General features: G+C 41.3%; 49 protein-coding genes and 2 pseudogenes. 7 read left to right on the top strand and 44 right to left on the bottom strand.

Annotation, left to right across the window (positions count from 1 at the left end; translation table 11 throughout):
- A partial coding sequence (locus SCSH_RS03610; RefSeq protein ID WP_152972502.1) for an MFS transporter occupies window positions 1-885 on the top strand: 885 nt, incomplete at its 5' end.
- Between the two features lie 60 nt (window positions 886-945).
- On the opposite strand, the gene ftsY is transcribed toward SCSH_RS03610, so the two are convergent.
- The 12 genes from ftsY to ccpA all read right to left on the bottom strand — a co-directional run bounded on the left by ftsY (window position 946) and on the right by ccpA (window position 15552).
- Window positions 946-2445 (bottom strand): signal recognition particle-docking protein FtsY, encoded by a 1500-nt coding sequence (ftsY, locus tag SCSH_RS03605; protein ID WP_057490529.1) that lies wholly within the window; start codon window positions 2443-2445, stop codon window positions 946-948.
- A gap of 1 nt (window position 2446) precedes the next feature.
- Entirely contained in the window at window positions 2447-3265 is an 819-nt protein-coding gene (locus SCSH_RS03600) for a Cof-type HAD-IIB family hydrolase (RefSeq protein ID WP_057490528.1), read from the bottom strand.
- Complete coding sequence (locus SCSH_RS03595; RefSeq protein ID WP_057490527.1) at window positions 3252-4067, bottom strand: Cof-type HAD-IIB family hydrolase; 816 nt, start codon at window positions 4065-4067, stop codon at window positions 3252-3254. The genes SCSH_RS03600 and SCSH_RS03595 overlap by 14 nt, the downstream gene beginning before the upstream one ends.
- Before the next feature lie 86 nt (window positions 4068-4153).
- Window positions 4154-5212 carry a DUF3114 domain-containing protein gene (locus tag SCSH_RS03590; protein ID WP_057490526.1) on the bottom strand — a complete coding sequence of 353 codons (1059 nt, stop codon included), beginning with the start codon at window positions 5210-5212 and terminating at the stop codon, window positions 4154-4156.
- Between the two features lie 381 nt (window positions 5213-5593).
- Window positions 5594-6343 carry an ABC transporter permease gene (locus tag SCSH_RS03585; RefSeq protein ID WP_057490525.1) on the bottom strand — a complete coding sequence of 250 codons (750 nt, stop codon included), beginning with the start codon at window positions 6341-6343 and terminating at the stop codon, window positions 5594-5596.
- Window positions 6340-7065 carry an ABC transporter ATP-binding protein gene (locus SCSH_RS03580; RefSeq protein WP_057490524.1) on the bottom strand — a complete coding sequence of 242 codons (726 nt, stop codon included), beginning with the start codon at window positions 7063-7065 and terminating at the stop codon, window positions 6340-6342. Before SCSH_RS03580 ends, SCSH_RS03585 begins: the two co-directional genes overlap by 4 nt.
- Window positions 7066-7213: 148 nt before the next feature.
- Entirely contained in the window at window positions 7214-7651 is a 438-nt protein-coding gene (locus SCSH_RS03575) for a helix-turn-helix domain-containing protein (RefSeq protein WP_057490523.1), read from the bottom strand.
- Window positions 7652-7788: 137 nt separating this feature from the next.
- Window positions 7789-9744: a threonine--tRNA ligase gene (gene thrS, locus SCSH_RS03570; protein WP_057490522.1), complete on the bottom strand. Its 1956-nt coding sequence runs from the start codon at window positions 9742-9744 to the stop codon at window positions 7789-7791.
- 540 nt (window positions 9745-10284) lie between these two features.
- Complete coding sequence (locus tag SCSH_RS03565; RefSeq protein ID WP_057490521.1) at window positions 10285-11619, bottom strand: glycosyltransferase family 4 protein; 1335 nt, start codon at window positions 11617-11619, stop codon at window positions 10285-10287.
- A gap of 1 nt (window position 11620) precedes the next feature.
- A complete protein-coding gene (locus tag SCSH_RS03560) occupies window positions 11621-12619 on the bottom strand; it encodes an LTA glycolipid anchor biosynthesis glycosyltransferase, IagA/BgsA family (protein ID WP_057490520.1) in 999 nt (332 codons plus the stop codon).
- A 264-nt stretch (window positions 12620-12883) separates the two neighbouring features.
- Window positions 12884-14347: an alpha-amylase gene (locus SCSH_RS03555; RefSeq protein ID WP_057490519.1), complete on the bottom strand. Its 1464-nt coding sequence runs from the start codon at window positions 14345-14347 to the stop codon at window positions 12884-12886.
- A 203-nt stretch (window positions 14348-14550) separates the two neighbouring features.
- The gene (ccpA, locus tag SCSH_RS03550; protein ID WP_057490518.1) at window positions 14551-15552 is read right to left on the bottom strand and encodes a catabolite control protein A; all 1002 of its coding nucleotides are present in this window, start codon (window positions 15550-15552) and stop codon (window positions 14551-14553) included.
- Window positions 15553-15716: 164 nt separating this feature from the next.
- On the opposite strand from ccpA, the gene SCSH_RS03545 reads away from it, so the two are divergent.
- Window positions 15717-16796 carry a M24 family metallopeptidase gene (locus SCSH_RS03545; RefSeq protein ID WP_057490517.1) on the top strand — a complete coding sequence of 360 codons (1080 nt, stop codon included), beginning with the start codon at window positions 15717-15719 and terminating at the stop codon, window positions 16794-16796.
- A 41-nt stretch (window positions 16797-16837) separates the two neighbouring features.
- Here SCSH_RS03545 and SCSH_RS10870 read toward each other — a convergent pair.
- A pseudogene (locus SCSH_RS10870) lies at window positions 16838-17060 on the bottom strand (transposase); the annotation flags it as partial.
- A gap of 653 nt (window positions 17061-17713) precedes the next feature.
- On the opposite strand from SCSH_RS10870, the gene SCSH_RS03540 reads away from it, so the two are divergent.
- The 3 genes and pseudogenes from SCSH_RS03540 to SCSH_RS11440 all read left to right on the top strand — a co-directional run.
- The gene (locus SCSH_RS03540) at window positions 17714-17947 is read left to right on the top strand and encodes a hypothetical protein (RefSeq protein WP_057490516.1); all 234 of its coding nucleotides are present in this window, start codon (window positions 17714-17716) and stop codon (window positions 17945-17947) included.
- Between the two features lie 152 nt (window positions 17948-18099).
- On the top strand, window positions 18100-18279 hold the full coding sequence (locus SCSH_RS03535) for a hypothetical protein (RefSeq protein WP_057490515.1): 180 nt from the start codon (window positions 18100-18102) through the stop codon (window positions 18277-18279).
- A 161-nt stretch (window positions 18280-18440) separates the two neighbouring features.
- Window positions 18441-18647: pseudogene (locus tag SCSH_RS11440) on the top strand (hypothetical protein); the annotation flags it as partial.
- Between the two features lie 77 nt (window positions 18648-18724).
- Here SCSH_RS11440 and SCSH_RS03530 read toward each other — a convergent pair.
- The 9 genes from SCSH_RS03530 to SCSH_RS03490 form a co-directional block, all read right to left on the bottom strand.
- The gene (locus tag SCSH_RS03530) at window positions 18725-19324 is read right to left on the bottom strand and encodes a CDP-archaeol synthase (protein WP_057490514.1); all 600 of its coding nucleotides are present in this window, start codon (window positions 19322-19324) and stop codon (window positions 18725-18727) included.
- 172 nt (window positions 19325-19496) lie between these two features.
- Complete coding sequence (locus SCSH_RS03525) at window positions 19497-20267, bottom strand: carbonic anhydrase (RefSeq protein WP_057490513.1); 771 nt, start codon at window positions 20265-20267, stop codon at window positions 19497-19499.
- A gap of 275 nt (window positions 20268-20542) precedes the next feature.
- Complete coding sequence (gene celB, locus SCSH_RS03520) at window positions 20543-21904, bottom strand: PTS cellobiose transporter subunit IIC (RefSeq protein WP_057490512.1); 1362 nt, start codon at window positions 21902-21904, stop codon at window positions 20543-20545.
- A 15-nt stretch (window positions 21905-21919) separates the two neighbouring features.
- Entirely contained in the window at window positions 21920-22438 is a 519-nt protein-coding gene (locus tag SCSH_RS03515) for a hypothetical protein (protein WP_057490511.1), read from the bottom strand.
- 12 nt (window positions 22439-22450) lie between these two features.
- Complete coding sequence (locus SCSH_RS03510) at window positions 22451-22765, bottom strand: PTS cellobiose transporter subunit IIA (protein WP_057490510.1); 315 nt, start codon at window positions 22763-22765, stop codon at window positions 22451-22453.
- 16 nt (window positions 22766-22781) lie between these two features.
- A complete protein-coding gene (locus SCSH_RS03505; protein WP_057490509.1) occupies window positions 22782-24746 on the bottom strand; it encodes a BglG family transcription antiterminator in 1965 nt (654 codons plus the stop codon).
- Between the two features lie 50 nt (window positions 24747-24796).
- Window positions 24797-25114 carry a PTS cellobiose transporter subunit IIB gene (locus SCSH_RS03500; RefSeq protein WP_057490508.1) on the bottom strand — a complete coding sequence of 106 codons (318 nt, stop codon included), beginning with the start codon at window positions 25112-25114 and terminating at the stop codon, window positions 24797-24799.
- A gap of 357 nt (window positions 25115-25471) precedes the next feature.
- A complete protein-coding gene (locus SCSH_RS03495) occupies window positions 25472-25807 on the bottom strand; it encodes a hypothetical protein (protein ID WP_082581940.1) in 336 nt (111 codons plus the stop codon).
- A gap of 84 nt (window positions 25808-25891) precedes the next feature.
- Window positions 25892-27325: a 6-phospho-beta-glucosidase gene (locus SCSH_RS03490; protein WP_057490507.1), complete on the bottom strand. Its 1434-nt coding sequence runs from the start codon at window positions 27323-27325 to the stop codon at window positions 25892-25894.
- A gap of 331 nt (window positions 27326-27656) precedes the next feature.
- Here SCSH_RS03490 and SCSH_RS03485 point away from each other — a divergent pair, with 331 nt between their 5' ends.
- A complete protein-coding gene (locus SCSH_RS03485) occupies window positions 27657-28322 on the top strand; it encodes an NAD(P)H-dependent oxidoreductase (protein WP_057490506.1) in 666 nt (221 codons plus the stop codon).
- A 59-nt stretch (window positions 28323-28381) separates the two neighbouring features.
- Complete coding sequence (gene gloA, locus SCSH_RS03480; RefSeq protein WP_057490505.1) at window positions 28382-28771, top strand: lactoylglutathione lyase; 390 nt, start codon at window positions 28382-28384, stop codon at window positions 28769-28771.
- A 91-nt stretch (window positions 28772-28862) separates the two neighbouring features.
- Here the strand turns inward: gloA and smpB are convergent, their stop codons facing one another.
- From smpB to SCSH_RS03370, 22 genes are all read right to left on the bottom strand, one after another.
- Window positions 28863-29333: an SsrA-binding protein SmpB gene (smpB, locus tag SCSH_RS03475; RefSeq protein WP_057490504.1), complete on the bottom strand. Its 471-nt coding sequence runs from the start codon at window positions 29331-29333 to the stop codon at window positions 28863-28865.
- The gene (gene rnr, locus SCSH_RS03470; protein ID WP_057490503.1) at window positions 29296-31638 is read right to left on the bottom strand and encodes a ribonuclease R; all 2343 of its coding nucleotides are present in this window, start codon (window positions 31636-31638) and stop codon (window positions 29296-29298) included. The genes smpB and rnr overlap by 38 nt, the downstream gene beginning before the upstream one ends.
- A 54-nt stretch (window positions 31639-31692) precedes the next feature.
- Entirely contained in the window at window positions 31693-31929 is a 237-nt protein-coding gene (gene secG / locus SCSH_RS03465; RefSeq protein ID WP_057490502.1) for a preprotein translocase subunit SecG, read from the bottom strand.
- Window positions 31930-31979: 50 nt separating this feature from the next.
- Window positions 31980-32126: a 50S ribosomal protein L33 gene (gene rpmG / locus SCSH_RS03460; RefSeq protein ID WP_003087331.1), complete on the bottom strand. Its 147-nt coding sequence runs from the start codon at window positions 32124-32126 to the stop codon at window positions 31980-31982.
- Window positions 32126-33298 (bottom strand): multidrug efflux MFS transporter, encoded by a 1173-nt coding sequence (locus SCSH_RS03455; protein WP_057490501.1) that lies wholly within the window; start codon window positions 33296-33298, stop codon window positions 32126-32128. The genes rpmG and SCSH_RS03455 overlap by 1 nt, the downstream gene beginning before the upstream one ends.
- 157 nt (window positions 33299-33455) lie before the next feature.
- Window positions 33456-34289, bottom strand: coding sequence for a class I SAM-dependent methyltransferase (locus SCSH_RS03450; protein WP_057490500.1), 834 nt, complete (start codon window positions 34287-34289; stop codon window positions 33456-33458).
- A 16-nt stretch (window positions 34290-34305) separates the two neighbouring features.
- The gene (gene coaE / locus SCSH_RS03445; protein ID WP_057490499.1) at window positions 34306-34902 is read right to left on the bottom strand and encodes a dephospho-CoA kinase; all 597 of its coding nucleotides are present in this window, start codon (window positions 34900-34902) and stop codon (window positions 34306-34308) included.
- Window positions 34899-35720, bottom strand: a complete 822-nt coding sequence (gene mutM / locus SCSH_RS03440) for a DNA-formamidopyrimidine glycosylase (protein ID WP_057490531.1) — start codon at window positions 35718-35720, stop codon at window positions 34899-34901. Before mutM ends, coaE begins: the two co-directional genes overlap by 4 nt.
- A 167-nt stretch (window positions 35721-35887) precedes the next feature.
- Window positions 35888-36412, bottom strand: a complete 525-nt coding sequence (locus SCSH_RS03435; RefSeq protein ID WP_057490498.1) for a DinB family protein — start codon at window positions 36410-36412, stop codon at window positions 35888-35890.
- A 49-nt stretch (window positions 36413-36461) separates the two neighbouring features.
- A complete protein-coding gene (locus SCSH_RS03430) occupies window positions 36462-36938 on the bottom strand; it encodes an NUDIX hydrolase (RefSeq protein ID WP_027976507.1) in 477 nt (158 codons plus the stop codon).
- A gap of 104 nt (window positions 36939-37042) precedes the next feature.
- On the bottom strand, window positions 37043-37429 hold the full coding sequence (locus tag SCSH_RS03425) for a bleomycin resistance protein (protein ID WP_027976508.1): 387 nt from the start codon (window positions 37427-37429) through the stop codon (window positions 37043-37045).
- A 15-nt stretch (window positions 37430-37444) separates the two neighbouring features.
- A complete protein-coding gene (locus SCSH_RS03420) occupies window positions 37445-38233 on the bottom strand; it encodes an alpha/beta fold hydrolase (protein WP_057490497.1) in 789 nt (262 codons plus the stop codon).
- A 385-nt stretch (window positions 38234-38618) separates the two neighbouring features.
- Window positions 38619-39515 (bottom strand): GTPase Era, encoded by an 897-nt coding sequence (era, locus tag SCSH_RS03415; protein WP_057490496.1) that lies wholly within the window; start codon window positions 39513-39515, stop codon window positions 38619-38621.
- Between the two features lie 230 nt (window positions 39516-39745).
- Window positions 39746-40153 carry a diacylglycerol kinase gene (gene dagK, locus SCSH_RS03410; protein ID WP_027976511.1) on the bottom strand — a complete coding sequence of 136 codons (408 nt, stop codon included), beginning with the start codon at window positions 40151-40153 and terminating at the stop codon, window positions 39746-39748.
- Complete coding sequence (gene ybeY / locus SCSH_RS03405; RefSeq protein WP_057490495.1) at window positions 40137-40631, bottom strand: rRNA maturation RNase YbeY; 495 nt, start codon at window positions 40629-40631, stop codon at window positions 40137-40139. Before ybeY ends, dagK begins: the two co-directional genes overlap by 17 nt.
- Before the next feature lie 370 nt (window positions 40632-41001).
- Entirely contained in the window at window positions 41002-41703 is a 702-nt protein-coding gene (locus tag SCSH_RS03400; RefSeq protein WP_057490494.1) for an HAD family hydrolase, read from the bottom strand.
- Between the two features lie 56 nt (window positions 41704-41759).
- Window positions 41760-42257 (bottom strand): GNAT family N-acetyltransferase, encoded by a 498-nt coding sequence (locus SCSH_RS03395; RefSeq protein ID WP_057490493.1) that lies wholly within the window; start codon window positions 42255-42257, stop codon window positions 41760-41762.
- A 74-nt stretch (window positions 42258-42331) separates the two neighbouring features.
- Entirely contained in the window at window positions 42332-43396 is a 1065-nt protein-coding gene (locus SCSH_RS03390; RefSeq protein ID WP_057490530.1) for a PhoH family protein, read from the bottom strand.
- A 154-nt stretch (window positions 43397-43550) separates the two neighbouring features.
- Window positions 43551-43766 carry a YozE family protein gene (locus SCSH_RS03385; RefSeq protein WP_057490492.1) on the bottom strand — a complete coding sequence of 72 codons (216 nt, stop codon included), beginning with the start codon at window positions 43764-43766 and terminating at the stop codon, window positions 43551-43553.
- Window positions 43763-44272 (bottom strand): peptide-methionine (S)-S-oxide reductase MsrA, encoded by a 510-nt coding sequence (gene msrA / locus SCSH_RS03380; protein WP_057490491.1) that lies wholly within the window; start codon window positions 44270-44272, stop codon window positions 43763-43765. Before msrA ends, SCSH_RS03385 begins: the two co-directional genes overlap by 4 nt.
- Window positions 44273-44495: 223 nt before the next feature.
- Window positions 44496-45323: a PepSY domain-containing protein gene (locus tag SCSH_RS03375; RefSeq protein WP_057490490.1), complete on the bottom strand. Its 828-nt coding sequence runs from the start codon at window positions 45321-45323 to the stop codon at window positions 44496-44498.
- Window positions 45324-45898: 575 nt separating this feature from the next.
- Window positions 45899-46432, bottom strand: coding sequence for a PepSY domain-containing protein (locus SCSH_RS03370; protein ID WP_057490489.1), 534 nt, complete (start codon window positions 46430-46432; stop codon window positions 45899-45901).
- Window positions 46433-46931 lie beyond the last annotated feature (499 nt).

Genomic DNA, 46931 nt, shown 5'->3' with positions numbered 1-46931 from the left:
TTTATGATTGCCCATTTCTCTTGGCAGTGGATTTTCCTCTTAACACTTCCGGTTCCTGTTATCGCTTTTTTGATTAGTTATTTTGTTCTGGAAAATTCGGTTAAAGACGAAAAACGCCCCTTTGATCTTATTAGCTTTCTCTTGCTGGCAGTTACACTAAGTTTCTTTTTGATTCTGATTTCCGGCTTGGAATCTGGTTCTGTCAATTGGCTTGCTCTGCTGATTTTCATACTGGCCTGTGTTTTGTTTGTTGTAAGAACTCTAAAATCAGAAACACCTTTTCTGGACATTCGCATTTTGAAGCAGCTTCCTGTCATTTTAGGACTGATTCCTTTTTTTATTTATCAATTTTCAAATTTGGCTTCCAACTTTCTTATTCCCAATTTTTTAGTCCAGGTCGAGCATGTTTCGACCACCGCTGCTGGATTCGTGCTGCTGCCGGGAACTCTTCTGGGTGGACTGTTGGCACCGTTTTTTGGAAAACTTTATGACATTAAGGGACCTAAACTGTCTCTTTATGCAGGCAATATTCTCTTTGCTGTTAGTCTGTTCATCTTTGCCTCATGGGCTGACTCACTGACCGTCATGTTGATGTCACTGGTCTATATCATGTTTACATTCGGCCGTAACATGTCTTTCAACAATACGATGGCAGTCGCCATTTCACAGCTGCCGAGAAACAAAACGGCTGATGCTACTGCTATTTTTCAAATGATGCAGCAGTTTGCAGGAGCTCTGGGAACGGCTCTGTCTTCTGTGGTTTTGCAGCTAGCACCAAACATGACGGCTGGTGTTAAAACTATTTTCTGGGCTCTCTTTATCCTAGTCCTGTTCATCTTTATCTGCTTCAAAATACTTTTTGCTTCTTTGAAGAAGAATGAATAAATCGAAAAACTCTCTGACATTTGCTGCTTTCAAGCAAATGTCAGAGAGTTTTTTTGTATTTTACAGTAAACCTTCCAAAAGTCCCTTCATGAAGTCTTCCGAATTAAATTCACCAATATCATCAATTTTTTCACCAAAACCGATAAATTTCACAGGAATATCAAGTTCCTGACGAATGGCCAGAACAACACCGCCCTTAGCTGTTCCATCAATTTTTGTCAGAACTAAACCTGTTAGAGGTGTTATTTTGGAGAATTCCTTGGCCTGTACAAGAGCGTTCTGGCCTGTCGAGGCATCGAGAGCCAGAAGCGTTTCATGAGGTGCGTCTGGTATGACACGCTTGACAATACGGCCGATTTTTTCCAGCTCTGCCATCAGATTGTCCTTATTTTGCAGACGGCCAGCCGTATCAATCATGAGGATGTCAACACCTTCTGCCAGAGCCTTTTCAACCCCATCATAGACAACACTGGCCGGATCTGCCTTCTCAGGCCCTGTAATGACTGGAACGTCCACACGGCGGCCCCATTCGACCAGCTGAGCGACAGCTCCGGCCCGGAAGGTATCAGCTGCAACCAACATGACTTTCTTCCCTTGATTTTTGTACTTATAAGCTAATTTCCCGATAGATGTTGTTTTGCCAACACCGTTGACACCGACAAACAGCATGACTGTGACACCATTTTGCAGATTGATTTTTTCATTGAACTGGCCGTCTTTTTCATAAATATCAACCAGTTTTTCAATGATGACACGGCGAAGCGCCTCCGGTTTTTTAGCCTTTTCTAATTTGGCTTCGTAGCGCAAATCCTCAGCCAGAGTCGATGCAACTTGAACACCGACATCTGACAGAATCAGCATTTCTTCCAGTTCTTCAAAGAATTCCTCGTCAACACTGCGAAAATTAGCCAAAAAGGCATTCAGACGGGCGCCAAAACCAGTGCGGGTTTTCTTTAAACTGCGGTTATATTTTTCTTCCTCAGATTCTTTCTGACTGCTCTTGTCCGCTTGAGAGAGACTGGTCTCTGTTTCCTGCTCTGAAACGTCTGCCTCGGCTTGAATCTCTTCTGTCTTTGTTTCTGGCTGAACGGCTGAACCTTGATTGATTTGCTGAGCTAGTGCGGCCTTGCGGGCATAGTAATCTGCCATAAAGTCTGCTGAACTGCTTTTCGGTTCAGCTGTTGCTACCTCTGACTCAGGCTGACCAGCCGTGACTTCTTCATCAGCAGCTGTTTCTTTGACAATTTCAGGAGAATCTTCTGATGTCTCTGTGAGCTGATCTGCTGGTTCAATAGAATCTAAAGCTGCTGACTCCTGAACCTCATTGATCTCTGAAGCAGTTCCAGAAGCAGAAGCAGACACTGATTGATCAGTCTCAGGTAAATCTTCAGCTGCAGCAGGTGCTTGTTCTGCATCCGAAAGATTTTCTGCCGCAGCTGACAAGTCTGCCTGTGCTGGCTTTTCATCAGCTTCTGTTTGCTCTGCCGCCTGAGAAATGTCTGTCGTTTCTAAGTTATTTTCTTCTTTTTTCTTTCCAAATAAGCGGTCAAATAATCCCATTTCAATCCTCGCTCAAAATATATTGTTCAATAGCCTCAGCAACGCCGGATTCGTCATTGGTTCGCTCGGTAACAGCATCAGCCGTTTGCTTAGCAACAGCAACACCATTTGCCATTGCTACGCCAAAGCCTGCCCACTCCAGCATGCTCAGGTCATTTTCTTCATCTCCCATAGCCATCACTTCACTTTGGTCAATCCCTAGATGCTTAATCAACAAATTCAGTCCAACTGCTTTGTGAACACCTTTAGGCATAATTTCTAAGATAATGTCCCGCGATTTAAAGACCTCGAATTCTTCATACATATACTGGGGAATTTTTTTAATCTGCTGATCCAAAAAATCCGCATCATAGACAACAACCACTTTGTTATAAATAACATCAGGAAGCTGTTTGAGGCCATCAATCTCCTTAAAGCTAAGCATAGGATTTGCCATATGATAAAGCGAATGGTTGTCTTGATTGCTGATGCTGTAGACCATACCATCGCTCAGCACATCAACAGGCAGGGCTAATTTTTCCATCTCTGTCTGAATAGTTTCAATGTGCTTGCGTGTCATGGCAGTCTTATCCAGAATTTCTCCGGTTGTTTTTTGAACCAAACCGCCATTAAAGGTGATGAGGTAATTGTCCTCTGATATTAAATCAAGTTCTTCCAGCAAATGTTCGATAGCCTTTAAGGGGCGGCCTGTCGTGATAACAACCTTAACTCCTTTTTCCTGTGCTGCTTTGAGAGCAGCCTTGTTTGCAGGACTGACTTCTTTTTTAGTATTAAAAAGTGTTCCGTCTAAGTCCAAAGCCAGTAATTTAAATTCTGCCATTCCTTACCATACCTTCCATATAAGCGATCACTGATTCTTCTTGATGGTGGCCAATAATATCATCTGCGATTTCGCGAATTTCAGCTCGTGCATTTTCAGGAGCAACTGCCCTTCCTGCAAAGGTCAGCATTTCAAAATCATTTAAATCATCACCAAAAGCCACAACCTGTTCAGAACCGATGCCTAAAACTTGGCAGAGACGGTTCAGACCAAAGCTTTTGTTGGCCCCTCGTAAGATAACATCAATGGATTCAAAGCCCGTTGTCACAGCCTGCATATGAGGTAGCTTTTTATTAAGCCAGGCAGTGCCTTTGCTGATGTCCTTTGGAGGAAAATTGGTCGTGATTTTAAAAATATCATCATCCAAATGGTCAAAATCTTTCACCAAGCAGATATTTTCATAATAATAACGCATCTTTTCCACATAGCTTTGTGGGCTGTCAGCCAAAATATAAGCAGCCTTTTTGCCAGACAAAAGCAGCTCTGTGCCTTGATTGTAGGGATTTTCCAAAATGTTAGCGATCAAGGCTAGATACTGTTCCTTAGACATAAAATGTTCAAACAAAATTTTATTTTTATACTGAATCAAACTGCCATTTTCAGCAATAATAGCAATCTGGTCTTTGAAATCCCCAAAAAGCCTATCTAAAGCCAAAAAAGAACGGCCGCTGGCAACAGCAAAGACAAGACCTTGTTTTTTAAATTCTTGCAGCAGCCTCCTTAAGCGCTGATGATTAAAACTGCCAGCTGGAGTTAAAAAAGTACCATCCATATCTGTAGCAATCAGGCGTATGTCTTTCATCAGAATCTCCTTTCGCACGTCACACTATCTTTATTTTATCAAAATTTAAACAACTTTTGGGAATTATTTCCTAAAAGTTGCAAGCCTCACCTTCTTTTCCACCTCAGTTTGAAAAGCTGCCATTTAAATTGCCGCACATGCTTTTTAACCGCCTTAAAATTGCTTTTGTGTCTGCTGGCATAAAGGCCCTTTTTGTTAAAATAACTCCTTTGCCAGTCCTCGACAGATTTTGCCTGACTTCTTTTAGAAGCAGCTTTGGGAGCTTTAAAATGATATTCCTTATTAGCAATAACAGCCGTTCTAAAAGCAGGATCATGCTTCTTAGCAGGATTGACATCCAGCTCCCAATGGCGCTTGTCTGCCTTATTAGCATAGTTAAAGCTGGCACCGTTAATAATCCCATTTTGCGTGACTTGTTCCGCATCAATTTCATTTAGGAAACACCCTTCACTATCAAGGATAAATTCGGTATGGAAATGTAATAACACTTTAAAATTAACACGGTAAGAATTATCTGGATAAACCGTTTGCCCATTCTTAAAAGCCAGTTTGTTGTGAAGTCTGGCAGACTCATTCAGACTATAATCAGCCGTTTTCCGCCAAAACCGCTGGCCTTTTTTGCCTTTTAAAAAAGCAGCCAAGGCCTCCTCATCCGTTATCTTAGCCCTTTTAAAATGCCGGCGAATATACTGGGCCTGCTGGCTGGAGATGACATAGCGAAACTGGTGAATGCGCTTAGCAAAACTTGTGTCAGTACTGAGTTGCTCCCTTGGAAAAACTTCTTGAACCAGATGTGAAAACTCCTGCCAAAAAGCATGATCTGGCGCCAAATCATTTGAAAAACGGCGGACTAATTGCTGATTTTCCTGCAAATCACCAGATAATTCTTTCGGCATAGCAGCCATGTCTAAAACAATCATGAGCAGTTTCTCAGCCTTTTTCCTGCCGTAAGCAGCTTGCCACAATAACTGAAAAACCTGAGAGCCTATGCAAAAATCAGCTGGCTGCAAATCTCTTTTAGCTAGTTGCTTTATATCTTGTCTAGTCCACCCTGCACTTTCCCATAAGAGCAGCTGTTTGGCCTGCTGATAGCGCTTGTTCAGCCCTGTTTGGGAAAAGGCATAATTTCCTAAAATTGACCACATAGGCTCCCTCCTTTCAAAATCATATTATAACAAAAAAGACAGTGAGACGGGAGTGGTTTATTAGTCTTAAAGCACCTAATGAACTGTGCAGGGGTTGGTAGCAGGAATACTAGACGAGTTTTTACCAGCTACTCTTACCGCGACTCATCAGCCAGACCATACACATCACAAGAAAAAACACCCAGGACAGTTTTAAAATCCCAGATGTTTTGTCTGCTATGCTAAAGGTAGCTTTTCTTGCGCACAAATACAGATAATAGATGTTTAATAATCCTAAGATGAACAAATCAAAAACCAACTGCCAACCAAAAGTCGGAATGCGATTCCTAAAGAGACTGCTCAATATCAGCAATAGGACATCTTCCCAGTTTTTAATTTATTTCATGCTTTCCTGCCACTCATGTTAGACTGAAAGGCAATAATAGCAAATACAAAAATGACTACTGTATAAATCATTACATTTGATAAATGAGGAAGTACATGATTAAAATGACCGTTTAAAGCTGACCGTATTATCTCTACGCTATGATAAAACGGTAGAATACTTGTTATTTTTTTGAAGGAACCACCTATTAAATCAATAGGAATAAATACGCCAGATAACCATCCAGCAACATTCGTCAGCAAAGCTCCGCAAATACCGCTAACTGCCTTGTCATTCATAAGGCTGCCAAAAAACAATCCTATTCCTACAAACAACAAAGAAGTCATGGCTGTTATAACAATCGCAAACAAAATAGTGAATCTTATTTCAAGCCCAAAGGCTCCTGCTGCCAATAAGGTGATTGTTGCCTGTGCAATTGTCATCCCAAGCATTGGCAGAGTATATCCCAAAATAAAATCTAATGCCGTCATAGGAGAGGTAAACAGCCGCACTAAAAAGGATGATGTGCGATCTTTTGATAGCAGCATCCCCGCAAATAGTGCCATAAATACGCTCCCGAACATGGCTAGACCCGGTGCAAGGTTTTCTATTTGAAACATCGTGTTCCTTGCTTCAGATGGAATAGCATCGTTGATAATCGACAGCAAAACTAATAGTATAATAGGGAATCCCAAACCGAAAAAGAAAGTGATGGGATCGCGCAAAATTTCTTTTGTATTCCGTTTTGCAAACAAAAACATTCTCATAGTGCACCTCCTGAAAGCATAACAAAGGCGTCCTCTAGCTTTGTGGTTCCGGTTTTTGCTGTTAACTCTGGGATTGTCCCAACCGCTCTTAATTTCCCTTTTGCCATTATACCCACACGATCAGAGAGCATTTCTACCTCATCCATATAATGAGTTGTAAGGATAATGGTTACCTTTCCTTTTAAGGATTTAATTGATGTCCATAATTGACGGCGAGCCAGTACATCAAGCCCTAAAGTTGGTTCATCAAGAAATAAAATTTGTGGATTGGAAATGAGAGCCAGAGCAATAGAAAGTCTTCTTTGCATTCCTCCTGATAAGTGTTTAGCCCTTTTGTTCAATTCATTTTCCAAACCAAATTTTTGGGCTATCTCATAGGCATTTTTCTTTGCCGTTTTACTGTTTTGACCATATAGTCCCGCAATAAGCTCCAAATTTTCAAGAACCGATAAATTAGCGGCTACTGCTGTTTCCTGCGGAGAAATATTGATTTTCTCCTTGACTGCATGAGGGTTTGAAACAATACTGTCATCAAGCAGAAAGGCATCGCCGCTGGTGGGCTTTGTTAAACAAGACAGCATTTTAATCGTTGTCGTCTTTCCCGCACCATTTACACCAAGCAAGGCAAATAATTCACCCTGTTCAACCGTTAAATCGAGATGATCTACAGCAGTTATATTAGAATATGTTTTCGTCAGCTGTCTAGTGACAATAGCCTTCATTTTCATCCTCCTTTGGTACAGTACTAGCAACAATATCTATAACATTAAACTATCACGAACTTCTTTGAACATGACCAGTTGTCAATAGGCCACCTAAACAAAATCATAGCAGCCAATCACATGCAAAAAGAATATCAAGACTGCAAAACTAAGGCTCAAACTGGCTATTTTTTTCATTCATTAACCCCATTTCTTCAAAAGCCTGAATAAAGAAATCGCTGTTTAACAAGGCCAAGCCTCGATTGATATCACCTAAAACCATAAGGCTATCGCCTTTTTTAATGTTAAACACTTTTCTGGCCCGTACGGGAATGACAATTTGCCCCTTTTCACCAACCGTTACCGTTCCAAAAATATACTTTCCTTCCTTAGGTTTACTGGCAAAAAAAGAATCATCACCATTAACCAGCTCATCTAAGCTAATGTCAAAAATTTCTGCCAAACGGCTTGAAGAAATAATATCTGGTAAACTCTCTCCCAGTTCCCATTTACTAAGGGTTTGACGGGATACTCCTACCTTTTCAGCTAATGTTTCCTGAGAATAGCCTAACTTTTTTCTCAATAGAAGAATTGTTTCACTAATCATACTTTTCTCACCTCTTTATAAGTCTATTATAGAGGCAATTTATTCGACTTTCAAGCAAGGTTAGCTGGCAAAATAAGCAATTTTTTGTTAAAAATCATAGCAAAAAAAGAAGCCCCACAGGACTTCTCTTCTTTATCTTATTTTGCTTCTTCTTCGCTTGGACGTGATTTTCTTGCGATATCGGCTAAGATATTTTCCGTGAATTCAGCAATGCTTTCAGTGTGCGTTTGTTTGCTGCCGTAACGGCGGACGTTAACAGACTTGTCTGCCATCTCCTTGTCTCCAACGATGAGCTGGTAAGGAATTTTTTGGGTTTGGCTGGCACGAATTTTGTACTGCATTTTTTCGTTGCGTTCGTCCACTTCCACACGGATACCGCGGTTACGAAGCGTTTTAGCGACTTCCCAAGCGTAATCAATGTGCGCTTCGTTGGAGATTGGGATGACGGTTACTTGCTGCGGTGCTAGCCAGGTTGGGAAGGCTCCCTTGTAGTTTTCAATCAGAATAGCGGTGAAGCGTTCCATAGTTGAAATAACGCCGCGGTGAATCATGACTGGACGGTGTTCTTCGCCATCTGCGCCAACGTATTTAAGGTCAAAACGTTCTGGCAAGAGGAAGTCCAGCTGAATGGTTGACAGGGTTTCTTCATTGCCAAGGGCTGTTTTTACTTGAATGTCAAGTTTTGGACCGTAGAAGGCTGCTTCTCCTTCTGCTTCAAAGTAATCCAATTCCATGTCGTCCATGGCTGCTTTGAGCATAGCTTGCGCATTTTCCCACATTTCATCGTTGTCATAGTATTTGTGAGTATCTTTAGGATCACGGTAGGACAGGCGGAAACGGTAATCTGTCAGATTAAAATCTTCGTAAACGTCAATAATCAATTGTAGTGTCTGCTTAAATTCGTCTTGAATTTGCTCTGGTGTCACGAATGTGTGACCATCGTTCAATGACATTTCACGCACACGCTGTAAACCAGTCAGGGCACCCGATTTTTCATAACGGTGCATCATACCGATTTCAGCGATACGGATTGGCAACTCACGGTAAGAATGAACATGGTGTTTGTAGACTTCAATATGGTGTGGGCAGTTCATTGGACGCAGGACAAATTCTTCACCATCACCCATGTCCATGGTTGGGAACATGTCTTCCCGGTAGTGATCCCAGTGGCCAGATGTCTTGTAAAGGTCAACAGAGGCAATTGGTGGCGTATAAACGTGTTGGTAACCGGCAGCGATTTCCTTATCAACAATATAACGTTCCAGCGTACGGCGAATGGTTGCTCCATTTGGCAGCCAGAATGGCAGACCTTGACCGACTTCTTGAGAAATCATGAAGAGATCAAGCTCTTTACCAAGTTTACGGTGGTCACGTTCCTTGGCTTCTTCCAGACGTTTGAGGTAAGCTTTGAGATCTTTCTTGTCAAACCAAGCAGTCCCATAAATCCGCTGCATCATAGCATTATCAGAATTACCACGCCAGTAGGCACCGGCCACATTGAGCAGGTGGAAAACTTGGATACGGCCAGTTGATGGGACATGTGGACCGCGGCAAAGATCAACATATTCGCCCTGACGATAGATGGTCAAACCACCTTCATCTTCTGAGTGTTCTTCAATCAGTTCAAGCTTATAAGGATCGTTTTTAAAGATTTCACGCGCCTCATCTTTGGTCACTTCTTCACGAATGGATGGGAAATTTTCTTTGACAATCTTCTTCATTTCCTCTTCGATACGAGGCAGGTCTTCATTTGAGATTTGGCCAGCTTCGTTATCGGTATCATAGTAGAAACCATCTTCAATAGCAGGGCCAACACCCAAATGAATATCTGGAAAAAGGCGGCGTGCCGCTTGGGCAAAGAGGTGAGCAGCTGAGTGACGAAGAATAGGCAGGGCATCCTCGTGATCAGGCGTAACAATTTCAAGAGAGCCGTCTTCTGTAATCGCACGCGTTGTATCGATTAATCGACCGTTTAATTTACCTGCTAAAGCCTTCTTAGCGAGGGACTTGCTGATGGACTCAGCGATTTCAACAGTTGTCACGCCGCTTTCGTATTCACGAACAGCGCCATCTGGGAAAGTGATTTTTACCATTGGGGTTTCTCCTTTTATCAAATTCTTTTTTCTTGCCAGCTGCCTTAAGTGGTCGGCACGCAAGCAACCGACTTCGTCGTTTCATTGCTAAAATTGGAGCCTGAAGTCTCCAATTTTGCCTCGTATTGTTATCGCTGCTAACAATACTGTGACCACGGCGGCAGCTGGCGGTTAGAGCGACTTCGTCGCTCCAAGTAACAGTTATCACTGTCCACTGTGGCGCAAGCCTTTGGGACAGACAGCAATGATTGCTGCGCAATCACCCAAGGTAACTGTCAAAACATAAACATAAAAAATACGACATCCTCAAAAGGACGTCGCAACGTGGTTCCACCTTCATTCGTGTACAACAAAACAAGCTTGTTGCCACCTCAGATTGGCTATATCGTAGCCACCGTTTTATGTTTGCATAAAATCGAGGAAGGAGTATTTCTTGATAGGCCTGCGCTTTTTCACCGACCAAGCGCTCGCTAGAAGACCAGACACAAGAAACTTGTCTTCGCTCTTTATTATAGCAGGTTTTCTTAGTTTTTCAAGCCTCTAATCTAGAAAATCGCGAATAGCATTGACCAGACGAACCGGAGCCTTAACCACCTTGACGGATGTCTTGGCAGTCTTTTTAAGGGCAGTAGCCGGAAGTTTGATGGTTGATTTTACAAGTTTGATAGAAGTATCTGTCCTGTTGCCTTCAACAGCCAAGGACAGTTTTTCCTTTTGTTTAGCCTTTTTCGAAATAATCATATCCAGATAAAAAGCAAAAACAGATTTTCCAAAATGCTCAGAAGAGATTTCGTACAACTTTTTCTGCCAGAGTTTGTCATCTTTGGCTGGCGTAGATATGATAGCATCTAAAACAGCATCTACCAAATCAGATTCAGTTTGATAGAGGGTGCCAAACATCTTATCGGTAATCAAATCATTAAGGTAAGGATTAGCCTGAGCGATAATAGGTTTGCCGCTGGCCAAACTTTCAGTATAGGTCAGGCCTTGCGTTTCACTGGTTGAGGCACTGACAAAGAAATCAGAAACTTTGTAATAAAGAGCTGTTTCAGCAGGCTCTACCATTCCTGTGAAAATAATATGATCTGTAACCGCCAAGTCTTCAGCCTGCTTTTTTAAATCGTCAAGATAAGGACCGTCTCCAACAATAAGCAGCTTGACCTTGGCATTTCCCGTCAAAATGTCTGGCAGATTTTGAATTAGGGCCTGAATATTTTTTTCATAGGATACTCTGGACAAACTTAAAAGAACCGTTTCGTCAGGTGCAAGACCTAACTTTTGGCGCAGGGCATCAATATCATCTTGGCTGATATCCGGCCGTTCATAATTTTTCAACTCAATGCCTGTGGGAATAATCCGCTTAGGAATTTTTACAGAATAGCCATCCAGCAAATTCAGAGCAATGCGGCTGGGACAAATAACCCCGTCAAGGTCGCTTAGATAGCCGCGAATGATGTATTTAACCATACTGGGACGAATCAACTTGCCGTTTGCGATGTAGCGAACATAGTCTTCATACTGGGTGTGGTAGGTATGAATAACCGGAATGCGCAGGGCTTTCCCAACCATTTTTCCTAAAATCCCCAAGCTGAATTCTGTCTGAGTATGAATGATATCTAATTTGTAGGTCTTGGCAATTTTATAAGACGCAAAAAGTCCCCGGTAAACAACTCGGCGATCCGTAAAGGAAATAAAGGGAACACTAGGTAGGCGAATGATTGTTGGATCTTCATAACGTCCAACATGTTTATCAGTCGTCGTAAAGATATACACTTCATGCCCTTGCTTTTCCAGTTCTTCCTTCAGGATTTTGATACTTGTTGCAACACCTGAAATCTGCGGCAGATAAGTATCGGTAAAAAGACCTACACGCATCCTACTCCTCCATTACTTTTTGATAAACGCTGACCAATTCCTGAGCTATTCTATCAATATTGCGGCTTCTAGCTACTCTGTAGCCAGTTTCTTTTTTATGACTGCGGCCATCAAGAACTTTTTGAATAGCTTCTTCAAATCCTTCAGCTGTAGTCGCAAATTCAACGTCTTCGTCCGTTATCCAGCCTTCATAAACCGGAATGTCTCTGAGAATAACATGCTGATGACTAGCTAAAGCTTCTAAAACAGCGATACCTTCTGTCTCTTCCAAACTAGGGAAAAAGAAGGCATCCGCGCCGCTCAGAGCTCCTTCAAACACCTCTCCCTTGATGTAGCCAGCAAAAGTGACATTTTCAGGGTGATTTTTAGTTACAATTGCTCTGACATCATGGGGAATAACCCATTTATTAGTTTCCCCAAACCAAATAAAACGAACATGAGGCATTCTCTCAGCAACCTTGATAAAATCCTCAATGCCCTTACGTTTAAAATACAATCCAGCGCAGATAACCACTTGCTCATCTCCTGTCAGTTGGAAATGACGGCGAAAGGCTTCTTCCTTGGCTTCGCTAGGAACATAGCGCTCCAAATCAATACCGTTAGAGACAGCGTAAATGGGATTGGTAATCCCGTATCCTGCGATTAAACGTTTGGAATAGGGCGTAGGGGTAATGATGGCATCAGCTTTTTTATAAAAATGACAAAGATATCTTCTAAAAAGCGGCGCCACTAAATTAGAACCGATAAAGGAATTTCTAAAATCTTCCTCGGTCGAGTGCCCGTGCATAATAATCTTTTTGCCTGATTTTCTGGCACGGCTCATTAGACGCCAGCTTTTATAACCATAAGTATTTATATGAACAAGATCGTAATCATCTTCTGGATTTGTCGTGTACTCAACTCCTGCTAAAGTTAGGGCACGCTCTTGATGTTTGATGGCACGGCCGATACCTGATTTTCTCAGGTAGTGCTCTGCCTCCAAATACAGTAAAACTTTCATGTTTCTAATTATAACACTAAATCTTTTGAGATTCCACTGACTACTGCTCAAATAAACAACCTAACATCTCAATAAAAACGCTGTCAAAACTTCCAAAAAACCAGCAACCAAGCCTTTTAAAGGCTATTTAACTTTCACAATAAAAACTTTATCCGTAAGGACCGCAGTAATAGGCTGGCCTAAAATTTATTGCAAACAGACATCAAAAAAGCGAGGCCAAAACTCTGGCAGCACTGCCATCGAATTTTGTCTCGCACTTTTTGATTACAGGCAAACATCCTTATTCACCCAAACAGACACAGAGCCTGCCTGAACAGGAAAGTCGCCCCAGCCTTGATCATCTAAAATGACCTCTTCTGAACAATTGCCCAGATAGTCCACAAAAACTTTATTCCTATTATGTTCTCCCATAGTCATATGCTTCCAGCCAGCCTCACTGTTGGTCATGACAACAGCCAAACCATGAGGGTGCTCCTCGTCACCCAGATAGGTCCAGCCAATGCAATTTGGATGGTCAAAATAATCCTCCTTGGGACCATAGACATACTGCTTTCTAGCATAGAGAAGCTTATCTAAAATAGCTTGGAAAGACTCTTGGGCAAAGTCACCAGAAATACCATAATAATCCCCATAGAAAACACAAGGAGTACCTTCTTGGCGCAACAGAATTAAGCTGTAAGCTAAAGGTTTAAGCCATTCAGCAACCGTTGATTCCAAAGCTTGGCCCCTTTGCGAATCATGATTATCTACAAAAGTAACAGCAAATTCAGGATTGCTTTGCATCAGGCTGTCATTTAAAATCGTTGATAAATCAAAGTCAGCTCCTCTTTGGCCGGCTTCAAAGAAATTCATATGCAGCATGACATCAATCAAATCGAATTGGAGTTCCGTGTCATTCAGATAGTCAGTAATATCAAAATTGCTGTCCTTCCAATATTCACCAAAAACATAGAGGTCTTCCTTGAAATTCTCTCGAATATAGCGAATAAAATCTGCCATAAAATGCTTATCGATATGCTTGACAGCATCTAAGCGAAAACCGCCGACACCGCTTGTTTCCAAAAACCAACCAGCCCAGGATTTGAGATGTTCTACTACTTCAGGGTGTTTAAAATCAATATCATCATACATGAGATAGTCGTAATTACCATTTTCCTGATCAATATTTTCCTGATTGGCCCAGCCTTTATTGTCCCCCAAAATCATGTAAATACCTGTCTCATTATGCAGGGCATCGTAGTCTACACCGGTAAAATGGTACCAATGCCACTTGAAATCGCTGTAGGTATTTTGCCGTCCCGGAAAATTAAACTGCGTCCAGGCTTCAATCTCATAGGGCTCTGAAATTTTTTCCTGACGGTTGCTGGGATTGACCTTGATTACCTCAAATTTTTCCTTGGCATCGCCATTGGCCTTATGGTTAAGGACAATATCTGATATTGGCATGATACCTTGTTCTTTGAGGGCTCTGACAGCAGTTAAATAATCTTCTTTGGTACCATACTTGGTTCGAACGGTTCCATTTTGATCAAATTCTCCCAAATCGTAAATATCGTAAACACCGTAACCAACATCATTTGAGCCCGTTCCTTTAAAAGCCGGCGGCATCCACACCTTGCTGATGCCGATTTCACTTAAATGCTGGGCATCCTGAGCTAAATGCTGCCAGTGCTGTCCATCATCTGGTAAGTACCATTCAAAATACTGCATCATTGTTTCGTTTGTCATAAGTGCTCCTTTTATAAAAAGAGTCCAGAAGATAACTCCCAGACATCTTGTAAAATTATATAGCAGCAGCCAAGTCCAGACCTGCCACCTAAGCTGCTTGATACCAGATACATCTGTAGCTTGTAGACTGAAAACTGCTGCTAAATCAAATTTCTCAAGGCTTGTACCTGCTCGTAAATACTGGAACTTCCTATACAGAAACTCTATTTGGTTGTTCCCCGTTCGTTAATACCATGGTTAAGAACAATTTCCTTTTCTTCCAGCTCTTCCTTGTTCATAATCTTGGTCAGCATGCGCATAGCCACAGCTCCCAAATCATAAACAGGCTGGCTGATAGAAGTCATATTAGGACGAGTATAAAGAGCGATGGCAGAATCGTTGCTGGTAACAATTTCAAAATCTTCAGGCACCTTCTTGCCAGCAGCAAAGAGACCGTTTAAAAGACCAGCAGCCAATTCATCTTCAGCAACATAGACAGCTGTCGCACCTGAATTGATGACCCGCTGAGCCAGCTTGTAGCCTTCTTGGTATTTATACTGTGCTTCAAAAACAAGACCTTCTTTGAAACTGAGCTTATTATTCTTCAGCCCTTCTTTATAGCCGCTAAGTCGTACCTTACCGTTAATATCATCAATAAGAGGCCCTGAGACAAAGGCAATCTTTTCATGGTTTTTGGACAGCAAATCAACAGCATCCTGTGCAGCCTTCTTATAATCAATATTGACACTTGGCAATTGGTGCTCAAGATCTACCGTTCCTGCCAGCACAATCGGCGTGCGTGAACGAGAAAATTCCGCACGAATCTTTTCTGTCAGATGGTGTCCCATAAAGATAATACCGTCTACCTGCTTTGCAAACAAGGTATTGATGACATTGACTTCTTTGTCATCATCTTCATCACTTGAAGCAAGAACAATATTATATTTATACATGGTTGCAATATCGTCAATTCCCTTGGCTAAGATTGAAAAATAAGCATTAGCAATATTTGGAATCACAACACCAACAGTAGTTGTCTTTTTACTTGCTAAACCACGGGCTACAGCATTTGGCCGATAATCCAGGCGGTCAATAACTTCTAAAACTTTTTTTCGAGTATTTTCTTTAACATTTTTATTGCCATTTACAACGCGGCTGACAGTTGCCATAGATACTCCAGCTTCCCGAGCAACATCATAAATAGTAATTGTGTCATCAGTGTTCATCCTTGCATCATCCCTTCTACTTTGAAAATTACGCTTCCAATGCTATTCTAGCACTATTTGAAAACACTTTCAAGTGAAAGAGTGCAAGTTTTATGAAAAACTTAGCATAAACTTGATTTTTTCCCTCTTTTTTGAAAGAATAGAAGGCGAAAGAAGGTTTTTATATGTCAAAATTAACACAATTAATGCAGATGCTCAAACAGGAGGAAACTGCTGCAGCTGTCCTTTCTGATCCTATTTCCATTAATTATTTAACTGGTTTTTACAGTGACCCACACGAACGGCTCATGCTGCTCTTTTTATTTGCTGATAAAGATCCTTTGCTCTTTTTGCCTGAGCTTGATGCCGCCAGAGCCAGAAGTCTCATTGATTTCCCAGTTCTTGGCTATATTGATTCGGAAAATCCGTGGGAAAAGATTAAGAAATCACTGGCTAAAACTGACTACTCAAAAGTCGCACTGGAATTTGACAATCTTAACGTCACCAAGTTTAAGGGACTCGAAAGTATCTTTTCAGGACAATTTACTGACCTAACTCCGCTTATTAATCGCATGCGCCTGATAAAATCTGCCGATGAAATCCAAAAATTATTGATCGCCGGAGAATTAGCAGACAAAGCCGTCCAAATTGGCTTTGATAATATTTCTGTCAATGCTAGCGAAACAGACATCATCGCCCAAATTGAGTTCCAAATGAAAAAGCTGGGTGTTGATAAGATGAGCTTTGAAACCATGGTGTTGACAGGCAAAAATGCAGCTAATCCTCACGGTATTCCTGCAACCAATAAGATTGAAAACAATCATTTGCTGCTCTTTGACCTTGGCGTGGAAAGCAAGGGCTATGTCAGCGACATGACCCGTACAGTTGCTGTCGGCCAGCCTGATCAGTTCAAAAAGGACATTTATAACATCTGCTTGGAAGCTCAGCTGACAGCTCTTGACTTTATCAAGCCTGGCGTTACTGCCGCTCAGGTCGACGCTGCTGCCCGTTCAGTCATCGAAAAAGCCGGATATGGAGAGTACTTCAACCACAGATTGGGCCACGGCATCGGTATGGGATTGCACGAATTTCCATCTATTATGGCTGGAAATGATATGGTTCTGGAAGAAGGCATGTGCTTCTCTGTTGAACCCGGTATTTACATTCCAGAAAAAGTCGGTGTGCGTATTGAAGACTGCGGTCATGTCACCAAAAACGGCTTTGAAGTCTTCACCCAAACACCTAAAGAATTGTTGTATTTCTAATATTTTGAGGCTTCTTGTCAACTGTAGTGGGGGACTTATAATTAAGCACGAGAGAGAATCAAATGGGTTCTCTCTTTTGTGATGTTTAAAGCAATGAGAATTTTCATTTTGAAATTGTTGAAGTTTCGAAAGCCAAAGCTTGACGTTTGATATCTTTGATGAGCTTGTTGGTTGCTTCTAGCTTGGTATTGGAATAAGAATATTCAAGGGCGTTAGTGATATAAGCCTTGTGTTTAAGAAGGTTCTGAAGATGGTTGAAAATAAGGATAGGGAGGGTTAGGCTTTCTAAAAATCATATTCGAACATGTTTTCCTAACAGTGTGGGCAGGCCAGGCGCTTAATAATCTAGCTTAGCTTGTATTTCGATATGGGTTTGATGGTATAAGATAAACAAAATTTTGATGTTTTTATCTTTCCATCTGCTTAAATCTGTGTACTCTTCAGGTGTTCCATTGAAAAGACAACAGTTTTCTGAACAAAAATTATAAAGTGCTTTTCTAAGCGCGACGAGCTCACACTGTTCACCCGTTAGGTTATCTGTAGTTTTAAAAGAACCAGCTGTTTTAGCCTGTCTGATCCACTTATCAAAAAGAGAAGCACAACGGCCTTGCCCCTCTTGAAATGAGGAACAAGGCCGTTGCTTGATCGTTTATTATTTCACTGTCCACTTGACAGAGAGCTATTCAGTTTCTCAGTCTTTTTGCATGACCAGATTTATTAGCTCACTTAATTAAAAATCGGAATAGTTAGAGGGATATTTTTCTCATATTCCACATAAATTGTCAGAATCTTTTTTTGAATTTTCGTGTCAGACTTGTTAAATAATATTAATTTAGACCAAAACCTCTTGCTTAAGAAAATCCTAAGCGTTAAAATAAATAAGACTGTTTGGCTAAAAATATTTTTATGGAGGAAGTATGAAACTGAATTTAAAACTGACTGAACATACAACCATGTCTAAAAGTACTTTCATTTTTATAGTAATCTATGTCCTCAGCCTAGTTATACTAAGCCGTCTTCGCAAGTATGGATTAATTGATGGAAATGTATTCCTCATTTTTGGGATTATGGAAATTTTAGCAACAATCTATGCTTGGATTGTTTTTATAAAAATAATAATAGGACTATTATCCCATAAAGATTTTGTCTGATATACTTGTAACATGAAGGAAAAATACTATGAACACAGTGACATTAAATTCAATGGCTTTTGATAATTTTGAAACAGTAAACGATACTCTTCTGGCTGATTTTGATGGTGCAGGAGTGTATAGTGCAATTGTAGGAGGAATAGATAGAGGACTTGAATGGGGGGGCCAATGGTGCTGCAGTAGGTGGAGCGCTTGGAGCTGGGCTAGGTGCCATACCAGCTGGTCCTACTGCAGGTATTAGCATTGCTGCTGGTACAAGTCTAGGTGCTGCTGGTGGAGCTTTGCTTTTTGGAACTATCGGTTTTGTTACTGGAGCTATTGATAACTATTAATGCTGGATCTTATTCATTCCATTTCTACTCATAAAATACAGACGTTTAGAGTAGACACGGTTACATTTTTGATTTAAATATAGAAAATACCTTTCCCCTGCTTCTACTCTTATAGGAAGTCAGGGGCTTTTTCTGAAAAAATTACCCATGGAAGTGAGACTATGAACCAAGTCATTTTTATTATCGCAATTGTCAGAGGGTTTAATATCCTGCTAGAACTCATCAAGCACTTGAGATGATCTGGCAGAGGATCGTCCGCCCATGGCTCGCCCCCTCTCTTTTGGCGTCGACGCTACAAGCTGGTTCCTCAGGTCGATACCAGAGACTGTGGCCCAGCGGTACTGGCCTCTGTCGCCAAGCACAACGGCCTTGCCCCTCTTGAAATGAGGAACAAGGCCGTTGCCTAATCGTTTATTATTTCACTATTCTTTTGACAGGGAGCAGTTCACTTTCGTCCCAAACTCTTAATTCTTTTAGCCTGAGTAATCTGCAGAAGCACATCAAGCAGAAAAGCTGCCAAACCGCCTAACAAAACATAGCCAACATAATAAGGAAAAGTCATGGGACTAAAGATTGCAACAACAGCAATACAGCCGATAAAAGAATCCACATTATCTAAAACGATAAAAACCCATCTAGCCTTTCCTTGCCCTTCATGCCCAGCAGGAATATTGAAGCGGCGCTTTATAAAGCTGTTGGGGAGGTCACAAAGCGCATAAGCACTGCCTAGAAGAAAACCAAAAAACAGGTTGAAAAAAATATCATTGTGATAGCCTGCAACCAAAGACAGGGAAAGAAAATGAGGAATAATTCCCAAAATTAATCCCCAAACCACCTGAAAAAAGGTAGTCAGAGCGATCATTCCCCAGAAGCCCTTCCATGTTTTATTGGCTCCTAAAAAGCGCCTGCCATCAGACAAGCAAAACCCGCCGTCAATTGGCTGATAGGTCCAATTTAAAATATCCGATTTGCAGAAAAAACGATTTGCAACTTCAGCCAAAATAACAGGCATGACAGTCACATACATCATCATAATAGTCTTCAAAGGGTTTCTCCTCTTTTTATATAAGCCTATTATAGCATATCTTGGAAAAGTGGGACAGAATGAAGATTAGTAAAATTAAAAGAACCCAAAAATGTTTTCCGGCACGATTAAATCCATAAGACCAGCTGTTCAACTTATCCAATAGTCAATAGCAGCATGCGGCAGAAGAAAATTATTCTTTGATTTCACGTCCATTTAATTTTTGAATTGGCCGGTTATTTTTAAAGCCAAGAGTCTTTGAGAATTTTTTGACCTGAGCTTTGCTGATGGTTTCCTGTTTTTTAAAGACAATCCAGTTTACGCCTTCTGTACAAGGCGGTGTTGTCAAAGACCCTTCAAAATTGTAGTAATCTAAGTCTTTAGGAAACATCTGACTAACAGCAACTGGTTGGGACAGTTTGATTTTTGTTTCTGCCTTTTGAGGCATTTTCTGCCAAACCTGTTTTAAAGCCTGATTTTCCTTACCATAATGGTAAAGAACAGATACAACAGTGATTTTGCCATCCTCTGTTTTATAAACAAAGTGGCCTTCCAGCGGATAGGTTTTGCCATCTATTTGATTTTCACTAGGCGCATGAAAATGGAATTGTTCAAGGGTGTAGGTTTGATTGTTAAATTTTAATGTGTTTTTCGCATTTTCCACTTTTACTTCAATGGTATGGCCGTTATTTTCCTCTTCAGCTTTTGATTTCTTGCTGCTTAGCTCAAGATCAGGTAGATCAACATCTTTGGCACCGGTAATATTGATAGGAGACTGCTCTTTCCCATCTTTAGCAGCTTTATAATCATCTGATAAATCACCCCAATGCTCAGGTGAGGTTTTACCCGTATAACTCCAGTGAGCCTGATGCTGCTGCGAATGCCCTTTGGACGTAAAAAATGCTGCGCTACAGCATACCATTAAAACGACAGAAAGTGTTGAATACATCAATTTCTTTTTCATTTTTTCTCCTTTTATTCCCAACGGCTGCTTTCTTATCCCAAGAGAAAGGCCGTATATTTTAGTGATTGGTTTTAATCCAACCTGCCGTATTTTACTCCTATTTTCAGCTATTGTCAAGAATTTTCAGAATTTTCATCTTGTTTTACTTGCCTTCTTTTTTCATGAAACAAAACGAAAAAAGCAACTTAAAAGCTGAGTAATTTTTGGCTTTTAAGTTGCTTTGCAATAAATTATAAAATTTTTTGTTAATCAGTCCTAGACTAGCCTAAATTTCCTTAAACAAGAGCTGTTTCACCTTGTTCTTCTCTGATTAATTTCTTATCATAATTTCTAATAAATGGATAGTAAACAAGGAAAGCGGCTAAAGCACAAACCAAGGCCAAAATGATGGCTCTCCAGTCTCCTGTACCGATGAACGCTCCAATACCAACTGGAGTTGGCCACGGAACATTGGCAAACACTGCCTTAATTAATTCAAGTTTCATAGCAAGATAATAAAGCGTTGCAGCAGTCATCGGCGCTAAAATAAATGGAATTGCTAGTGCTGGATTATAGATAATTGGAATCCCAAAAATAAGCGGTTCATTAATGTTGAAAATAGCTGGAACAACTGAAGCTTTACCAATAGCGCTTAATTGCTCTGATTTAGCACGGGTAGCTAACCAAATACAAAGTCCCAGAGTCGCACCGGATCCACCGGCGATAACAAACATATTAGACCACTCACCTGCAACAATATAACGTGTTCCTTCTTGAGCATTGCTGGCCATATTAGCAAGGGCAATGGGATTAACAAAAGCAAAGATAATATTAGCACCGTGAATCCCTACAATCCAAAGAGCTTGAGTTAGGAGATAAATGATCATAATGCCAATCCAAGTACCGGTTAGATTTCGTACAAAACTAAACGGAATAGAAATGACTTCAAAAATATCTGTTCCAAGCATAATAAAGATACCATTAAGAATAACGACAGCAAAACCAATCACAAATCCTGGTACCAAGGCAGTGAAACCACGAGATACTCCTTCTGGAACAGCTTCCGGCATTTTAATGACCCAATTACGCTTGACACATAAACGATAGAGATAAACAGTCAGAACCCCCATAATAATAGCAGTGAAGATTCCTGTTGTGCCAAAACGAGTAACCCCATTGCTGACAGCCCAGCCATCTGCAATAACTGCTCCATTTTTAAGCTGAGTAATAGATGACATTGACCCTTTATTAAATACAACTTGAGGAACAGTCATCAAAAAGGCAAAAAGAGAAAGTAAGGCACCGTTTAGAGGATTCATATTCAATTCTTCCTCTTCGGCATAAATTTTAGTCAATTCATACCCCATGGTCAAGACAAAATAAAGCGATAGTGCTCCCATAGTTGAATAATTAATAACCATGTACAAGGCAGTAAATTTATCAAATGAAGCTGCGAAAATATCTTTGATCACAGGCAAGAAAGAAAATGAAATCGGCAAAACACTAAAAACTAAAACCATTGAACCAACAATAGTAAATGGCACAACAGCCATCCCAGCAGCCGTAATAGCACGTACAATCTTGTATTGTGCAATAATACTCATTGGTCCCATAAGATACTTATCTAGGAAACCAAACAATCCTTTTTGTTCATCCATAAATTTTTCCTCCATTTAAATATACTTTTCAATATGGTTATGAAAACGACTGTAAAATTTGTCTTCGTTGGTCTTAATTTGTCTGATACGTCTGAGATTATACCAGCAGATAAGCAGGCCAAGAAGCTGCACCAGAACAAAAAATATGTGGGCCGACATCGTATCTGAAAAGAAAGGAACAACCGCTGGTAACTGCTGAGGAATCATCATAACAGCCAGCAACAACAATTCTACACTAACTTGAGTCTTGAAAGCCCGCTTAGTCTGTTCAAGATAAACCTCTTTAGCTCCGTAAAGCTTAAACTGCTCGGCGCAGGCTGCAATAATCAAAAACAGCAGAATCACTGGTAAAATGAGATAGACACTCGGTTTGTAAACCAGAGAAAGTCCCCAATAAAGATTTACAAAGAAAAATAGAGCCAGACTGTATCGAAACAGCAGATAGCGTGAAAACATGTTGTTTTTTAGGGTCATTTTTCGTTTTAACTGCTGGTTACCCGCCTTTTTTGACTCTCTGTTTAATTGATGAGACATCTCAATTCCTTTCTAATCAACTTTTTTATACAACTCCAGCATTTCAAGTGCTACTTCTCTCAGGGTCATCGTTGTCATCAAGTGGTCTTGGGCATGAACCATGATGATTTCGATTTTGATTTCTGTTCCGCCAGCATATTGCTGCAAAAGATCGGTTTGCGCCTGATGAGCCTTAAGCATCTCATCATTTGCATCTTCAAGCTTTTGCTCAGCTAGGGCGTAATTGTTGGCGCGCATAGCTTCAAATGCTTCATGAACAATTGAACGCGCATTGCCAGAATTTAAAATAATTTCAAAGGCTGCAACTTGTAATTCCTCTGTATCCATAAAAACCTACCCTTCTCTATTCAGATAAAAAAATTTCTTTAAAAGCCTCAAAAGACTCACTTGCAAGCAGCTTCTTCTGTACTTCTTTTTGGTCTGTCAAATCAACGATTCTTTTAGTAATCGCAGGCAGGCCTTCATTTTCATAAATAGACGGTGATACCAAAAATACTAGCTGGACATTGGTAAAATGCTTGTCCCACGCAATCCCCTTTTTGATAACTGCTACTGCAATTTTATGTATCTTATCAACCGCCTTAAGGGGATGAGGCACAGCAATCACATCACTAAAAGCCACAGTGCTCATCTCTTCACGCTGATGGACTAAACTGAGCATGCATTTGGTATAGTTGGCATCCTTTTTATCATTGAGACAGCTGACCATCTTTTTCAGAAGTTCTTCCTTGTCAGCACTGTCAAAAATCTGAAAATAAGACTCTGAAAAATAATCATCAAATACTTGTTCTAAAGCAACCTCGTCTTCAGGTTTGATTTTCTTAGGCGATGATTGCAGCGTCAGTATTTTTTCCTTAATCTGAGCAACTTCTTCATCTTTTAAAAAGACACTGACTGTTAAAACAGGAACAGAAAAGACCAGATTTGATAAATCAATGGACGAAATAATCAGATCAATATCTTGCAGTTTATCATTGCTGATATCGTAGTAACCAATCAAATCTACGATATGAACATAGGGACTTAGTTCGTTTTTTATACGGTTTTTGAGCATCTGGGCACTGCCATAGCCAGTAGCACAAATAACCAAAACATTAAGTTTATGTTCCTCTTTCTGCCGTTCCAAGGCTGCCATCAAATGAAGAGCGATATAGGCTATCTCATCATCCGATAAAGTATAATCTGCAAATGCAGACAAATCTCCCAGTAGTTCTTTGGTTAACTGAAAAACACTGCCATACTGCTCCTTAATGTCCGTCAGCAGAGGATTGTCCAGATGAACATCAATCTTTAAACGTTCTTCCAGCACTTCTAAGTGAACCAAAAGCCCCTCAATCAAGGTGAAATCATTTGCAAAGTGATAACCGTGGCGGCTGTCAATTTTCCTCAGCGCTTCAGTCAAATCATGCTGCATACGTATGTTGCCGTCTTTAGCTTTGGACGGCTGCTCACTGCTTTTTTTAGCAATCAGATGCAAAGCAATGTAATTGATTTCTTCTCGCGGAAAATCCCTTGCTATACGCTTTTTAATTCTTTTAAAAATACGCTCAGCCACTATAATTTCCTTATCAAACTTTTGGCTGTCAATAGCAATGGGAGAAAGTTCAAAACCATCAGTTACCCGTTTAATCGCAAGGGCAATGTGAACAATCAGATTTTGAATCATCAAATCTGACAACTTCAATTTTTCACTGCGGCATTCATCCAGAACTATAATGGTCAGCTCCTCAAAACTGATAGGTAGTTTAAAAAAATCATTGCTGACATACTGATGCAGATTTTTGAGGAAACGGCCACTGAAAAAATAATCCATAATGAACCGTCTTTTATCATGTTCGCTGCCCTTGATAAAAACTCCCTTATTAGCTCTGCTTTCAATTCTGAGATCGTATTTAAGCAGCTCTTTGCGGATTTTTTTGAAATCAGAAGACAAGGTAGAACGGCTAACATAGAGCTGATCCATCAGATCATCAAAGAAAATCTTATCTTGCTCAAAAATAAGTTTATTCAAAATATAATGATACCTGTCATTAATATCAATCATCTCTCTAACCTGATTTTTGTTATTTTCAGAGAGAAATGACAGATATTTCTGATCGTCTATCACCTTTAACTGATAGCCGTAACCTTGCTTGGCAATGATCTGAGCCCCCGTTTTCTGCGGTGAGTAAGTCATGAGAGATTTAATATGGGTTCTGGCTGTTCGATCTGAACAGGATAAATGCTCAGCCAACTCCTTACTCGTCACAAATCTGTCTCGGTGCTGAGATAAATAATTGACAATCAGCTTTTCTTTCTGGCCTAGCATAATTATCCTCCTTATCCTGTCCTTAGTTAGAATAACTATACTGCTGCTTTTTAAAGATTATCCTTGACCAACTTAGCCATCTTTTCAATACCCATAGGAATTGGAATATAGGCTTGCGGCGGAATTTGCACGATTGGTTTGTTTTGCTTGGCTGCAGCATCTGATAACTGTTTGAAGTTCATTTTTGTTTGAGGGCTGACAAGATAAAGATCGTATTTGTCAGCTTCAATGCGCTTTTGTCCTTCCGGAACGCCAACTGCATCCATTTCAATATCTTCACCTTGTTCTTGAAGAAGAGCCATCGTCTTTTTAGCAATCATCGAAGATGACATGCCCCCTGCACAGATAATTAAAGCCTGTTTTGCCATAATTGTTTCCTCCAATATTATTAATTTTCTTTACTTCTATTATATTTGTATTCGTTTACATTATCCATGGGTAATATTTCCGTAACGATACGGAAATCGATCTACCACAATAATTGCCTTTTCCGTAATGACCTGCAAATGAGCTAAGAATAGGCAGAAAGCTTAGCTCTTGTAATCTTTTCTTCAAGGAGTTAAGGCTTTCTTTCTGTCTGCTTACAGCAAAATATTCCAGCTGCATAACTATAGAGCCGGGCTTAACTGCCCGGCTCTATAATCTTGAAAGAAAATAAGCTCACGCGAGCTATCCCTTGCATGGACAGCGGTCAAAATAGCTCAGCATAACGCCTGCTAAACAATCTATACCAACTGACGGAAGGTCACGATAACATTTTTTAGCTTCAGCTGATATTCTCGCACGATTAATTCCCGTAATTTGACATCATTGATTGTTGATGCTACTGCAAAACCATCGGGAGTTTCAAATTTGATCGCCAAAACATCCATAATACTCTGATTTTGACGAATATTCGGTTTATCAATTCCCTTAAAACTAATAAAATAAGTGCTGGCCGGCTTACCATTTTTACCTTGATAGGTAGGAGTTATAGTTTTCTTTCTCACCTTCAAAATAAGATAGAATAACAAAGCCATAATAGCAATTGCAGATAAAATTTCTAGAATAGCATTCCACATAAAATTCGCCTGACTTTCTTCTAACAGCTATGGAGATTCTTTACTCGTAATGCCTTCCCTTAATGATGGCTAATAACTAAGATACTACAGCTCCTCACCATTTGAAGCGATAACTTTCTTGTACCAGTCAAAGGACAGCTTCGGCGAACGAGCGTAAGTTCCTGAACCATCATCATGCTTGTCCACATAGATGAAGCCATAGCGCTTGCGCATTTCACCAGTTCCAGCAGAAACAAGGTCAATACAGCCCCAAGGCGTGTAGCCCATGAGGTTAACACCGTCTTCATCGATAGCTTTGATCATCTCCTTGATATGGGCTGCCAGATAGTCAATACGGTAGTCATCATGCACCATACCATCTTCTGCCACTTGGTCGATAGCGCCAAAGCCATTTTCTACGATAAAGAGCGGCAGGTGGTACATGTCGGTAAACCAGTTGAGAGCATAGCGCAGACCTTCGGGGTCGATTTGCCAGTCCCACTCAGACGCTTTGACATAGTTATTTTTGACTAGGTCTTCTGTTTCCAGATAATCATAATGCGGATTATTTGGACGGTGGCTGTCAATGGCAAAGGACATGTAATAGCTAAAGCCGATATAGTCCACTGTACCAGCCAGTAAGTCAGCCTTGTCTTCTTCTGTCACATCCACTTTAATACCTTTACGTTCCCAGTATTTTAGGATGTGTTCTGGATAATAACCATGCACATGGACATCTGTAAAATAATAGCGTTTCTGCATGGCTTTTTGAGCCATCAGCACATCAGCTGGCTTACAGGTTGCCGGATAGATTGGACACATGGCAATCATACAGCCAATCTGCAAATCAGGATTAATGTCATGACCAATTTTTACGGCACGCGCAGACGCTACCAATTCATAGTGTGCAGCCTTGTACATGATGGCTTCGCGATCATCGCCTTCTTTGTAGACAATTCCTGAATTAGTAAAAGGTGCAAAATCTTCTTGATAGTTGGCTTGGTTATTGATTTCATTGAAGGTCATCCAGTATTTAACCTTGTCTTTGTAACGACGGAAGCAAACTTCCGCAAAACGAACAAAGAAATCAATGACTTTACGGTTGGTAAAGCCACCATATTCGGTCACAAGATGATAAGGCAACTCAAAATGCGACAAGGTCACAACCGGTTCAATCTTATATTTGAGACATTCATCAAAAAGATCATCATAGAACTGCAGCCCTGCTTCATTGGGCTCAGTTTCATTTCCCTTAGGAAAAATGCGCGTCCAGGCAATGGAAGTCCGAAAACATTTAAAACCCATCTCTGCAAAAAGTTTGATGTCTTCCTTGTAATGATGATAAAAATCAATCGCTTCATGGTTGGGATAATATTTTCCTGGCAGGACACCATTTGTGATTTCCCGCGGAACGCCGTGTCGGCCTGCTGTCATGACATCAGCAACAGAAATTCCCTTGCCGCCTTCCTGCCAGCCACCTTCCAGCTGATGGGCAGCAACTGCACCGCCCCAAAGAAAATTTTCAGGTAATTTAGACATAATTTTGCCTCCTTTAATCGTCTAGTTTACTTCTATTTTAGCAAACGGTTTCAACATTCACCATGGAGAAAATTTCCTTAAAGGCTAAGGAAATTATCATTTGCAGCAAGGAGTGATCTATTGAAGTATATCGTTCACTGCTGATGGCTGCCAAAACTGCTAGCTTTGAAAAGCCCGCTTTTTTCTGTACAATTTGCCTTATTTCGATTTGCAGCTGTAGCCAAGGATAATTGAAATCGGCACCTATAAAAATTGTTATAGTCTCTTTCCCCCTATTTTCATAAATTATGGTATGATAAATTTATCAAATGAAACTAAGGAGACATGGATCATGACTAAAGAAGACATTAAAAAACAAGTCCGTCAAGCTTTTGATCACCGTGTTGCCGTACGGGTTTACAATGACCAGAAGATTCCTAAAGAAGACATGGAATTCATCCTTGATACGGCCTGGCTCAGCCCGTCTTCTATCGGCCTTGAACCTTGGCGTTTTATCGTTTTGGAAGATGAGCAGGTCAAAAAGCAGCTCAAAGAAATTGCTTGGGGTGCTAAGTACCAGCTGGAAACAGCCAGTCATTTTGTACTGTCCATAGCCAGAAAAGACGTCCGCTATGATTCGGAAAATATCCGTCAAAGCCTGATCCGCCGCGGGATAAAAGAGGGGGAAGACATGGATGCCCGTCTCAAGCTCTATCAGTCTTTCCAAGAAAATGATTTGAAGATAGACAGCGAGCGTGCTTTGTTTGACTGGGCTGCTAAGCAGACTTACATTGCCATGGGCAATATGATGACAACGGCCAGCATGATTGGCATTGACTCCTGTCCAATCGAAGGTTTTGATTATGACAAGGCCAATCACATCTTAAGTCAAGCTGGTCTTATTAATCCTCAAACCGAAGGCATCGCCAATATGATTTCCTTTGGCTACCGCCTGCGGGATCCTAAACACCCTAGATCACGCAAGCCGCGCGAAGAAGTCATTACTTGGCCTAAGTAACAGCAGTTTTTCTGTTTGACTAAAACAGCTCAACCCTTAATTAAAGAAAGGAAAGACTTATGAAATTTTTACATACCTGTGTCCGCGTTAAGGACTTAGACGCTTCACTTAAATTTTATCAAGACGCACTCGGCTTCAAGGAAGCCCGCCGCAGAGATTTTCCAGAGCATAAATTTACGATTGTTTATCTAACTTTAGATGATGACCCTGATTATGAATTAGAGCTAACCTACAACTACGACCATGAAGCCTACGATTTGGGCAACGGCTATGGTCACATTGCTGTTGGAGTTGATGATCTGGAAGGCAGCCACAAGGCCCATCAGGATGCTGGTTACACTGTGACCGATCTGTCAGGTCTGCCCGGAAGACCAAAGATGTACTATTTTATCACAGACCCAGACGGTTACAAAATTGAAATTATCGATTTAAAAAAATTTAATGCTTAAGGCATAATAAAAAAAGCGGGAGATGTCTTTTCCTTTTAGGAATTGACTCTCTCGCTTTTTTAAATAGAAACGGTGTTAATGATACGATTTATTAAGCCCGCATGTTGACATTCTTCATGATACGCTTAATATTTCTTTCCTGCTCGCGGCGCTTGATGGTTTCGCGCTTATCGTAGTCGTGCTTTCCTTTTGCCAGACCCAGCAAAACCTTGGCAAAGCCATTTTTGAGATAGACCTTAAGAGGAACCAAGGTCATTCCTGAGCCTTTCAGTTCATTTTCCAACTTGGCAATCTCTTTCTTTTTCAGCAAGAGCTTGCGCGTGCGATCGGGATCCTGATTCCAGATATTACCCTGCTCATAAGGCGTAATGTGAACATTGTTCAGCCAAGCCTCACCGTTTTTGATCTGGGCAAAACCGTCTTTAAGCGTTATTCTGGCTGCCCGCACACTCTTAATCTCAGTCCCTGTTAGCACAAGTCCGGCCTCGTAGGTTTCTAAGATCTCATAATCGTGCCGTGCTTTCTTATTTTGCGCGACGACGTTTCCCTGTCCCTTTGCCATGCTTGCCTCCTTTCTTCACTGCCTCTTTGTAAAAAGGCTTTTTCTTTTTTGATTTCTTTTGTGAAAGAGCCGATTTTCTGCTCCGCTTAGCGGTTGTTGAGCTGCTGTCGCCACTGGGGCGTGAACGACGCTGCTTACCTTTTTTCGTCTGTGAAAGCTTCTCAATAACATCATTATCGCTGGGGATATAGTCAAAATCTATATCGCCGGTTGCTTTGTCAGCCTTGGTCACTTTCACTTTTATTTTCTGGCCAACACGGAAAACCGTACCGGATTTTTCCCCCTGAAGGCTGAGGCTGCGTTCATTAAAATGATAGAATTCCGGCAGGGTTGTTACATGAATGAGCCCCTCAATCGTATTTGGCAGCTCCACAAAGAGGCCAAATTTAACAACACTGGATACGACACCTTCAAACTCTTGTCCCAGATAATTTTCCATGTATTCAGCCTTTTTCATGGCTTCAACAGCGCGTTCAGCATCAATTGCCCGGCGTTCCAAACTGCTGCTTTGTGTTGCCATTTCAGGAATCCGCTCAGCAAAATGCTCTATTTTTTCAGCATTTGGTCTGTCATATTCGCGCACCAGGCGGTGTACCAAAAGGTCGGGATAGCGGCGAATCGGACTGGTAAAATGCGTATAGAACTCAGCTGCCAAGCCATAATGGCCGTGATTGTGCTCTGAATACCGTGCCTGCTGCATAGACCTCAGCAGCATCATTGAGAGCACTTCACTGCCGGGCTGACCTTCTATTTTTTTCATGAAATCCTGCAGGGCTGCCTGACTGATTTTATTAGCGGTACCCCGGATGCTGACACCAAAAATACTGGCATAATCCATAAACTGCTGTATCTTTTCGGCTTTGGGTTCTTCGTGAATCCGATAGATAAAAGGCAGCTCTTTCTTAGCAAAATGCTCAGCCACGCATTCATTGGCAGCCAGCATGAAAGATTCAATCATGCGCTCGGCAAGCCCGCGCTGGCGCAGCACAACATCCAGAGGAACACCTTTGTCATTGACCAAAATTTTAGCCTCTGAGGTGTCAAAGTTGAGGGCCCCGCGTTTCTCACGCATTTTCTCTAAAATCTTGTGCAGGGTCACCATATAATGAATAGAGGGCACAATCTTATCGTATTTCTCTATCAGTTCCGCATCACCGCTGATAATCTGATTGACATCGCTGTAAGTCATACGAAATGCCGTTTTGATAACCGTCTGGGTGATTTGGTAGCGGACAACATGCCCTTGTTTATCAATTTCCATAATGGCCGACTGAGTCAGGCGGTCAAGATTAGGATTGAGAGAGCAGATTCCGTTTGACAGACGCTCAGGCAGCATAGGCACCACCCGGTCTGTCACATAGACACTGGTTCCTCTGGCCAAAGCTTCGCGATCCAAAGCGGAGCCTTCCTTAACATAATAAGAAACATCCGCAATATGCACGCCAAGCTCAAAGTTGCCGTTATCCAGCAGTTTGATATGAACCGCATCATCCAAATCCTTAGCATCAGCCCCATCAATGGTAAAGGTAATCTCATCGCGCAGATCAAGGCGTCCAATAAAATCTTTGCTGCTTGGCTTTTCAGCAATAGCCTCAGCTTCTGCTAAAACAGCATCAGGGAATTCTGATACGATGTCCATGGACTCTAAAATTTCCAAAACATCTATGCCCACATCATCTTGATGGCCCACAATATCACGGACACTGGCAACGAAATAATCATGACCTCGTGTCGGATATTTTTCAATAACAGCCTTAATGATTTCAGTACCGTCTAACACAATGGGTTCTTTTTTGATGTAAATTTTTTGGCTGATTTTTTGATTTTTACTCTTAATATAGCCAGCATAATGCGGCTTTTCATCATCTAAAACAAAGCGGCCGACAACTGTTTTCAAGCTATGTTCAACGATGGTGACAACACGCGCCTCTGCAGCTGTCCCCTTAAGGCGGTCAGCCACTTTTTTAATGACCACTTCAACCCTATCGCCATCAATGGCATGACCGGTATCGCTCCGACCAATAAAAAGCTCCTCTTCTGTTTCATCAACACTCACAAAACCAAAGCCTGCCTTATTGGCCCGAAAAGTTCCTTTGATAGTAATTTGATCCTTTTTCGGCTGCTTTTTTCTCAGTGAAATGGTACCGTCCTGCTCAAAGCGCAGTTTTCCCTTACTTTCAAGACTGGAAATGGCCTTAATCAGTAAAGGGAAATTTTTAGCACCAGCCATCTTAAGACTGCTGGCTAAATCGTCAACACTTGACCTCCCCTTGTCCTGTAAATAGTCAATAATTTTTTCTTTCATTTTCTTTCCTTATTCGTTTCAAAAAAAATAAGCCAGACTAGGTCAAGCTCATTTTTATTTACTTGATAAAATCGCAATCGCTAAAGCAGTCACAAGCCAAAAAAAGACTAAAATTGCTGTAAAGCGCTGCATAAAGGCCTCAAAGCCCCGAGCTTTCGTACGTTCAAACAAGGCTTCTGAGCCGCTGTTATCAAAAACATTGCTGCTGGGGTTCTTTTGCGGTTGCATGAAAATCGCAATCACTAAAATCAAAGATAAGACCAGCAATATTGTTATTAAAAAGTTGTACATGTACTTACACTTCCTCCACTGTCATCTTAGCCATTCTAACATATTTCCTGCTAAGATTCAACATGCAGGGTTACTTTTCTTTCCTTGGGACAGTATTTGAGCACCTGAATTTTTTCAGGGTGATTTTGCTTATTTTTGCTGGTCAGGTAATTCTTGCTGCCGCAGCTCGAACATTGTAAATGAATCTTAATACGCACTAAATTTCCTTAACTTTCAAATAATGTCTAAAATTGATGAAACTCCAAGAGAAGTTCACAAAGACAATGGCACTGGTCACATAGAAAACCCAATCATAGCCCAGTCCTGCAGCTACGCTTGATCCGATAAAAGGCCCGATGACCTGCCCCATATTGGTAAACATCTGATTGTAGCTGAAAATACGCGAAATCCCTTCTTTTGGAGTGATCTTGGTTAAAAGAGAATTCACACTGGGCATCAAGGCCCCTGTTCCAAAGCCATACATGAACCGAAGCAGTCCCAGCTGCAGAGGTGTTTTTGCATGCGTAAATGAAATATACATGCAAAAGCTGTAAAAAAGGGCAGCCAGCAAGAGACGATGGTTCCCGATGCGATCTCCAATCTTCCCTAAGAGAGAACTGGATAACATGCTGGAAAAGCCCATACTGGATACAATTAGGCCTGATACAAACATGAGGTTGTCGGTCTGTCCCAAATGCCGAATGTAAAGTGTTAAAATCGGTGCAATGGACTGGGCCGAAATTTGGATAATCATGCTGGTCACAAAAAGACCCACCATGACTTGACGGTTCTTAATCTGTTTCAACAGTTCTCTGGTTGGCAGTTCATCGCTTCTTTTAACCGGTCTAAAATCCTCTCTAATCAAAAAGATGGTCATAAAATTCAACAGCAAAAGCAAACTGCCGACAAAAAGAAAGAGATTGCGAATGCCTAATAAATCAGCAAAATAACCGCCCAAAAGAGGACCAATCAAGGTGCCAGCTGTCACTCCCGTTGCCAGAGTACCCAGTGCATAGCCTAGTTTTTCCTGCGGAGCTTGCCCTGCAATCAAGGCTGTTGAATTAGGCACATAGCCTGCAAAGGCCCCATTGATAAGCCTTAAGGTCAAGAGCCAAAAGACATTGGGAACAAAGGCTAAGCCTCCCATGGTAAAGGCCATAACCAGACTGGCCCGAATCATCATGGGTTTACGCCCATAGCGGTCAGCCAGCTTTCCCCAAATAGGAGCAACCAAGGCTGAAGCCAGAGCTGACAGTGAGACTGACAGACCTGCATAGAATTCCACTCTGCTTGGATCAGCACCTAATTCTTCCACAAAAAGTGCCATGAAAGGCATAACCAGTGAAAAACTTGCTCCAGTCAAAAAATTACCAAACCAAGCGACTCTCATATTCTGCCGCCAATTGACAGTCACAATACTATGCGCTTCTATAATTCATCATCTTCCTTCTCTAAACTGCTTCATTATTATAGCACAAAAGGGATTTTTTGCTTAGCGATCCGTCTCATCTGAAACTGTTTTTATTTCCCTTCACAGCCAGTTAAGACTAGACTTTAGGCTTATGAGCGGCAATGAGAAACTGTAAGGGCAGATTTTGAGAACCCTTTTTGAGGACATAGCTGCCTGAACGCTCTTCCATCAAATCCGGCCAGATATTCCAAGCGGATTGCTGACTTTCATCAACCACATCAATCTGCAAACCTGCTTCAATCAAGGCCATAATAATTTCACTGAGTGCATGGTTCCACTGGTGATTGCGCGGATGCTGGATTTTTTCTGAAGACTCATCTGCTTCAATATAAGATCCTTCGTCTTCCCAAGTCATAGGCTCTGTCTGTTCAAAATAAGGCTGTTCGATTTTAAAGCCTTGACTGATATTCTCACCAAGGGTCATAAACATGGGATGGTCATCGCGAATGATAAATTTGCCGCCCGGTTTCAAAAGGCTAGCAACGACTCTGCCCCAAGCAGCAATGTCTGGCAGCCAGCACAAGACACCCAAGGACGTATACACCAAATCAAAGTCTCCCTCAATGGCTGACCTAGCATCATAGACATTTGCTTCTATAAATTCAATATTGGCATTGGCCTTTTCAGCTAGCTCTTTAGCACGCTTTAAAGATTCATCAGAAAGGTCTAGACCGACGAGACGCTCAGCTCCTAGACGTGCCAGGCTAATAGTATCTGTCCCTAGATGGCACTGGAGATGCACAACATCTTTACCTGTCAGATCTCCTATTAAATCCTTATCCTGAGCTACCTCGGGTGTTATATAACTTTTGTCTTCTAAGAGCTTGTCAATTCCGTAGCCTGACTCTTGATGCAGACGGGCACGGTCATTCCAGTTGACACGATTGTCTTCAAAATAATTTTCAGTCATTGCTTTTTCCTTTCAATCAACCATCTGCTAAACGTTTTAACTGCAGCTGGAGCTGCTGCAGAGTCTCTTTCGGACTGCCATTATTGTCAATAATAACCTGAGCAAATTTCTTCTTATTTTGTAAGGGCATCTGGGCAGCCAGCCGTTTAGCAGCCTCATCAAGACTGTAGTGATTGCGCTTCATCAAGCGCTCTAACTGCTTTTCCTCATCTACATAGACCAGCCAGATTTCATCAAACCAGTCCTGATAGTCCAGCTCCAGCAAAAGCGGAATATCCATAAAAAAGATAGACTCTTTAGCAGCCAAAGCATCACGCCTGTCTGCCAATTCCTCACGGATAATCCGATTTTGCAGCTTGGCAGATTTTTCCTGGTTTTCCTTGCTGGAAAAAATCAGCTGAGCCAATTTAGGTCTGTCCAACTCCCCGTCAGCTGCTAAAATCTCTGTCCCAAAGGCAAGAATGAGCGCCTGATAAAGTCTGCCTCCCTTTTTTTGCAGCTCATGCACGACCTGATCCGCATCAATAATCTGATAACCAGCTTGGCGAATGTGCTCCACAACCGTTGATTTGCCGGAGGCAATGCCGCCTGTAATTCCAATAATCTTGCTCATCGTTTTTGACAGGACGGGCAAAAATGCGTCCCGCGTCCTCCTACTTTGATTTTCTGAATCTCTGTTCCGCAGCGCGAACAAGGCTCACCAGATTTGCCGTAGACCTGTAAGTACTGCTGCATGGTTCCATCTTCACCAAGTGCATTGCGGTAGGTACGAATGGTCGAGCCGCCCTGCTCAATTCCCAGCTGCAAAATACGGATGGTTTCGTCATGGATCCGTTTGATTTCAGCTTTTTTCAGGCTGTCAGCCGAACGTTCTGGATGAACCTTGGCTGCCCACAATACCTCATCGGCATAGATATTGCCTAGACCGGCAACCAATTTTTGCTCCAAAAGCAGCGGCTTGATGGACTTATGAGAAGACAAGACAGCTCGCTCAAAGGGCGCCAGCTTAAAGTCTTTTTTGCTTGGCTCAGGTCCTATTTTCTTTTGTTTAAAATAAGCATTTTCAGCCGATTTTGCCAGCAGTTCAAATGTTCCAAACTTGCGGACATCCTGATAAACCAAGGTTGAGCCATCACCTAAGTGAAAGAAGACATGAAAGTGCTTATTATCTGGCGCCTGCTCGGGAAAGAGCAGATACTTGCCTTCCATGCGCAGATGCGAAATCAGCACCTGAGCGCCTAAATCAAAAATGAGATATTTGCCGCGGCGGCGCATAGAGTGAACTGTTTGGCCCGGCAAGTCCAGCCGAAAACTGTCAAAATCCGTCTTGACCATCTTGGGCACGCGCACATCTGCCGATACAATCTTTTTGCCAACAATCAAACGCTCCAAACCGCGTCTGACCGTCTCAACCTCTGGTAATTCGGGCATATCTAAGACATCAGGAGCAGCCGGAAAAACTGATAGAAACAAGGACAAGACAGAAAAATTTGATTTTCTAGGCTTCTTATCTTTTTCATCAGCTTTTCTTCTTGGAATCCAGGCTGCCCCTTCCTTTCTTTCATTAAATTTTTTATACTTTTTGGCTTTTTCAACAGCTAATCTGTTAATCCTAGTAGGCGTCTAGCATAGATGACCTGACCCGAATGCATGGCAGCATCATCAATGATCGACACCAGACGGGCACCGCGAGTAACCGCAGGCGTCCAAGAATCGTCCACAATATCATCAAGACTGTCTTCATCCAGCGACTTGAGGTAGTCTTTAGTAAGCTTGACAGCTGCATCCAAATAGCCCAGCACAAGACTTAGGTCATCCACCTGAACCTTTTGGGCTTCCTCCAAAGAATGCCGCCAGTCTGGCGTGTCATCAGGCAAGTCCAAATGAAACTTTTCTTTCCAGCCCTGACTAAACCAGATTAGCTCTGTATCCGCTAAATCAGAAATCTGCAAATCCATTTCCCGCGCCGTGTGCCAAGCCAGCCAGGTCATGGATTTAATTTGACCTGAAACTTCTGCAGCCGGGAAACGATTGGCCTCTTCAACTGTTACTCCTTCAAACAAACGCTCAAACCGTTCCTGTGCACGGTCAACACTTTCTACTAACATATCTAAATAAGTCATAACAAGTCCTCCTTCTGTCAAAGAAAATAAGCCACAATAGCCCAGCTCTTCAATGCCCCATAGCAAAGCTATTTTCAAAATACTCAGTCAACATCAGACGGTGCTTATCACTTACAGACTCCAGCTTCTCAATTTCTTCCTGAGAAAAGAAACGCAAGCGCAAAGTTTCTTCATTATGGAAATCAGAGATATCAAAGTCCTCCAATGCCTTGAACTCATAAATCATAACGATGGTCTGCACCTTATCACCATTGGGATAGATTTCCTCAAAATTGCTGTAGACATTCAAAAACCGTGTCGCCTCTACCTTGATACCCGTTTCCTCAAAAAATTCACGCTTGGCCGTGTCAAGTGTAGATTCACCGACCTCCATTGCACCACCTGGAATTGCCCAGGTTTTCTTATCACCTCGTAGTTGTAAGAGCACACGCCCATTCTTATCTGCCAAAATTCCACCTGCAAAAGTCAAAATCACCTTGTCATGTCCAACTTTTGAGCGTATATAGGAAATGTAGTCTGGAAACATATAGACTCCTTTTACTTTTAACAAAATTTTAAATAGGACATGAAACCTGTCTTATCGTTTTCAGACAAGAAACTTTACAGTCTAACCTCAGATATCACTCCGCCTCAATCACTAATCCGCCAGTAGTAACCATCAGGGTCTAGAATCGCAAATTCTTGAGGGCGAACCACTTCATTGCCCACACGAAATTCTCTGACTTTTAATTCCTGATGAATGGGATAACCAACTTCCTGAAAAGCTTGATATATGGCTGACACATCGTCCACACCTAAAGAAAAATTAAGTCCCTGCCCAAAGGGATAGGCCATCTGGTTAAGTTCTTCCTCACCTGCTTCTTCAATCATCAACTGGACATCTCCATAGGTAAGGAAATAAAACTTATCCTCAGGGCGGTCGTACGCTACTTTAAATCCTAGAAGATCAACGTAGAAAGCATAGGCCTTTTCAATGTCTGAGACAATCAGTTCTGGGATAAGTGTGTTGTATTCCATAGGCTTCTCCTCAATCTAGCAGCCTTTAAAGCACTGCAATTTCTCTGGAAATGCAGCTCCCTGTAAAAAGTACCTTACCAGCTGAATATGCGTATCAACATCACTAAACAGCCAAGCATGACCCTTATTGGGATAATAGGCACATTCACTGTTGGTATGTTGTCCTGCTAGTAGCTGATGCGATTGATGAATTGTCGCAGATTCCTTACCGCCTGAAACAAAGAAAGCAGGGTTATCAAAGTTTGCATTGACCTTTAGCAGATTAGCCTGTGACATAGCACGACGAAATGAACGCTTCGTTGATCTTTGTAAATCTTCAATAAACAGCTGACAGTCTTCTTGAGGAACCCCACTTTTAATCATCATGCTAGTCATGAGTTTTGCGATTAACTTAGTATTTTTTAAATATGACATAAAATAGACACCTGCAATGACTTTGCCATGTCCTTTTATGGGTTGATGACCGGCACCATCAACAATCACCCGGTCAATCAAGTCAGCATGCTTTTTCAGCAGACTAAAAATGAGGCAGGCACCTAGCGACAGTCCAACAAGGTGCGGTTTACCATGCGACCTGCTTTTAATCATTTCAGCAATGAGATCAGCGACTTCATCAAACCTTGTCCATTCAATATCTCGACTACTGCCATGTCCGGGCAAGTCAATGACAATACAATGAAAATCAGTTTGAAGTGCAGCCAAATGATGCCGCCACATCCTGCTGCTGGAACCAGAGGCGTGCAAGAAGATTATTGTTTGTTTCTGTTCTTGTCCTGTCTCTTCGATAAATAAGTTAACTGTCATTGGTCTGTTCCTTCACTAAGCTCAACTTGGACTGCGAATCTATTCGTGCCTCGCTTCCCCATTTCTGGGCTCGGGTTAAAAAGGTCCCCCGGACCTCATCGCTTTCTTATTTTCAGGCGATGGCCTAAAACAGTCCACTTGGCTGTACCTCACTCACCAGTTTTCCGGCTCATGCTCCTGCCACTTTTCTATTGCAAGATGGCAGTCATGAGTCTAGGATAAACGTTCCAAACGCTTTCAATTATACAGTACTAAACAATTGACGCAGTGGTTGATTGGAAGTCCTCATCCCTTGCTTCGCAAGTGATAGCGGTCATCCTAATCAACTGTGCGGAGGTGGGACGACGAAATCAATTTCTCCGAAATAATGATTTCTGTCCCACTCTCAGTACTCTTTCTTATTATAGCCGAAGTCTGCCAAGTCCAGTTTCTTATCACGCCAGTTTTTCTTGACCTTGACCCAAGTTTCAAGGTAGACCTTGTCACCCAGCATGAGTTCAATGTCGCGGCGTGCCATTTTACCAATCTTTTTGAGCATGGCGCCTTGTTTACCGATGATAATCCCTTTTTGACTGTCACGCTCTACCATGATGGTAGCGCGGATGTGGACCTTATCCGTTTCTTCGTCGCGTTTCATAGATTCGATAACCACAGCTACTGAGTGCGGTACTTCTTGCTCTGTCAATTTGAGAATTTTTTCGCGAATCATCTCAGACACCAAAAAGCGTTCTGGATGATCGGTAATCTGTTCCTCAGGGAAATACTGGAAACCTTCTTCCAGATTGTCCTTGAGAATAGTCATGAGGGTTTCCACATTATTGCCCTGAAGCGCTGAAATGGGAACAATTTCCTTGAAATCCATCTGCGAACGAAAATCATCAATCTGCTCCAAAAGCTGGTCAGGGTGAACCTTGTCAATCTTATTGATGACCAGAATGACAGGAATCTTGGCTGCCTTGAGGCGCTCCATAATCATATCATCGCCCTTGCCGCGCTTTTCATCGGCCGGCACCATAAAGAGCACCGTTTCTACTTCGCGCAATGTTGAATAAGCAGACTCCACCATAAAATCGCCTAGAGCCGTCTTGGGTTTATGGATTCCCGGTGTATCAATAAAGACAATCTGCTCCTCATCTGTCGTATAGATGCCCATGATTTTATTGCGCGTCGTTTGCGCCTTGTCACTCATGATGGCAATTTTCTGCCCCATGACATGATTGAGAAATGTTGACTTGCCGACATTAGGACGGCCCAAAATGGCTACAAAGCCAGATTTAAACATAAGATACAAAGGACGTTAAAAGCAAAGTAAAGATAATCAGCTGACAGAAAATCCTGATTTCCCGCAGTTGGTCTTTTTTACATGGCCTCTAGTCCGTGTTCAGGTCAGAACACAAACTCGTCCGTTCCTTTCATTTTTATTATTTCCAGTTTGAACTGCATTAGCAGTTGCTTTAAAGCAGCTAATAGATCATTATCACTCCTGCTGCTGACAAGAATCCAGCTCAGCTATTAGCCAAAAATCAAATCAATAATCTTTGGCACAAAAATAATCAGGCCGGTCAAAGCAGCAAAGCCTGAAATCATCAAAACAGCGCCAGCTGCCATATCCTTAGCATTTTTAGCCAGCATGGAAAAGTGATAGTCACTGGCTAAATCAACGACATTTTCAATAGCCGAGTTAACAATTTCAAAGGTAATGACCAAAAAAATACTCAGTAAAAGAAAAAGCCATTCGATGACGGACACCTTAAAAACAAAGCCTGCAATAACAGCTAACACAGCCGACACTGCATGCTTTTTCATATTGCGCTCTTCTTTGACAGCTGTAAGAATACCTGTCAGAGCGAATTCAAGGCTGGAAGTCAGAGTTCTGTTTTTCCATTTTTTTTGGCTTTGTTTATTATCTCTTAAGTCCATAGGCATTCAATATCTCTTCCTGTAGGCTGAACATTTCTTCTTCTTCTTGGGGAGTGTAATGGTCATAACCATTGATATGCAAAAAACCATGCACTGCTAAAAAGCCCATTTCACGTTCGAAACTGTGGCCGTATTCTTCAGCTTGTTCTCTGGCCTTATCGACCGAAATAAATAATTCACCGATATAAGAGTCAAATTCTGCCAGCATCTGCGCTAGATCAGGATTTTCTTTTAAATCATCTTCATCAAAGCTAAGGTTAGATTCAGGTTTATATTCAAGACTGATAACATCAGTAGGCCGATCTGTCTCACGGTAGAGGAGATTGAGCTCATGGCTGCGCTCGTTGCTGACAAAAGTGACGGCCATTTCCTTATCCTCTTTGCCTGTCTTTTCAGCAGCGAAATCCAAAATATCCAAGGTTTGCTTTTTGATACTTTCTGGAACCTTACCGGTCTCATCAATCATTTCAATATACATATCTCATGTAAAAGGCTGGATGCAGCAGAAATTCAGACAGTTAAACACAAAATAATCACGCTGTTCAGCCGCAGTTCAATCATGTAAAAGCTTACTGAACTGTCTTCAAATGTTCCTTAATCTTAACATGAACAAACAGAAAACTTATGCCAAACAGCGATTAAAGCTTGCTTTTAGCTTATCTAAATTTCAAGCAAGTCATCCGTGCTTGCTTACACGTAAGCCAGCCTTATCCTTCCTGCTCTTCTAATCTTATCACTTTATTATACCATAAAGCCCTTACTTTCTAAAGAAAAGAAAAAGCCCTGACTTGTTGATTGGGCTTTGTGACTTCTTTGCTTGCGCAGTTTCAATCCGGCAGACAGTGACATTACTGTTTAATCGTTTTTAACAGCGGCAGCAGCTCAGAGCGATGCTGCAGAGTATAATCAGCATGGATTTCTTTTTGTGATGGCAGGTGGTTTCTGTGGTTGAGCCAGATAGACTTCCAGCCGGCATTATGGCAGCCGACAACATCATTTTCAAAAGAATCCCCCACATAGTAAATATCAGCTGATGACAGCTGCAGTTTCTCAGCTAATAAATCAAAGATTTCCCGCGATGGTTTGGCAAGTCCGACTTCTCCTGAAATCAGCACATTTTCCCGAGGAATCCAGCGAAAAAGATCCAAACTGTTAATCTTCTTGAGCTGGTGCTGATGGGGACCGTTGGTAATAACTCCCATCACAATACCTGCTTGCCGGCAGTAGGCAAATACTTCCTTGAATTCTGAAGAAAGCGCCAGCTGACCCTGATAACGGCTGTAGTCTTCTTGAACAATCAAGGCTTCATCGCCTGATATTTCCAGTCCAAAATCAGCCAGTGCTCTTTGCAAACGATAGATATGACTGGCTTTCAGCGTCATCTCTCCGGAAAGAACTGCATCAAAGGCCTCATCTGAATACTTCCTGCTGGCAATATAAATAGGCTCCAGCAAATTTTCAGCTACCTTTAAATGATTTTCCAATGCCCTTTTAAAAGGCTGAATTTGATCATACAAAGTATCATCAACATCAAAAATCAATGCTTTCATTAGTTTCTATCACCCTCAGATTTCTGCTTAATACCGTTTACCCGTATCCTTACTGATTAGTTTAACCATTTCTCCATTGGAACAACCGTATACTGTTCCTGCTTAACCTCAGCTCCTGCAGCTGTAAAACCCAGTTTTTCCCAAAAACCTTGTGACTGAGGATTCCCTTTAACATAGGCCAAGCGTGCCTTTTGAAAATTTTTTGAAAAATGGTCTAATACTTCTGTCATAAGTTGGCTGCCGATTCCCTTTCCCTGATAAGCCTGATTAATCATAAACAGACCAATAAACACCGTTTGTTCATCAGGATAGGCTAGAACAAAATCCATAACGGCCACCAAGTCTTGTTTATTCCAAAAACCAAGGAAAAACTTGTCCGCACGAGACTTTCCCTCGGGCAATTGCTGCATGTCTTCTCTGACACTTTCCAGACTCGGATTGGGCGGACAGTAGTGAAAATACAGAGGATTGCTTTTGTATAAGGCTAAGACATTTGGAATATCCGCTTCCATCAGTCGGCGGCAGCTGTAAGACTGAGATAATTTTTCAATCATTCTTTACATTCTGCCTCCTTAAGTTCTTCTGCAAGCGAAGCCGCCCAAGTTCAGTCGTGTGCAGTTTATCCAGATTAACTAAGAGAACTGTCTTGGTCATCTGCTGACTCCTTGGCTGGCTCACCTAAAGTTTCATAACTAGCAAGTCCATCCTGCTTTCTGTGAGAAGCCTCATCTTCCTCCTCAGCTGAATGTTCATAAGCATTGATAATCTCAGCAACCACAGGGTGTCTGACCACATCTTTAGCTGACAGATAAACAAAATCAATCTGTTTGATATTTTTTAGTTTTTCAGCAGCATCAACCAAGCCTGATTTGACATTTTTAGGCAAGTCAATCTGGCTGATATCCCCATTGACAATCATCTTAGAATTAAAGCCCAGGCGAGTCAGGAACATTTTCATCTGCATGATGGTAGTATTTTGCGCTTCATCAAGAATAACAAAGGCATCATCAAGCGTGCGGCCGCGCATATAAGCTAAAGGTGCGATTTCAATAATCTCACGCTCCATCAGACGGGCAGTCTGCTCCTTGCCCAAAATACGGTAAAGGGCATCATAAACCGGACGCAGATAGGGGTCGACTTTTTCCCTTAAATCCCCCGGCAAAAAGCCAAGGCTTTCACCGGCTTCAACAGCCGGCCGCGTTAAAATAATCCGTTTGACCTGCCCTCTTTTCAGAGCTGTTATGGCCAGTGTTACAGCTAAGAATGTTTTCCCCGTTCCGGCAGGACCGATGCCAAAAACAATATCATGATTCTTGACGCTGTCCACATAGACTTTCTGTCCCAATGTTTTAACACGAATGGGCTTGCCATAAGAATCCTTGATAATTTCCTCTTCATAGAGAGCTACAAATTTATCAATGCTGCCATTTTGAGCCATGGAAAGGGCTGTGACAACATCCGACGTATTGATAATCATACCCCGGCCAACCAAAACAAGCAGCGCTTCAATGGTCAAGCGGGCTAAATTAACAGCTTCCTCACTGTCTCCCAGAATCTGCACCCGCTCTGTTCTGGCATGAATAATGACGCCGAGCTGTTCCTCAATAAGCTTCAAATGGCGCTCATTGGAACCAAAAAGGCTCATCAGGTCGTCGGGATGGTTTAAGGTAATATCAACAGAATAATCTTGCAAAAGCGGCTCCTTTATTATATGTTTAAGGGAACATGTCAAATCGCTCTTTTGCGGCCAAAGCCGATAAATAAAAAACTTTTTTGACAGGTAGCCCTGTTTCATCTTCTTGCATTTGGTATTATTATATCAAAAAATCACGCTGACCGCGTGACTTTTAATGTGACAGATAATCTTCCCAAATCTTATCAAATTCACTCAGATTAAAAGAAAAGTTTGCCTCATCTTCTAAATAGCGGCTGACTTTTTCAAAATTATCCGTATGCTTAGGAAAAGTCGTGTCTTCAAAAACCAAATCCGCTAAAAGGGCAGCAGGTGCTTTGGATTTGGGGTTGCGCTGAGTCATGAGCCAAGTGTAAAAAGATTTTCTCATTGCCAGTTCTCCTTTAAAAATTGGTGACGGATTTTACTACTTACCGCGTAACGCTCAGGATTTTTTCGATAAAAAGCCTGATGATAGTCTTCTGCTTCATAAAAGGGCTGTGCTGGTTCAATGCTTGTCACAATAGGACGGTCAAACCGACCTGAAGCCTGCAGAGCTTTTTTAGATTTCTCGGCGATTTCTTTTTGCCTTTCATCAAAATAGAAAATAACAGGACGGTAGTTATCCCCGCGATCTTCAAACTGTCCAAAAGCATCGGTCGGATCAGTCTGCTGCCAGTAAAGTTTCACAAGATCAGCATAAGAAATCTTACTGTCATCAAAGATAATTTCTACAGCTTCAGTGTGCCCCGTTGTATGGCTGCAAACCTGCTCATAAGTTGGATTGGCAACATGTCCTCCTGTATAGCCTGATCGGACAGACAAAATACCTTTCTGTTCTTCAAAAGGCTGAACCATACACCAGAAACAGCCACCTGCAAAAATTGCCCTCTGCATAATTTTATCTCCTTGTTTAACTTCCATCATTATAACAAAAATTTAGATGGCTGGATAACAAAAATGAATACAAATAAAAAGCTGATAACTGTAAAACTGTCTTTTATCACGATTTTTCAAGGCTAAAATACTAAAGCTAATAATAAATCATGAAATCGAAAAAGACCAAACTGGATTTTCCAGCTTGGTCTCAGGTCTTAAAATTAATACCAATAAGTTGGGCTTATTCATACTCATCATTAAGATCTTCGTCATCATCATCGTCGTCGTGATGTTTTTGATTATTATGATCCTCATCATGATCTTCCTCGTCATCATCACAGTCTTGATTTTGATGATCTTCGCTATGCTCAGCAGAATTAGAATCGCTACCTGCATGCACATTTGAATTCGTATCAGCTTCTGTCGTTACATTAGAAACAGTACTTGCTTCTGTGCTAGCTTGAGTGCTAGCCTGCGTTTCAGCACTAGTTGCTGCTTCAGTGGTTACAGAACTATTTGAATTCGAATCTGTTGCTGCTTCGCTGCTGGCAGCATTGGATGTTCCTGTGCTAGCTTGAGTACTTGCCTGCGTTTCAGCACTAGTTGCTGCTTCGCTGCTGCTAGCATTGGATGTTTCTGTGCTAGCTTTAGTGCTTGCCTGTGTCTCAGCACTAGTTGCTGCTTCAGTACTAGTAGCTGAATCTGTTTGGCATTTGCGCTGATTGTCTTTTTCATCATCATCGCTATCCTTCTCAATGATGCTGCCATTATGTCCGCTGATAACATAATCGTACTCTGAGTGACTGCCTTTAAATTCGATTTTATAGACAAATTGATCATTGACTTGATCTTCATCTACTTTAACAGATTTAAAGTAACTTGCATCATAACCACAATCTTTCAAAGCAATAGATTTAGCTTGATCAGCTGAAATACGTGTTTGACATTCTCTCGGATGCGGCTGACAATCCTTATGAGTTTCGGCAGAAACTGCGGAACTTCCTAACATCGCTGCTGCTAATCCTAGTGAAGCCACCATTGTTACTGGTAATTTTTTTGCCAATTTCATGAAATGAATTCCTCCTCTAATAGCTCGTGAGAAAATTTTTAAACATCTCACCTTAGCTAGGTTGCTGTTATAAAACTCATAAATCTTATAACATTGTTCTAAAGAATATGATTGCTGTTTTCCGGAATGAACAAGAATCTAATCCTTTAGAGAAGCTGGGCAAGACTCATCCAATATTTCTATTTTGGAATAAGCTCTTGACACAGTGGCCGATGCCGATTAAAAAGGTCTGGGGAGAGACCGTTTCAGGTCACCACCTTAAAACCAGAACGTAGTGAGACCCAAAATTTTCAATTTTGGGGTTGACCTCACTCCCATGCCACCCATTCTACAAATCTGTATAAACCTTGTCAATCCTTGTCACCGAGCTTTTAACTTATATGACATTCTGATAACAGGCTTTTTAGTTGTCACTCTAACTTAAAAAGGAAAGCAAATCAATAATTTCACAAAACACTTACAAATCATCTCAAAATAATTAAGCAACTATTGTCCTCTTTTTACATAGTCTCTTATGCCAAAAAGCCGAGCTGGAAAGCCAGCTCGGTTGTCTTATCGTATTAAATTTATATAAACTAATTGGTTTCCTTAGCAGTGATTGTTCCGCTGAGTGCATTGACAGCGTAACGATATTCAAGTCTGCCATGTTTAAATTCAACCTTGTAATTAGGAACATCATTATCAGATCCAGCTTCTACTTTCAAAGATGACACTTGCTTTTCAGTAAGTCCTGCATCTCCCAAAGCAATTGATTTTGCATCATTAGCAGATATTTTCACTGCCTGTTCTTGTGCATCTGTATGATTTTCATCAACATCAATATCTTTTTCAGTGATAACACCAGTTGCTGCATCAATAGTATAATCATAATCTGACTGATCGCTACGAAATTCTACTTCAAAAACTGGGACATCATTATCAGAATCTTGATGCACTTTTATAGAATTAACTTGATTTGCTTTTAGCCCTGCATCTGCCAAAGCGATGGTCTTTGCTTGTTCAGAACTAATAGCTTGAACTGCTGATGCTGAATGAGCACTGACAAAGGCTGCCCCAGCTAATCCCAGTGAAGCGGCCAATACAATCGGCAATTTTTTAGTTAATTTCATGTCATTTGCCCCCCTTTTACTTGGATGACTAAAAATATTAGAAGTTTCACAAAAACAACTAATAAATATAAGGCAAGAGTATCAAACACATTATCCGGAATCATGTTAATTGATAACTCTTGCCTTTATTTTATAATCTTAAATTTTAATGTCAAGAAAAAATTTTCTTGCAAAATCCCTTCAAACCCTTTATTACATAAGCATTTCCCCAACAAACCGCTTCACCAACCAGCTTGCACTTCACTGATATCTGAACTTTACAATTTTCCGACAAAGTATAACAAATTTTTTAATAACTGCCATGTTTTTTTAATATATTAATTTTTTATCGTAACAGTGTTAAAATTTGAAAATGTTATTTTCGATTTATCTTAGTAAATAGTATCTATCTAAACAAGAAATTCCTACAAAAGATAAGCCTTTTTGAACACAAAAAAATCTGAACTATAAACCAGTCCAGATTCAGACTGAAGAAAAAGTCAATTTTTATCAAAAGAAT

The sequence above is a fragment of the Streptococcus orisasini genome (assembly GCF_001431045.1).
Taxonomy (GTDB): Bacteria; Bacillota; Bacilli; order Lactobacillales; family Streptococcaceae; genus Streptococcus; species Streptococcus orisasini.
This window is presented reverse-complemented; position numbering and strand designations above follow the sequence as displayed.

Excerpts from the sequence above, each read along its gene's own strand:
- ftsY (WP_057490529.1), bottom strand. The coding sequence starts at position 2,445 with ATGGGATTATTTGACCGCTTATTTGGAAAGAAAAAAGAAGAAAATAAC.
- SCSH_RS03600 (WP_057490528.1), bottom strand. The coding sequence starts at position 3,265 with ATGGCAGAATTTAAATTACTGGCTTTGGACTTAGACGGAACACTTTTT.
- SCSH_RS03595 (WP_057490527.1), bottom strand. The coding sequence starts at position 4,067 with ATGAAAGACATACGCCTGATTGCTACAGATATGGATGGTACTTTTTTA.
- SCSH_RS03590 (WP_057490526.1), bottom strand. The coding sequence starts at position 5,212 with ATGTGGTCAATTTTAGGAAATTATGCCTTTTCCCAAACAGGGCTGAAC.
- SCSH_RS03585 (WP_057490525.1), bottom strand. The coding sequence starts at position 6,343 with ATGAGAATGTTTTTGTTTGCAAAACGGAATACAAAAGAAATTTTGCGC.
- SCSH_RS03580 (WP_057490524.1), bottom strand. The coding sequence starts at position 7,065 with ATGAAGGCTATTGTCACTAGACAGCTGACGAAAACATATTCTAATATA.
- SCSH_RS03575 (WP_057490523.1), bottom strand. The coding sequence starts at position 7,651 with ATGATTAGTGAAACAATTCTTCTATTGAGAAAAAAGTTAGGCTATTCT.
- thrS (WP_057490522.1), bottom strand. The coding sequence starts at position 9,744 with ATGGTAAAAATCACTTTCCCAGATGGCGCTGTTCGTGAATACGAAAGC.
- SCSH_RS03565 (WP_057490521.1), bottom strand. The coding sequence starts at position 11,619 with ATGCGTGTAGGTCTTTTTACCGATACTTATCTGCCGCAGATTTCAGGT.
- SCSH_RS03560 (WP_057490520.1), bottom strand. The coding sequence starts at position 12,619 with ATGAAAGTTTTACTGTATTTGGAGGCAGAGCACTACCTGAGAAAATCA.
- SCSH_RS03555 (WP_057490519.1), bottom strand. The coding sequence starts at position 14,347 with ATGACAAACGAAACAATGATGCAGTATTTTGAATGGTACTTACCAGAT.
- ccpA (WP_057490518.1), bottom strand. The coding sequence starts at position 15,552 with ATGAACACTGATGACACAATTACTATTTATGATGTTGCTCGGGAAGCT.
- SCSH_RS03545 (WP_057490517.1), top strand. The coding sequence starts at position 15,717 with ATGTCAAAATTAACACAATTAATGCAGATGCTCAAACAGGAGGAAACT.
- SCSH_RS03540 (WP_057490516.1), top strand. The coding sequence starts at position 17,714 with ATGAAACTGAATTTAAAACTGACTGAACATACAACCATGTCTAAAAGT.
- SCSH_RS03525 (WP_057490513.1), bottom strand. The coding sequence starts at position 20,267 with ATGAAAAAGAAATTGATGTATTCAACACTTTCTGTCGTTTTAATGGTA.
- celB (WP_057490512.1), bottom strand. The coding sequence starts at position 21,904 with ATGGATGAACAAAAAGGATTGTTTGGTTTCCTAGATAAGTATCTTATG.
- SCSH_RS03515 (WP_057490511.1), bottom strand. The coding sequence starts at position 22,438 with ATGTCTCATCAATTAAACAGAGAGTCAAAAAAGGCGGGTAACCAGCAG.
- SCSH_RS03510 (WP_057490510.1), bottom strand. The coding sequence starts at position 22,765 with ATGGATACAGAGGAATTACAAGTTGCAGCCTTTGAAATTATTTTAAAT.
- SCSH_RS03505 (WP_057490509.1), bottom strand. The coding sequence starts at position 24,746 with ATGCTAGGCCAGAAAGAAAAGCTGATTGTCAATTATTTATCTCAGCAC.
- SCSH_RS03500 (WP_057490508.1), bottom strand. The coding sequence starts at position 25,114 with ATGGCAAAACAGGCTTTAATTATCTGTGCAGGGGGCATGTCATCTTCG.
- SCSH_RS03495 (WP_082581940.1), bottom strand. The coding sequence starts at position 25,807 with ATGTGGAATGCTATTCTAGAAATTTTATCTGCAATTGCTATTATGGCT.
- SCSH_RS03490 (WP_057490507.1), bottom strand. The coding sequence starts at position 27,325 with ATGTCTAAATTACCTGAAAATTTTCTTTGGGGCGGTGCAGTTGCTGCC.
- SCSH_RS03485 (WP_057490506.1), top strand. The coding sequence starts at position 27,657 with ATGACTAAAGAAGACATTAAAAAACAAGTCCGTCAAGCTTTTGATCAC.
- gloA (WP_057490505.1), top strand. The coding sequence starts at position 28,382 with ATGAAATTTTTACATACCTGTGTCCGCGTTAAGGACTTAGACGCTTCA.
- smpB (WP_057490504.1), bottom strand. The coding sequence starts at position 29,333 with ATGGCAAAGGGACAGGGAAACGTCGTCGCGCAAAATAAGAAAGCACGG.
- rnr (WP_057490503.1), bottom strand. The coding sequence starts at position 31,638 with ATGAAAGAAAAAATTATTGACTATTTACAGGACAAGGGGAGGTCAAGT.
- secG (WP_057490502.1), bottom strand. The coding sequence starts at position 31,929 with ATGTACAACTTTTTAATAACAATATTGCTGGTCTTATCTTTGATTTTA.
- SCSH_RS03455 (WP_057490501.1), bottom strand. The coding sequence starts at position 33,298 with ATGAGAGTCGCTTGGTTTGGTAATTTTTTGACTGGAGCAAGTTTTTCA.
- SCSH_RS03450 (WP_057490500.1), bottom strand. The coding sequence starts at position 34,289 with ATGACTGAAAATTATTTTGAAGACAATCGTGTCAACTGGAATGACCGT.
- coaE (WP_057490499.1), bottom strand. The coding sequence starts at position 34,902 with ATGAGCAAGATTATTGGAATTACAGGCGGCATTGCCTCCGGCAAATCA.
- mutM (WP_057490531.1), bottom strand. The coding sequence starts at position 35,720 with ATGCCCGAATTACCAGAGGTTGAGACGGTCAGACGCGGTTTGGAGCGT.
- SCSH_RS03435 (WP_057490498.1), bottom strand. The coding sequence starts at position 36,412 with ATGACTTATTTAGATATGTTAGTAGAAAGTGTTGACCGTGCACAGGAA.
- SCSH_RS03430 (WP_027976507.1), bottom strand. The coding sequence starts at position 36,938 with ATGTTTCCAGACTACATTTCCTATATACGCTCAAAAGTTGGACATGAC.
- SCSH_RS03425 (WP_027976508.1), bottom strand. The coding sequence starts at position 37,429 with ATGGAATACAACACACTTATCCCAGAACTGATTGTCTCAGACATTGAA.
- SCSH_RS03420 (WP_057490497.1), bottom strand. The coding sequence starts at position 38,233 with ATGACAGTTAACTTATTTATCGAAGAGACAGGACAAGAACAGAAACAA.
- era (WP_057490496.1), bottom strand. The coding sequence starts at position 39,515 with ATGTTTAAATCTGGCTTTGTAGCCATTTTGGGCCGTCCTAATGTCGGC.
- dagK (WP_027976511.1), bottom strand. The coding sequence starts at position 40,153 with ATGGACTTAAGAGATAATAAACAAAGCCAAAAAAAATGGAAAAACAGA.
- ybeY (WP_057490495.1), bottom strand. The coding sequence starts at position 40,631 with ATGTATATTGAAATGATTGATGAGACCGGTAAGGTTCCAGAAAGTATC.
- SCSH_RS03400 (WP_057490494.1), bottom strand. The coding sequence starts at position 41,703 with ATGAAAGCATTGATTTTTGATGTTGATGATACTTTGTATGATCAAATT.
- SCSH_RS03395 (WP_057490493.1), bottom strand. The coding sequence starts at position 42,257 with ATGATTGAAAAATTATCTCAGTCTTACAGCTGCCGCCGACTGATGGAA.
- SCSH_RS03385 (WP_057490492.1), bottom strand. The coding sequence starts at position 43,766 with ATGAGAAAATCTTTTTACACTTGGCTCATGACTCAGCGCAACCCCAAA.
- msrA (WP_057490491.1), bottom strand. The coding sequence starts at position 44,272 with ATGCAGAGGGCAATTTTTGCAGGTGGCTGTTTCTGGTGTATGGTTCAG.
- SCSH_RS03375 (WP_057490490.1), bottom strand. The coding sequence starts at position 45,323 with ATGAAATTGGCAAAAAAATTACCAGTAACAATGGTGGCTTCACTAGGA.
- SCSH_RS03370 (WP_057490489.1), bottom strand. The coding sequence starts at position 46,432 with ATGAAATTAACTAAAAAATTGCCGATTGTATTGGCCGCTTCACTGGGA.